At 61.8% G+C, this 57,671-nt stretch carries 51 protein-coding genes (1 of these 51 running past the window's edge); 25 read left to right on the top strand and 26 right to left on the bottom strand.

Features of this window, described 5'->3' with window-relative positions; translation table 11 throughout:
- The 3 genes in view from QM716_RS25440 to QM716_RS25430 are tightly spaced (at most 54 nt apart) and all read right to left on the bottom strand, a layout consistent with a single transcriptional unit that may run on beyond the window.
- Positions 1-828, bottom strand: partial view of a serine hydrolase domain-containing protein gene (locus QM716_RS25440; RefSeq protein ID WP_283306952.1) — the 5' portion only. It extends 573 nt beyond the left edge of the window; only the first 828 of its 1,401 coding nucleotides appear in the window; its start codon is at positions 826-828; its stop codon lies off the left edge, out of view.
- Positions 829-830: 2 nt separating this feature from the next.
- Positions 831-4,199: a serine hydrolase gene (locus tag QM716_RS25435; RefSeq protein WP_283306951.1), complete on the bottom strand. Its 3,369-nt coding sequence runs from the start codon at positions 4,197-4,199 to the stop codon at positions 831-833.
- Positions 4,200-4,253: 54 nt separating this feature from the next.
- A complete protein-coding gene (locus QM716_RS25430; protein WP_283306950.1) occupies positions 4,254-5,864 on the bottom strand; it encodes an ABC transporter substrate-binding protein in 1,611 nt (536 codons plus the stop codon).
- 162 nt (positions 5,865-6,026) lie between these two features.
- On the opposite strand from QM716_RS25430, the gene QM716_RS25425 reads away from it, so the two are divergent.
- The 4 genes from QM716_RS25425 (at position 6,027) to QM716_RS25410 (ending at position 9,804) form a co-directional block, all read left to right on the top strand.
- Positions 6,027-7,187: a pyridoxal phosphate-dependent aminotransferase gene (locus QM716_RS25425; protein WP_283306948.1), complete on the top strand. Its 1,161-nt coding sequence runs from the start codon at positions 6,027-6,029 to the stop codon at positions 7,185-7,187.
- Between the two features lie 64 nt (positions 7,188-7,251).
- Entirely contained in the window at positions 7,252-7,857 is a 606-nt protein-coding gene (locus QM716_RS25420) for a TetR/AcrR family transcriptional regulator (protein WP_283306947.1), read from the top strand.
- Between the two features lie 45 nt (positions 7,858-7,902).
- Positions 7,903-9,324 carry an adenylosuccinate lyase gene (gene purB / locus QM716_RS25415; RefSeq protein WP_283306946.1) on the top strand — a complete coding sequence of 474 codons (1,422 nt, stop codon included), beginning with the start codon at positions 7,903-7,905 and terminating at the stop codon, positions 9,322-9,324.
- Positions 9,325-9,390: 66 nt separating this feature from the next.
- Positions 9,391-9,804: an HIT family protein gene (locus QM716_RS25410; RefSeq protein WP_283306944.1), complete on the top strand. Its 414-nt coding sequence runs from the start codon at positions 9,391-9,393 to the stop codon at positions 9,802-9,804.
- A gap of 15 nt (positions 9,805-9,819) precedes the next feature.
- Here QM716_RS25410 and fes read toward each other — a convergent pair whose 3' ends face one another.
- A complete protein-coding gene (gene fes / locus QM716_RS25405) occupies positions 9,820-11,055 on the bottom strand; it encodes an enterochelin esterase (protein WP_283306943.1) in 1,236 nt (411 codons plus the stop codon).
- Between the two features lie 66 nt (positions 11,056-11,121).
- Between fes and fepB the strand changes: the two genes are divergently transcribed.
- The 3 genes from fepB to QM716_RS25390 all read left to right on the top strand — a co-directional run bounded on the left by fepB (position 11,122) and on the right by QM716_RS25390 (position 14,207).
- Entirely contained in the window at positions 11,122-12,123 is a 1,002-nt protein-coding gene (gene fepB, locus QM716_RS25400; protein ID WP_283306942.1) for a Fe2+-enterobactin ABC transporter substrate-binding protein, read from the top strand.
- A gap of 147 nt (positions 12,124-12,270) precedes the next feature.
- Positions 12,271-13,548 (top strand): sensor histidine kinase, encoded by a 1,278-nt coding sequence (locus QM716_RS25395; RefSeq protein WP_283306940.1) that lies wholly within the window; start codon positions 12,271-12,273, stop codon positions 13,546-13,548.
- The gene (locus QM716_RS25390; RefSeq protein WP_283306939.1) at positions 13,545-14,207 is read left to right on the top strand and encodes a response regulator transcription factor; all 663 of its coding nucleotides are present in this window, start codon (positions 13,545-13,547) and stop codon (positions 14,205-14,207) included. Before QM716_RS25395 ends, QM716_RS25390 begins: the two co-directional genes overlap by 4 nt.
- Positions 14,208-14,303: 96 nt before the next feature.
- Here the strand turns inward: QM716_RS25390 and QM716_RS25385 are convergent, their stop codons facing one another.
- Entirely contained in the window at positions 14,304-15,236 is a 933-nt protein-coding gene (locus QM716_RS25385; RefSeq protein WP_283306938.1) for a tyrosine-protein phosphatase, read from the bottom strand.
- Between the two features lie 285 nt (positions 15,237-15,521).
- Between QM716_RS25385 and QM716_RS25380 the strand changes: the two genes are divergently transcribed.
- The 3 genes from QM716_RS25380 (at position 15,522) to QM716_RS25370 (ending at position 19,716) form a co-directional block, all read left to right on the top strand.
- Entirely contained in the window at positions 15,522-16,556 is a 1,035-nt protein-coding gene (locus QM716_RS25380; RefSeq protein ID WP_283306937.1) for an ABC transporter substrate-binding protein, read from the top strand.
- 155 nt (positions 16,557-16,711) lie between these two features.
- Positions 16,712-17,605 (top strand): phosphoribosylaminoimidazolesuccinocarboxamide synthase, encoded by an 894-nt coding sequence (locus QM716_RS25375; RefSeq protein ID WP_283306936.1) that lies wholly within the window; start codon positions 16,712-16,714, stop codon positions 17,603-17,605.
- Positions 17,602-19,716 carry a S9 family peptidase gene (locus QM716_RS25370; RefSeq protein ID WP_283306935.1) on the top strand — a complete coding sequence of 705 codons (2,115 nt, stop codon included), beginning with the start codon at positions 17,602-17,604 and terminating at the stop codon, positions 19,714-19,716. The genes QM716_RS25375 and QM716_RS25370 overlap by 4 nt, the downstream gene beginning before the upstream one ends.
- Positions 19,717-19,761: 45 nt before the next feature.
- Here QM716_RS25370 and QM716_RS25365 read toward each other — a convergent pair whose 3' ends face one another.
- Both QM716_RS25365 and QM716_RS25360 read right to left on the bottom strand, forming a co-directional pair.
- Complete coding sequence (locus tag QM716_RS25365; RefSeq protein ID WP_003945570.1) at positions 19,762-20,451, bottom strand: response regulator; 690 nt, start codon at positions 20,449-20,451, stop codon at positions 19,762-19,764.
- On the bottom strand, positions 20,448-22,034 hold the full coding sequence (locus tag QM716_RS25360; RefSeq protein WP_283306934.1) for a sensor histidine kinase: 1,587 nt from the start codon (positions 22,032-22,034) through the stop codon (positions 20,448-20,450). Before QM716_RS25360 ends, QM716_RS25365 begins: the two co-directional genes overlap by 4 nt.
- Positions 22,035-22,153: 119 nt before the next feature.
- On the opposite strand from QM716_RS25360, the gene QM716_RS25355 reads away from it, so the two are divergent.
- A complete protein-coding gene (locus tag QM716_RS25355) occupies positions 22,154-23,566 on the top strand; it encodes a cation:dicarboxylate symporter family transporter (protein ID WP_283306932.1) in 1,413 nt (470 codons plus the stop codon).
- A 217-nt stretch (positions 23,567-23,783) separates the two neighbouring features.
- On the top strand, positions 23,784-24,707 hold the full coding sequence (locus QM716_RS25350; protein WP_283306931.1) for a hypothetical protein: 924 nt from the start codon (positions 23,784-23,786) through the stop codon (positions 24,705-24,707).
- Positions 24,708-24,756: 49 nt separating this feature from the next.
- Here the strand turns inward: QM716_RS25350 and QM716_RS25345 are convergent, their stop codons facing one another.
- The 3 genes from QM716_RS25345 to QM716_RS25335 form a co-directional block, all read right to left on the bottom strand.
- Positions 24,757-25,980, bottom strand: coding sequence for an acyl-CoA dehydrogenase family protein (locus QM716_RS25345; RefSeq protein WP_283306930.1), 1,224 nt, complete (start codon positions 25,978-25,980; stop codon positions 24,757-24,759).
- Positions 25,977-27,254: an acyl-CoA dehydrogenase family protein gene (locus tag QM716_RS25340; RefSeq protein ID WP_283306929.1), complete on the bottom strand. Its 1,278-nt coding sequence runs from the start codon at positions 27,252-27,254 to the stop codon at positions 25,977-25,979. Before QM716_RS25340 ends, QM716_RS25345 begins: the two co-directional genes overlap by 4 nt.
- Positions 27,255-27,380: 126 nt before the next feature.
- Entirely contained in the window at positions 27,381-28,361 is a 981-nt protein-coding gene (locus QM716_RS25335; protein WP_283306927.1) for a sucrase ferredoxin, read from the bottom strand.
- Between the two features lie 111 nt (positions 28,362-28,472).
- Between QM716_RS25335 and QM716_RS25330 the strand changes: the two genes are divergently transcribed.
- From QM716_RS25330 to QM716_RS25320, 3 genes are all read left to right on the top strand, one after another.
- Complete coding sequence (locus QM716_RS25330) at positions 28,473-29,411, top strand: ABC transporter substrate-binding protein (protein WP_283306925.1); 939 nt, start codon at positions 28,473-28,475, stop codon at positions 29,409-29,411.
- Between the two features lie 47 nt (positions 29,412-29,458).
- Positions 29,459-29,956 carry a glutathione peroxidase gene (locus QM716_RS25325; protein WP_283306924.1) on the top strand — a complete coding sequence of 166 codons (498 nt, stop codon included), beginning with the start codon at positions 29,459-29,461 and terminating at the stop codon, positions 29,954-29,956.
- 120 nt (positions 29,957-30,076) lie between these two features.
- Positions 30,077-30,781 (top strand): DUF2334 domain-containing protein, encoded by a 705-nt coding sequence (locus QM716_RS25320; RefSeq protein WP_230814952.1) that lies wholly within the window; start codon positions 30,077-30,079, stop codon positions 30,779-30,781.
- Positions 30,782-31,329: 548 nt separating this feature from the next.
- Here the strand turns inward: QM716_RS25320 and QM716_RS25315 are convergent.
- On the bottom strand, positions 31,330-31,977 hold the full coding sequence (locus QM716_RS25315; protein WP_283306923.1) for an MBL fold metallo-hydrolase: 648 nt from the start codon (positions 31,975-31,977) through the stop codon (positions 31,330-31,332).
- Positions 31,978-32,142: 165 nt separating this feature from the next.
- Between QM716_RS25315 and purS the strand changes: the two genes are divergently transcribed.
- Together purS and purQ are read left to right on the top strand one after the other, a co-directional pair.
- Positions 32,143-32,382 (top strand): phosphoribosylformylglycinamidine synthase subunit PurS, encoded by a 240-nt coding sequence (purS, locus tag QM716_RS25310; RefSeq protein ID WP_003945817.1) that lies wholly within the window; start codon positions 32,143-32,145, stop codon positions 32,380-32,382.
- Entirely contained in the window at positions 32,379-33,056 is a 678-nt protein-coding gene (gene purQ / locus QM716_RS25305) for a phosphoribosylformylglycinamidine synthase subunit PurQ (RefSeq protein WP_283306921.1), read from the top strand. The genes purS and purQ overlap by 4 nt, the downstream gene beginning before the upstream one ends.
- 82 nt (positions 33,057-33,138) lie before the next feature.
- Here the strand turns inward: purQ and QM716_RS25300 are convergent, their stop codons facing one another.
- Positions 33,139-34,359, bottom strand: coding sequence for a pyridoxal phosphate-dependent aminotransferase (locus QM716_RS25300; protein ID WP_283306920.1), 1,221 nt, complete (start codon positions 34,357-34,359; stop codon positions 33,139-33,141).
- A 137-nt stretch (positions 34,360-34,496) separates the two neighbouring features.
- Here QM716_RS25300 and QM716_RS25295 point away from each other — a divergent pair, with 137 nt between their 5' ends.
- Positions 34,497-35,903, top strand: a complete 1,407-nt coding sequence (locus QM716_RS25295; protein WP_283306919.1) for an aminotransferase-like domain-containing protein — start codon at positions 34,497-34,499, stop codon at positions 35,901-35,903.
- Between the two features lie 55 nt (positions 35,904-35,958).
- A complete protein-coding gene (locus QM716_RS25290) occupies positions 35,959-36,405 on the top strand; it encodes a MarR family winged helix-turn-helix transcriptional regulator (protein ID WP_283306918.1) in 447 nt (148 codons plus the stop codon).
- Between the two features lie 6 nt (positions 36,406-36,411).
- Here the strand turns inward: QM716_RS25290 and QM716_RS25285 are convergent, their stop codons facing one another.
- A complete protein-coding gene (locus tag QM716_RS25285; RefSeq protein WP_283306917.1) occupies positions 36,412-37,620 on the bottom strand; it encodes a macrolide family glycosyltransferase in 1,209 nt (402 codons plus the stop codon).
- Positions 37,621-37,784: 164 nt separating this feature from the next.
- Here QM716_RS25285 and QM716_RS25280 point away from each other — a divergent pair, with 164 nt between their 5' ends.
- Positions 37,785-38,075: a YiaA/YiaB family inner membrane protein gene (locus QM716_RS25280; RefSeq protein WP_003945505.1), complete on the top strand. Its 291-nt coding sequence runs from the start codon at positions 37,785-37,787 to the stop codon at positions 38,073-38,075.
- 157 nt (positions 38,076-38,232) lie between these two features.
- Here the strand turns inward: QM716_RS25280 and nagB are convergent, their stop codons facing one another.
- The 8 genes from nagB to QM716_RS25240 form a co-directional block, all read right to left on the bottom strand.
- Positions 38,233-39,012 (bottom strand): glucosamine-6-phosphate deaminase, encoded by a 780-nt coding sequence (nagB, locus tag QM716_RS25275; RefSeq protein ID WP_283306916.1) that lies wholly within the window; start codon positions 39,010-39,012, stop codon positions 38,233-38,235.
- A 140-nt stretch (positions 39,013-39,152) separates the two neighbouring features.
- Positions 39,153-40,835, bottom strand: coding sequence for a phosphoenolpyruvate--protein phosphotransferase (ptsP, locus tag QM716_RS25270; RefSeq protein WP_283306909.1), 1,683 nt, complete (start codon positions 40,833-40,835; stop codon positions 39,153-39,155).
- A complete protein-coding gene (locus QM716_RS25265; RefSeq protein WP_283306908.1) occupies positions 40,832-41,104 on the bottom strand; it encodes an HPr family phosphocarrier protein in 273 nt (90 codons plus the stop codon). The genes ptsP and QM716_RS25265 overlap by 4 nt, the downstream gene beginning before the upstream one ends.
- A 157-nt stretch (positions 41,105-41,261) precedes the next feature.
- Positions 41,262-42,014: an SIS domain-containing protein gene (locus tag QM716_RS25260; protein WP_283306906.1), complete on the bottom strand. Its 753-nt coding sequence runs from the start codon at positions 42,012-42,014 to the stop codon at positions 41,262-41,264.
- Entirely contained in the window at positions 42,007-42,447 is a 441-nt protein-coding gene (locus tag QM716_RS25255; RefSeq protein WP_283306904.1) for a PTS sugar transporter subunit IIA, read from the bottom strand. The genes QM716_RS25260 and QM716_RS25255 overlap by 8 nt, the downstream gene beginning before the upstream one ends.
- A complete protein-coding gene (locus QM716_RS25250; RefSeq protein WP_283306903.1) occupies positions 42,447-42,746 on the bottom strand; it encodes a PTS sugar transporter subunit IIB in 300 nt (99 codons plus the stop codon). Before QM716_RS25250 ends, QM716_RS25255 begins: the two co-directional genes overlap by 1 nt.
- Before the next feature lie 24 nt (positions 42,747-42,770).
- Positions 42,771-44,192 carry a PTS ascorbate transporter subunit IIC gene (gene ulaA / locus QM716_RS25245; RefSeq protein WP_283306902.1) on the bottom strand — a complete coding sequence of 474 codons (1,422 nt, stop codon included), beginning with the start codon at positions 44,190-44,192 and terminating at the stop codon, positions 42,771-42,773.
- Between the two features lies 1 nt (position 44,193).
- Entirely contained in the window at positions 44,194-45,597 is a 1,404-nt protein-coding gene (locus tag QM716_RS25240; protein ID WP_283306901.1) for a hypothetical protein, read from the bottom strand.
- Between the two features lie 710 nt (positions 45,598-46,307).
- On the opposite strand from QM716_RS25240, the gene QM716_RS25235 reads away from it, so the two are divergent.
- On the top strand, positions 46,308-47,048 hold the full coding sequence (locus QM716_RS25235; protein WP_349307367.1) for a GntR family transcriptional regulator: 741 nt from the start codon (positions 46,308-46,310) through the stop codon (positions 47,046-47,048).
- Between the two features lie 263 nt (positions 47,049-47,311).
- Positions 47,312-47,590 carry a zinc-ribbon domain-containing protein gene (locus QM716_RS25230; RefSeq protein ID WP_283306898.1) on the top strand — a complete coding sequence of 93 codons (279 nt, stop codon included), beginning with the start codon at positions 47,312-47,314 and terminating at the stop codon, positions 47,588-47,590.
- Positions 47,591-47,982: 392 nt separating this feature from the next.
- Here the strand turns inward: QM716_RS25230 and QM716_RS25225 are convergent, their stop codons facing one another.
- The 3 genes from QM716_RS25225 to abmR all read right to left on the bottom strand — a co-directional run bounded on the left by QM716_RS25225 (position 47,983) and on the right by abmR (position 51,196).
- Positions 47,983-48,753, bottom strand: a complete 771-nt coding sequence (locus QM716_RS25225) for an alpha/beta fold hydrolase (RefSeq protein WP_283307091.1) — start codon at positions 48,751-48,753, stop codon at positions 47,983-47,985.
- An 84-nt stretch (positions 48,754-48,837) separates the two neighbouring features.
- On the bottom strand, positions 48,838-50,439 hold the full coding sequence (locus QM716_RS25220; protein WP_283306896.1) for an ABC-F family ATP-binding cassette domain-containing protein: 1,602 nt from the start codon (positions 50,437-50,439) through the stop codon (positions 48,838-48,840).
- A gap of 202 nt (positions 50,440-50,641) precedes the next feature.
- Positions 50,642-51,196, bottom strand: a complete 555-nt coding sequence (abmR, locus tag QM716_RS25215; RefSeq protein ID WP_283306895.1) for an ATP-binding transcription factor AbmR — start codon at positions 51,194-51,196, stop codon at positions 50,642-50,644.
- Between the two features lie 96 nt (positions 51,197-51,292).
- Between abmR and QM716_RS25210 the strand changes: the two genes are divergently transcribed.
- The 3 genes from QM716_RS25210 to QM716_RS25200 all read left to right on the top strand — a co-directional run bounded on the left by QM716_RS25210 (position 51,293) and on the right by QM716_RS25200 (position 55,665).
- The gene (locus QM716_RS25210) at positions 51,293-53,110 is read left to right on the top strand and encodes a penicillin-binding transpeptidase domain-containing protein (protein WP_283306894.1); all 1,818 of its coding nucleotides are present in this window, start codon (positions 51,293-51,295) and stop codon (positions 53,108-53,110) included.
- A gap of 107 nt (positions 53,111-53,217) precedes the next feature.
- Positions 53,218-54,897, top strand: a complete 1,680-nt coding sequence (locus QM716_RS25205; RefSeq protein ID WP_283306893.1) for an NTF2-like N-terminal transpeptidase domain-containing protein — start codon at positions 53,218-53,220, stop codon at positions 54,895-54,897.
- Positions 54,898-54,927: 30 nt separating this feature from the next.
- Positions 54,928-55,665, top strand: coding sequence for a sulfite exporter TauE/SafE family protein (locus tag QM716_RS25200; RefSeq protein WP_283306892.1), 738 nt, complete (start codon positions 54,928-54,930; stop codon positions 55,663-55,665).
- Between the two features lie 6 nt (positions 55,666-55,671).
- Here the strand turns inward: QM716_RS25200 and QM716_RS25195 are convergent, their stop codons facing one another.
- The gene (locus QM716_RS25195; RefSeq protein ID WP_283306891.1) at positions 55,672-57,144 is read right to left on the bottom strand and encodes a peptide MFS transporter; all 1,473 of its coding nucleotides are present in this window, start codon (positions 57,142-57,144) and stop codon (positions 55,672-55,674) included.
- Between the two features lie 57 nt (positions 57,145-57,201).
- Entirely contained in the window at positions 57,202-57,579 is a 378-nt protein-coding gene (locus tag QM716_RS25190; protein ID WP_283306889.1) for a DUF3054 domain-containing protein, read from the bottom strand.
- Positions 57,580-57,671: the final 92 nt, after the last annotated feature.

Raw genomic sequence — 57,671 nt, 5'->3', positions numbered from 1 at the left:
GGACTCGTCGAGTGGCTGTCCTTCGCCGGGGTGTGCGCCGGACAGTGCGTAACGTGCCCAGACGAGTTGGTCTCGCACCGAGGACCACATTCCGCCGCAGGGCGTCATGCCGCGGTCCAGTCCGGTTTCGTTGGACACGAACGGGACACCGTCGCGAATGTAGTGACCGAGTGCAAACCGGTGGGTCATCACGTCCCAGGGCAGGAACGCCGAGTTCTTCATTTCGAGGGGGTCAAGAACGCGCTGCTTGACCAGCTCTTCGAAGGTCAGTCCGCTGATCTTGGCCACGACATGTCCGGCGAGAACGAATCCGGAATTGCTGTAGGAGAAGACGTCTCCGACGGGGAATTCTTGGCGCAGTTCCTTCAGCCGCGAAACCGAGCGGCCGAGGGCGTCTTCGCCCCAGCCTGCCGAGAGGCTGGCGTCGCCGGTGAATCCGCCGGTGTGGGTCAGGAGATGACGCATCGTGACTGTGCGGGTGGCTTCTTCGTCGGCGAGGGTCAGTTCGGGTATGTACTCGACCAACGGGGTGTCGAGGTCGAGCAAGCCGTCCTCGACGAGTGCCATCGCGGCTGTTGCGGCGAACACCTTTGTGGTGGAGCCGATCATGAACATCGTTTTGTCGGTGACCGGGAGCTGGGTTTCGACGCTTTCGATGCCGCTGGTGACGACGATGTCCTTGTCACCGTGCACGATGCCGACCGAGACGCCGGGGATGTTCGCCTCGGCTCTCCACTGATCGACGAGTTCTTGAAGCTGTTCTTGCATCTTTGATTCCTCGAGTTCGCTGGCGTTCTGTGTTTCCGTAATCGTATGTGTATCGGTCATCGTCACGCGTTAACCCGTGGTAGGAAGCGGAATCCGACGTACACGCCGTCGCGGTGTGGCCGTACCGTCGTCCAACCGGCAGCTCCGGGTTGACGGGTGGTCCAGGTCCCGGGTATCTGCGACGGTACGAGAGTGGCTACCGCTGCAGGCTTCTTCGGAGCTGTTTCGTCTTCCTCGGGATTCGGGATGACGTCGCCGATGACGGTGATCACGGCTTCGTCAGCGGACTCTCCGCGACGGAACTCGATAGCTATTCCACCCGAGCTGTACTTGCCCAGAACCGAATCCGGAATCGACTCCGCACTCGCGGGGTTCGGGGCGAGGGCTTGCGGAGGTTCGAGTCCGACCAACGCGGCCGCGGCTTCGGTGAAGAGATCGCGGTAGAGGCCGTCTGCTTTGCCGCCGCTGGTCAGCAGCGCGATCGCGACATTGTGGCGGGGGAAGATGCGCAAATATGCGTGTTGGCCGATCGTGCTGCCGTCGTGCCCGAAAATCTCTTCGCCCGACCAGTTTTCGTGGAACCAGCCCAAGCCCCAACCGGATTTGTCCGGGAACAGATCGCTGATATCGATTTCGGGTGTACGCATCGCGGCGGCTGATTCCTCCGACACGATCCGCACGCCGTCGACGCTCTGCCCTTCGAGGAGTCCGAGTTCCGCGAACGTGAGTAGATCTCCGATGCTGGCGGTGATGCAGCCGGCCGGTCCCATCGAGCGAGTGATCGGCCAGACGGGCATCACGACGGAGTTCCCCGTATGACCTGCTGCCACAGAGTATCTCGGAACATCTCCGGTCAACGTGAGTGTGTGCTCGAGGCCGAGCGGATCGATGATCCGCTCCTTGAGGATGTCGTCCCAGATGCCGCCGCGGAGAACCTCGACGATACGAGCTGCGAGGACGTACGCGGAGTTCGAGTACGCGAAGCCGTCCTCGAGAGGATGAACCTGACGGAAGTCGCGCAGGCCCTCGACGTAGCGTTCGACGACGTCGTCTCCGCGACCCTTGTCGATGAAGAGGTCACCGTCGATTCCGTTGCGATGGTTCAGAAGTGCGCGCACCGTGATGCGTGCGGCTGTTTCCTCGTCTTGCAGTGCGAAGTCGGGCAGGATCGACCGGACGGTTGCGTCCAGGTCGAGCAAGCCCTCGTCGACCAGTTGCATGACCAGCATCGCGGTCCACACCTTGGTGATGGATCCGATCTGGAACAGGGAATCGGTGGAGACCTCGACCCCGGTGTTTGCATTGATCACGCCGGAAGCCACCGTCGTACGGGTGATTTCCTTACCACTGGAATCGAGTGTGAGAATACCGAATTGAGCACCGGTGACGCCGTAACGCTCACACAGTACGTCCAGTGAACGCTTCCATGCATCGGCTCCGGCAGACGCGTTGGCCAGGCCGGTCTTGGGCAGCTTCGCGGAGGTGTATCGCTTCACCCACTCGATGAGCCTTGTGCTGTAGTCGATTCGGTGTGAGATCGAGCCGTTGACGAGGAAACCGTGGCTTGCTCCGGGATACGCCACCAGTCGGGTGGGGACATGCTGCTGGCGCAGTGCGGCGAACCAGGCCTCGGCCTGACCCAGCGGGCACCGCTCATCCGACTTTCCGTGCAGGATCAGCGTCGGAGTCACCACATTCTTCACGGCGGCGAGGGGCGAGGCGGCCAGGAGCTTGGCGGAGTTCTCGGGGACAGTCGTTCCGGTGGCGAGTGAGGCGAGGTGCGGACCGAAATCGCAGACTCCGGCCATGGCGTTGAAATCGCAGATCAGCCCGCCGGCCACCGCCGCGGCAAAGCGATCGGTCTGTGAGGTGAGGTGACAGGTGCTGTATCCGCCGTAGCTGTACCCGGTGATCGCCAGTCGGTCCGCGTCGACAAGTCCTTCGGCGACAAGAGCGTCGATCGGCTCGAGGAAGTCGGCTTGGTCCGAGGTGCCCCAGGCGCCGTTGACGGCGTACATGAAGTCCTCGCCGTACCCGTCCGATCCACGTGGATTGAGGGTCAGGATGCGCCAACCCTGTGCTGCGAGAACCTGGTGGGCGGGGTGATAGGTATCGGCAACGCCAGTCCACGCGTTGTGCGGCCCGCCGTGAATGTCGAGCAGAAGTGGTGCAGCGCCGTCGGTTTCGGGAGCTGACAGCAACCAGCCGTGCACGGTACGGCCATCGGAGATGGTGAACTCGCGTTCCTCGGCGGCAAACAGGATTACCTCGGGAAGTGCTTCTGCGGTGAAGCTTGTCAGCGTGGTGACGGCGCCGCTGTCCAGGTCGACGAGTGCGACCTCACCGAAGGACTGCTGTGTGGTGACGATGACGGAGGCGACGCGCGCATCACGGGCAACGGAGAGCGCCGCGACGACCTCGTTGGGATTGGCGACGAGGGAGCGGGAGGTGCCGGTTTCGACGTCGGCGGCGTACAGATGCGTCCATCCTCGATCGCGCAGGCAGAACACGATCTCGTCGCCGGTGTTCGACAGTGCCGGTGTGCCACCGGGGTAACCGGGCGCGCCGGGCATCACGTTGCGATCGAGATGAGCGGTGAGGGTGACGTCGACCGGTGTCTCGGTTGGGCCGGGGACGGACAGACGGATCAGGTCTGCAGTTCCGACACGGACCTCGGGAGTGCCGATGGCGACAACCGAATCTCCGTTCGGGTGCCAGAGCGTCGAGCCCTGCACCCCGGTGGCGTGACCGAGTTGCTGCGGCGGAACCGACAGATCGTCGACGAGGATGCGGTAGGCGCTGAACGTGAGGTTCAGATCGCTGTCGGGTTCCAGATTCGCTGTGAAGGCGAGAGCCTTGCCGTCCGGTGACCAGGACGGAACGTCTGCATTCCAATCACCGTCGGTGAGCCGTCGAACTGCCTTCGTCTCCAGCTCGACGGTGTGCAGGTGGCGTCGGAAGGTTCCGAGCCAACCGGCACCGTCCACCTTGTATCCGAGTCGGTCGGTGACGATGGGCGCGTTCGGATCGGTGGAGTCCGAACGTGAGATCACAGCGGCGAATGCTATGGCTTTTCCGTCCGGGCTCCAGGCCGCGGCGCCGGCACCGAGGGGGAGTGATGCTGCTGTGGTGAGGGTTTCGGCCTCGCCGCCGGCGAGCGGGATCAGGTGCAACTGCGCGGAGTCGCCGACCTTACGGAGGAAGGCGATCGAAGTTCCATCCGGAGAGAATCGAGGGGCCGAATCAGCAGGTCCAGCAGTGAGGCGATGAGCCTGGGAATCGCGGGACACTGCCCAGAGCGATGTATTTGCCTTTCCGGCAATTATTTCCGAGCGAACGAAGACGACGACGGTGCCGTCGGGAGAGATTGCGGTTTCAGTGGGTGTGACCACACGGTGGAGGTCGTCGAGAACAAATGGACGGTCAGTCATGTAGATCCTTCGAATCGGAGAAATAGATGCAGGCGTAAAGCTTTGTCTTCCGGCTTATTCCAGTACCCGAACGCCCGGCCCGACAAGGATTCCGCCGGAAGGTACGTACAGCGACTCTGCGCCGTTGAAGAACATGTAGTTCGGTGACGCCGATACCGGAATGATGTCCGAGTCGACGAACAATGCTTGCTCGGCTTCTTTCCATACCGCGCAGGATTCCTGCCCGGGTAGGCCGGAAGCCTTCGTTGCGAGTTCGGTGTACTTCGCATTGTTCATCGATGCAAAGTTGACGCCCTCCGGCGGAATCGGTCCGGAGAAGTACGGAACGAAGATGCTGGGAGTGTCACTCTGGACGGTCAGTCCGATCGAGACCGACCAGGAGGTGAGATCCTTCGCCGCAAACGAATTCGAGATGATGAAATTGTTGTCCCCGCCACGCAGTTCCACCTTCGCGCCGAGTTCCTTCCACTGGGTCAGCGCGTACTCGGCTGCCGCGGAAGTGGTGTCGCGGGTGTTGTTGAAGATCACGTTCAAATTGAGGGGCTGACCGTCCTTGGACAGGATGCCGTCGGGCCCGGGGCGCCAACCGGCGTCGCTGAGGGTCTTCTTGGCCGCGGCCATGTCGAACTTCGGTAGAACACCGGCGACACTGTCGTAGTCGCAGGCTCTGGGGTCGACAACGGCCAATGCCGTAGCGCGGAAGCCTTTTTCGCCGGTGTTGATCTCCGTGTAGTCGTCGAGATCGATTGATTGGACGAGCGCGGCTCGTACCGCCTTGTCGTTGGTGGGAAGAGTGGCGTTGTGATTGAAGATGAACTGTCCGGACAACGTCGTATACGCCATGGAATCGAGGCCTGTCGATTCCACGCGTTCCAGATCCGGGCCGCCAACTGCTGCCGCGTTCACCGATCCGGTCAGTACCAGATTGGCCGAGGTAGCTGGATCGGTGACGACCTTGATCGTGACCGTCTTGGGCACGCCGAGTGTGTCGGATGTGGTCTCCCCGTTGGGCCCCCAGTTGTACCCGTCGCGGCGTTCGAGTGTCACGTGATCGTTTGCCACCACTTCGGTGATCCGGAACAGACCGGTTCCGTTGCTGCTGTTACGAACGCTGGTGGGGTCGTCGAGCGCTGCCTTGCAAGCAAGTTTGAGGGCGCCGATACGTTCGAGGAGGAAGGGCGCGGGTTCGGCTGTCGTAACGGTGAGTACGTCGCCATCGGCCATGGCGACAGTGGATTCCGGAACCGAGGCACCCAACCAGGGCGAGCCGTTCTTCGAGTCCACCACCCAGTTGATGTTGTCGGCAGCAGTCTGTGCCGTGAAAGTCGAGCCGTCCTCACAGGTGATTCCCTTTTTGAGGGTGAAGGTCAGCGCGGTTCCTTCGTCTGTCCACTTCTCGGCCAAGTAAGGGCCGATTGCTCGAGTCTTTGGATCGACTGTGATCAGCGAATCGTTCGTGTAGGTGTTGACCGTCTGTGTCGCGATCAGGTTAGTGATCAGGGGATGCAGATTGCCGGGATCGGCGTTCACGATCGCCGTGAAACTGCCGTCCTGCGCGTAGTCCCCGGAGGTACCGCCGCCAGGATCAGAGGTGCTTCCGCACGAGGCAACCGTGAGAACGCCGATCGTGACCAGAGCCGCGGTGGGCACTGAGCGAGCTTTCATCTGATGCACCTTTTGATCGAAGGATGTCGTTGATCAATGTTGCGCGAGGGACGTGGCCCAGGTCTCGTTGAATCGACTCATGCTGAGCGCCTGAATCTGTCGGATCGTCACAACGGGTGGTCGTCGTTTCTAGCGGAGGTGTAGTTCGGCTACCGTCGGAGTGTGCGCTCAGAATCTCGTCGATCAGATATCCAGACCTTCCATGTCATGGATGTATGGAAGGCCGCGACCGAACGTCAGCGGACACACGGTGACGTGTTGACCTTGGCGGCCGGTCAACCATCGACTCCCGCTCCCGCACCGGTGTTGCGCGCGACGCGAGAGATCCTGGGCACCGAACTACTCGGATATACCGAGACTTTCGGGATCCTGCCGCTGCGCGAAGCTATTGCGCGCTACCACAGTGAGCGCTCGGGAATCGCCGTCGACGCCGAAGACGTGGTGGTGACGACCGGTTCGTCCGGGGCGTTCACCTTGCTCTTCCTGGCCGCGTTCGACGAGGGGGACACCGTGGTGGTTGCCCGCCCCGGATATCCCGCGTACCGCAATACCCTTGCCGCGCTGGGCTGCAACGTCGTCGAACTCGACTGCGGGCCGGCAACTCGGTACCAGCCGACGGTGGAAATGCTCGAGGCTTTGCCGTCGCCGCCTGCCGGTCTGATCGTCGCCAGCCCCGCAAATCCGACGGGCACGGTGATCTCGCCCGAGGAGCTCGCTGCATTGGCGACGTGGTGCGAGCAGCACGGCACCCTCCTGATCTCGGACGAGATCTACCACGGCATCGGATACGGAGATCAGCACACGTCGAGCGCCTGGGAGACCTCGCGCGAATCCGTTGTGATCGGATCGGTGTCCAAGTACTTCTCGATGACCGGTTGGCGGCTCGGCTGGATGTTGGTGCCGACCTACCTGCGGCGTCCGCTGCAGAGACTCGCGTCGAACATGACGGTGTGTCCGCCGGCGATCTCGCAGTACGCCGCGATCGAGGCGTTCTCGGCGGAGGCGAAGGTCGAGTTGGACGGGCACGTTCAGCGGTACGCCGTCAATCGTGAACTGCTGTTGACCGGACTGCCGAAACTGGGCATCACGGAGTTGGCCCCTGCCGACGGCGCGTTCTACGTCTACGCGGATATCGGACATCTGTGCGGTGACGAGGGCGCCACCGCTTGGTGTGCGCGGTTGCTGACAGATACCGGGGTCGCGTTGGCACCCGGAATCGATTTCGACACCGTCCACGGAAACCGGATGGTCAGACTTTCGTTCGCGGGCGCGACAGCCGACATCCAGGAGGCGCTGATTCGCCTCGAGAAGTGGCTCGGGTAACAAACAGCAGGGTCTTCGAGCTGTTTCGCCATGCGGAGGTGCCTTCTGCTGGCACGATGTCGTGGTGTCTTCTGCAGCTACGCCCAAGGGCGAACGACGTCGCCAAGCTCTGGTGGCGTCCGCTGCTGAACTATTGCTGGAGGGCGGGTTCGACGCCGTTCGTCACCGAGCGGTGGCCACCAGAGCCGACCTTCCACTGGCTTCGACGACGTACTACTTCGACTCGCTCGACGATCTGATCGCGTGTGCCGTCGAGCTCAACGGCAATGCCGACATGGAAGCGATGCGCGTCAGAGTGGCTGCGGTGACCCAACGTCGGCGGGGCGCCGAATCAACCGTCGAACTGTTGGTCGAACTGCTGCTCGGCGACGAAGAGAAGCGTCCGGAGAGCCGCGAGCGTTTGATCTCGCGCTACGAACGATTCGTCGCGTGTGCCCGTCATCCGGCACTTCGTGACGTGCAGTTGCGCCTACGCGCCCAGCTCGACGACCTGTTGACCGATGCGCTTCGACGCTCGGGCCGAACCGCTCCCGAGGGGCAATTGCGCCGTCTTGTCGCGATGGTCGACGGCGCGATGATCACGGCTCTGGGGGAGTACGACCCGGATCCACGCGGGTTGGCCCGAGGAATGCTCTTGGAATCGATCGACGTCATGGCGCCGCCGGTCTAGATCGGGGGTAACAGCACTGCTTGGCCACCGTTAGACTGAGGCCTCGTGAGCCGCATCCCGAATGTCCTTGCCAACCGATACGCCAGCCCTGAGCTTGTTGCTCTGTGGTCTCCCGAGTACAAGATCGTGCTCGAGCGTCAACTGTGGGTGGCGGTGTTGCGCGCGCAGGCAGAGCTGGGCATCGACATTCCGGCAGACGCCATCGACGACTACGAGCGCGTCATCGACAACGTCGACCTGGCGTCCATCGCGGACCGCGAGCGGGTGACCCGCCACGACGTGAAGGCACGCATCGAGGAATTCAATGCACTCGCCGGTCACGAGCAGGTCCACAAGGGCATGACCAGCCGCGACCTCACCGAGAACGTCGAGCAGCTGCAGATCGTGCGTTCACTCGAACACGTCTACGACCACGGCATCGCCGTCGCCGCCCGTCTGGGTGAGCGCGCTGCCGAGTACTCGTCCATCGTGATGGCCGGCCGCTCACATAACGTCGCAGCTCAGGCCACCACCTTGGGTAAGCGTTTCGCTTCCGCCGCCGATGAACTGTTGGTCGCGCTGACGCGTCTGCGCCAGCTGATCGACCGCTACCCGCTGCGCGGGATCAAGGGCCCGATGGGCACAGCACAGGACATGCTCGATCTGCTCGACGGCGATGCGGCCAAGCTCGAGCAGCTCGAAACCAAGGTTGCCGAGCACCTCGGGTTCGCGCACGTACTCACCAGCGTCGGCCAGGTGTACCCGCGATCCCTCGACCACGACGTCATCTCCGCGCTCGTCCAGGTCGGTGCGGGCCCGTCGTCGTTCGCGCACACGATCCGCCTGATGGCCGGCCACGAACTGGTCACCGAAGGCTTCCAGCCCGGCCAGGTCGGCAGCTCGGCGATGCCGCACAAGATGAACACCCGCTCGTGCGAGCGCGTCAACGGACTTCAGGTGATCCTGCGCGGATACGGCTCCATGGCAGCCGAGCTCGCGGGTGCACAGTGGAACGAGGGCGACGTCTTCTGCTCCGTCGTGCGCCGCGTCGCGCTGCCGGACGCGTTCTTCGCGATCGACGGCATGTTCGAGACCTTCCTGACCGTGCTGATCGAGATGGGTGCCTACCCGGCCGTCATCGAGAAGGAACTGACGCGGTACCTGCCGTTCCTCGCCACGACGCGTGTGCTCATGGCAGCCGTGCGCGCGGGCGTCGGACGCGAGACCGCGCACGAGGCGATCAAGGAGAACGCCGTCGCCGTTGCGCTGGCGATGCGTGAAGAGGGCAAGGAGCCAGATCTGCTCGATCGCCTCGCCGCCGACGACCGTTTGCCGCTCGACCGCGCCGCACTCGACGAGGCTCTGGCCGACAAGGCAGCCTTTGTCGGCGCCGCGTCTGCTCAGGTGGATGCCGTTGTCGCCGAGGTCCGCAAACTTGTCGACGCCAACCCTGAAGCTGCGGCGTACGCGCCGTCGCCGATTCTGTAAGGGCTACGCCCCCGTGCGTCTTTCTGGTAGTCACCACTACCAGAAAGGCGCACAGGGTCGGAGACCATGAACTGCATCTTCTGCTCCATCATCGCCGGTGAGTCCGAGGCCAGTGTCGTGTACGACGACGCGAATGTCCTTGCCTTCATGGATATTCGGCCGTTCACGTCCGGTCATCTCCTGGTCGTGCCCAAGCGTCACGCCAGCGGATTGTCCACGCTCGATGCCGACGACGGTGCCAGGATCTTTGCCGTCGCGCAGAAGATCGCCGCGGCGATGCGTACCGGACCTCTCCCCATCGACGGAGTGAATCTGCACCTCTCCGACGGAGCTGTTGCGGGACAGGAAGTCTTCCATGTTCATCTGCACGTCATCCCTCGAAATCGCGGCGACGGCTTCGGCCTGCGTGCACTACCTCGCACGCCCAACCGGGCAATTCTCGACAGCACGGCTGCTGTCATTCGCGGCGCACTGAACTAGCGGCACCGGCCTGGTTCACGGACTGCCGATCAGTTCGACAACGGAGTCCAGAAGGGCACTGCGCCAGCACAACCAGTCGTGGCCGCCGTCGAAGATCCGATACGACACTTGCGCTCCGGCGGCCTCCAACGCCTGCGCGACGGCTGCGCTGTGCCCGACCATGTCGGACTCGTGCTCACCTACTTCGAGGACAACGCGTAAACCGTCCGGTGCGCCGTCGCGCTCGATGCGTGCGGCTATGTCTCCACCCGGCGGACCGTCCTCGCCGCGCTTCAAACCGGTTGGCCACCAGAATGAACCGGACCCGCTGGCGACCAGCGCGAAGTGTTCGGGAAACTCGAGTGCTGCGAACATCGAGGCCAGTCCGCCGAAGCTCTGCCCCGAGACCACGGTTCGCGTTCGATCGGACGAGAAGGGTGCGACGGCGCGTACTTGCGGAAGCAGTTCGTGGACGACTGCACTCCAGTATTCGCGGTTGCACGGCAATTCCTGCGAACGGCGTTGGTTGTCAACGGAATCGATGGCCAGTAGAACGCAGGATTTCAGTTTGCCGGTCTGGACCGCACGATCGAAGGCGGCACCCGCGGGCATGACCTCGGCCCAGTGGCGCCCGTCGAGAAGTATCACGAGTGGACGTTCTTCGAGAGGTGTCAATCCGTCGTCGACGGTCTCGTAGATCCATACCGGCCGTTCGACGCCCAAAGTCGAGCTGTTCCAGGTGAGCTGTACGGATTTCCTGAAAACCGGAGCATCCCAGCCGAACTGTACCGGCGCCGAGGGCATCTCGGCGACGGAGCGTCTGGTGTCCACGCCCGCGGAGTGCGGATTGAGTGGGTCTGCAATTCGGTGCTCGAGCAACCCCAACCATCGGGTGCGACGGGTCGTGTCTTCCTTGCCTGCTCCCGGGTAGTCGAATTCGTCGACTACCGACTTCGGTACCGGGATGATGCTGTAACTACTACGCCAGGTGTTCGAGACTTCGGCGGTGTAAAACCACACCCGACTGTCGCCGATTCGCTGCATGACGCTGAGTTGTTCCGCGTGATGGTCGGTCAGCGAATTTGCATCCAGATAGACGCGCTCGACTTCCGTCTCCTCGGGCTGACGCCAGAGGAAGGTAACTCGAACAGTCTGTGTATCAACACTTTCGACGATCGGCGCGCCTTGTTGCACTATCCGATTCCAGGACGTCTCGATGTCGGGCGAGGCCGCGAGGGTAGCGGACAGTTCAGTCACCGCCTGAGTTAGCATGAGCACAGCCTAACCTAATTTGATGGGCTTTTGAATTCGAGGAGTGATCCGCCAGTGGGCGTCACAATGAAAAAATCGCGCACCCTGAAGGTGCTCTCCGCAGTCTTGGTAGCAGGGTTCACTCTTGCTGGGTGTAGTTCTGCGGATGCCGATTCCGATTCCGATGCTGATTCGGCTGCATCGCAGGGTAATTGGCCTCGCACGGTGGAAACGCCGAAGGGGCCGGTGGAGATAGCGCCGAAGCCGGAGAGGATCGTCTCGACCAGTGTGACGCTGACGGGCACGCTGTTGTCGATCGACGCACCGGTGGTGGCAACCGCATCGACGGGGCCGAACACCGACGTGTCGGATGCGCAGGGGTTGTTCACACAGTGGGGCGACATAGCAAAAGAACGCGGACTTGCCGTGTTGCCGATGGGTGGCGCGAACGCGGAATCCGTTCTGGCTCAGAACCCGGACCTGATCGTCGTCTCGGCGACAGGAGGTGACTCCGTCGTCGATCTGTACGAACAGTTCACGGCTATCGCTCCGACGATCGTGGTGGACTACGGCGGAAGCAGTTGGCAGGAAGTGGCCGCTGTGCTGGGTGAAGCGACAGGTCTCGAAGACAACGCAGCGGCCACGGTCGCGAAGTTCGACAGCGCAGTAGAGGCGGCCAAGGCCAAGATCACACTTCCCCCGCAGCCGACCACTGCGCTGGTCTACTACGAGGACGGCAGCGGTGCCAACATCTGGACGCACGAGTCCGGGCAGGCGAAGTTGCTCACGGCGATGGGTTTCACGATCGCCGACATTCCCGAGTCCGCGAAGAGCAGTGAATCGATGGGTAAGCGTAAGGACATCATCCAGGTCTCGGCCGAGAATCTCTACGACGGAATCGCGGGCAACACCCTGATCTTGGTCAGCGCCGACGACGGCGCGGTGAAAGCGGTCGAGGGACTTCCCCTGTTGGCTCAGCATCCGGCGATTCGTGATCACCATGTCTATGCCGTGGGGCTCGATACCTTCCGTCTCGACTACTACAGCGCAACCAATATGGTGAACCGGTTGGTCGAGCAGTTCAGCTGATCCGTAAGTACTAGTGCTTCCACTCCGAACTAGTCCTTTGGTAGTAACCGAGAATCGAACATTCCCTTCACGTTCGTCGAATGTGTGACCAAGTGGTGCGGGCATGCCACCATGAACGTCAATCATCGGATGCGGAATGGGGAGTGGATGTTCGACTCGGCTGGTCAGAATGCCCCGGGGCAAGCCCTGGCATCGCGAGGCTGGGGACGTTTCAGCCTGAGCAACCCGGCTACTGCGGCCGTGATCGTCGGTCTGTTGAGCGTGCCCTGGGTGTTCGGCCTCGCCAGTCTCAAGTCGGAATCCGAGGCGAGCAATCGAGTACTGAGCGATCCGGCAACCGTTGTCGGCATCATGGGTTTCCTGACGGTGTTGACTGTTGTGGCGTGTGCGCGCCGTCGGTACCCGATCGCGTACTACCTTCTGACGTTGGCAGGATCCGGCGGGTTGATGCTCTTCCTCGGCAGTCGGTCGCTCGGGGCCACGCCGCTTTTCTGGTTCGCGATCATGGCAGTGTGCATCCGGGTGACAGGCATGCGCCTGGTCGGACTGCTGGTCCTCGGAATGGCGATGGACGTGATCATGGCGATGTACACCACCGAACGGGACGGGCTGACGGTCGCCGAGGTTCAGGTGGGGGATTTGCCCCATCTGTTCCTCGAGCCGGCGGCAAACACCGTCACGAGTTTTCTGGTCGTCGGAGCCATGGGAAAGATCGTCGCGCGTCTGCGAAAGCAAGCAGTGGAGAACAGTCAGGCAGTAGCGGATCTGCACCGGGACCGCGAACGCAAGATCGCGAATGCCGTTGTCGCCGAACGGCAGGACATGGCACGTGAGTTGCACGACGTCGCGGCTCACCACATGACCGGCATGATCATCCAGGCTCGTGCCGCCGACAAGTTCTTCTCGAGTAATCCCGAACAGGCACAAGCCCTGCTGGGTGGCGTCATCGAGCAGGGTCAGCGAGCCCTCAACAGCTTGCGGCAGATCGTGGGGATCCTTCGCCTGGGTGAGGAAGACCCCGATTTCCCGACACCCATGGTTTCCGACATCGACGAGTTGGTGGATGACTGCAGGCGCACCATCTCGTCGATCTCGTTGGAGAAAGTCGGCCGCTTCGACGACCTGGACAGCGGAGTTCAGTTGACCTGCTACCGCATCGTGCAGGAAGCGTTGTCGAACGTCCTTCGCCATGCGCCGGGCAGTGAGTCGAAGGTGTGCCTGAGCCGAGAAGCCGGCGCGGTGAGGGTGCGGGTGATCAATACTCTCGGAAATTCTCGCCCGGCCTCCGACGGGCAAAACCTCGGAATTGTGGGAATGCGCGAACGCGCGACGCTCATGGGTGGTCAACTGGACGCCGGACCGAATTCGGAAGGTGAGTGGGCTGTGCAGGCACTGGTGCCGGTGAACGGGAGGATCAACGCATGATCGATGTCCTTATTGCGGACGACCAGCAGGTGGTACGGCAGGGGTTCGAGCTGTTTCTCTCCGGACATCCCGAGATTCGCGTCGTCGGGCATGCCAAGACGGGAGTCGAGGCGTACGAGCAGGTGCGTGCACTGCGTCCGGATGTCGTACTGATGGATATCCGCATGCCGCACGGCGACGGGTTGACTGCGACCAGGGAGGTTCTTGCCGAGTTTCCGGCGACCCGCGTCATCGTGATCACCACGTTCGATCTCGACGAGTACGTTTTCGAGGCGCTCGACAGCGGCGCCGCGGGGTTTTTGCTCAAAGACGCCGATCCCGAAGAGCTCTCGTCGGCAGTGTTGACCGTGGCCGAGGGTGGCTCGGTGCTGTCACCGAGATTGACGTCGCGACTGATCGTGGAGTTCGCGAGGCGCAAGCCGGCACCGATGTCCTCAGCGCGCTCCGGATCGGATCACGGTCTCAGTGCGCGTGAAATGGATGTGGTGGAACTGTTGGCACAAGGCTTGGGAAACAACGACATCGCAGATTCCCTCAGCCTCGAGCAGAGCACGGTGAAGTCGCACATCAGCAACATCTGCAAGAAGCTGCAGGTGCGAACCCGTGTGCAGATCGTCATCTGGGCGTACCGAAACAACGTGATCGCCGTATCTCGCTGACGCACGGGACGCTGCGGCGCATCCGGCACGGCACGGGCAGAGAAGTACACGTGCCCCGGGTTCGGCCCCTCGTCGAACCCGGGGCATCTGTGTCGCTCAGCCCAGCAGTTTGGCTTTGAGCGTCATGACGGTCGCCGGGCTCAAACCCAAGCCCTCGGTCAGATAGCGATCGACCGACCCGTAGGTCTGGTCCAACTGGGCGAGGCCGGCATCGAGATAGCTTGCCTCGACACCCAATAGAGGCTCCATGTTGACGGCCATCTGCTCGCCCAAGCTCGCCGCGATGCCCGCGCGTGTGGCCTTCATTCCTTCGGCGGTGTACTCGTTGGTCAGCAGGTAGTCGTTCAAGATCACCGAGCGGTCGACGCCGGCGATGCTCAGCAGCAGAAAGGACGTCCAGCCGGTGCGGTCCTTACCTGCAGTGCAGTGGAAGACCTGTGCACCTTCGGTTTCCGCGAGGCCCGTCAGCAACTGCGCGAACCCGGCTCGCTCCGTCCCTCCGGTGACGAAGGCGCGGTTCATGTCCTGCATCATCGATCGTGAGTCCTCGGGGGACTTGATCTTCGCGACCATCTCGGCGATGTTCCCGGACAGGATCGGAATGTTCTCGTACGCAACCCCGCCGGGCAGGACGTCCGGCTTGCTGGCGATCTCGGGTGCCGTGCGCAGATCGTAAACCTTTGTCAGTCCGAGCTTTTCGAGAAGGCTCATGTCATCGCCCTTGGGCGTGATCGCGTTCGCGCGGTAGAAGACTCCCTTGTTCACGGGCAGACCGAAGGTTCCCGAGTATCCGGCGCCGGTACCTGCGACATCGCGGAAATTGTCGATCCCGTTCAGCCGCGGGGCATCTGGAGTTTGCTCGGCACTGCCGAAGCTGCTGGATCCGAAATCCAGTGAGCCGAACTGTGGAGCCGAGGGGGCAGGTTCGGCGTGTGCGATCGAGGCGCCGAAGCCGGTGATGAGAAAGCTACTGGTCAAGGCAATGGCCGCGGCAGACCGTAGTGAGCAGGTGCGCGTGGATCGGGACATGTCTGAGCCCTTCGTCGAGCGGTGAGAGTGGCGAGTCGATGAGGTATCGCGAAGGCAAGGTAGCGAGTTCGAGTGTCCGATTCGAGAAGAATCTTGCTTTGCTCCCTCTCAGCGGGAGGCGTATTGCGAAGACCCGCTCGTCCACCGAGTCATACGCCGTGCTTTTCCGCCTGACTGCATCGGAAGCGGGTTCATTCCTCGAGACCTGTGTTTGTGCAAACACTCACCGCCCTGATATTGGTTAGCCTCACCAAATTAATTCCGGAGCAGTTCCGGTGCGTCCAGATGGAGTTCAACATGCGGGTTCAAGGTCTGTCGCGGGTTCGCCGCGCAGTGGTGATCGGTGCAGCGGCCGCGTTGGCGGTAGGCATCGCCGGATGCAGCAACTCCGAAGAGGCGTCGTCCGAATCACCGACGACGGCTGCGAGCTCGCAGACCCGTGTCTTCGAGGCACAGAACGGATCCATCGAGATCCCGAGCGATCCGCAGCGGATCGTGGCCTGCGGATACGCGGTTCTGCCGTTGATCCAGGCGGGAGCAAATCTGGCTGCGGTGTGCGAGTGGACCCGTGAACTCGGCAACATGGACGACAAAACCAAGGCCGCTTACGAAGCTCTGCCGAAGGTCGCACCCGACGGCAACGTCTCCCAGCTCAACTACGAGGGAATCGTCGCTGCCGAACCTGATCTGATCATCATGGGTGTTCCCGCTCGCGTCGAAAGCCAGTTGGACATGGCTCAGCTCAAGGCTGCTGCTCCGGTCGTCTTCCTGGGACCGACGGTTCCCGCTGATTGGCGCGTATTAGGTGAGAAGTTCGCCGACGCCGCCAATGTTTCCGACACCTACGGTGCGTTCAAGGGCGAGTACGACGCTCGCACTGCCGAATTGGCCGCGAAGTACAAGGACAAGCTCGGCTCGCTCACATTCGGCGGCGTGTGCAACGTCTGCAAGCCTGAGGCTGGGACGTTCTCCCGCGAGTACGCGTCTTCGTACACAACCAATCTCTTCGACGGGCTGGGACTACAGTTCCCGGGCACCCCTGCCGATCCGGCTGACATCCACAACGAACAGGTATCCATCGAGAAGATCGGTGAGAACCTCGGAAATGTCGACGTGATCGTCTACGGCCTCAACGCCGACGGCTCGATGTCTCCGCAGCTTCAGGAACTGGTCAATTCCGAGCTGTGGAAGGAACTGCCCGCAGTGAAGGCCGGCAACGTCGTCCAGGTTCGGCATTCACTGGCCGCGACCTATCAGACGGCTCTTCTGACGCTGGATTCGATCGACGAGGGCCTGTCGAAGCTGCCCGCAAACCAGTAGTTCATCGACTGTGACGGTGGCCTCTCGCCCAGTGGTGAGGGGCCACCTGCCTATCTGGATGAGCAGGGCAGACAGCTCTCCGAACGGCGAGGACGCTTACCTGTCCCGGCTACCGGGGTTCTGTACGAACTGCGAACGCCCGATAGGGTAACCGGGTGCGTCCTACACTTGATTCCTACACTCATCTGGCCGGTGGCAAGGTCCGTGACCTCTACACGATCGACGACGAGCATCTGCTGCTTGTCGCGAGTGATCGGATCTCGGCCTACGACCACGTGCTCAGCACGTCGATCCCGGACAAGGGCCGCGTACTCACCGCGATGAGCGTGTTCTTCTTCAACGTCCTCGGTGGCACCAACCATCTGGCCGGCGAGCCCGACGACGATCGCATCCCGGAAGAAGTACTCGGCCGGGCTCTCGTCGTGCGCTCCCTCGACATGGTTCCCGTCGAATGCGTCGTCCGTGGCTTCCTCACCGGCTCCGGCCTGGTCGACTACAACAACACCGGCGCAGTGTGCGGCGTCGCGCTGCCTGAGGGCCTTGTCGAGGCTTCGCGGCTGCCCGACCCGATCTTCACCCCGGCGTCCAAGGCGGCTCTCGGCGATCACGACGAGAACATCAGCTTCGAGCAGGTAGTGGAGAAGGTCGGCGTGAAGCTGGCCGTGCAGCTTCGCGAGGACACTCTCGACGTCTATGCCCGCGCCTCCAACTTCGCGGCCGATCGCGGAATCATTCTCGCGGACACCAAGCTCGAATTCGGTCTCGACTCCGCTGGAAACCTCGTGCTCGCCGACGAGGTACTCACCCCCGACTCGTCCCGCTACTGGCCCCTCGAAGGTTACGAGGCAGGCAAGGTTCAGCCCAGCTTCGACAAGCAGTTCGTCCGCGACTGGCTCACGAGCCCCGAATCCGGTTGGGATCGAAGCTCGGACACGACACCTCCGCCATTGCCGCAGGAGATCGTCGATGCGACTCGCGCACGCTACATCGAGGCATACGAACGCATTTCCGGGTTGTCCTTCGACGATTGGGTCGGTCCCAGCGCATGAGCCTGATCCCGCCGGTCGCAAAGAAGGTCCCCACCGAACGTACCCATCACGGACACACGTTCGTCGATGACTACGAGTGGCTGCGGGACAAGGACAATGCCGAGGTAGTCGCGTACCTCGAAGCCGAGAACGCGTACACCGACGAGCAGACGGCCGCTCTCGAGCCGTTGCGCGAGAAGATCTTCCAGGAGATCAAGTCGCGGACTCAGGAAACCGACATGTCGGTACCCACACGCATGGGCAAGTGGTGGTACTACTCGCGCAGCGTGGAAGGCAAGTCGTACACCGTCCAGTGCCGGTGCCCCATTGCCGGTGAGGACGACTGGACTCCGCCCAACTTGACGCCTGGCGTCGAGCTGGCCGGCGAGCAGATCCTCATGGACGGCAATGTCGAAGCCGAAGGGCACGAGTTCTTTTCACTCGGCGCGTTCTCCATCAGCGAGGACGGTACGTTGCTCGCGTACTCGGTCGATATTGTCGGCGACGAGCGGTACACCCTGCGGTTCAAGAACCTCGAGACCGGCGAGATGCTCACCGACGAGATTCCCGACACCGCACCCGGCGCTACCTGGGCGATCGATCACAGTCACGTCTTCTACATGACCGTCGACGACTCGTGGCGTCCGGACACCGTGTGGCGTCACAAGCTGGGAACGCCGCAGGGCCAAGATGTTTCGGTCTTCCACGAGCCCGACGAGCGTTACTGGGTTTCCGTGGGTTCGACTCGCAGCGAGAAGTATCTGATGATCTGGGTCGGATCCAAGGTGACCAGCGAAGGCTGGATGCTGGAATCGGCGAATCCGGAAGGCGACTTCCGCGTCATCATCCCGCGTCGCGAAGGCGTCGAGTACGGGGCCGAACACGCGGTGATCGGGGGAGAGGACCGCTTCCTCATCCTTCACAACGACGTCGTCGACGGCGTCAAGGCCGAGAACTTCGTGTTGGCGGAAGCTCCGGTATCGGATCCGACGAACATGACGACGCTGATCGAGCACAGCGCCGACGTTCGTCTGGAAGAAGCCGAAGCCTTTGCCGGACACCTCGTCCTGAGCTACCGCCGCGAGGCTCTCACTCGGGTTGCCGTGTGGCCGTTGACCGCCGACGGCTACGGCGAACGTCACGAGATCGACTTCGACGAAGAACTCTTCAGCATCGGTATGGGGTCCAACCCGGAATGGGCGCAGCCCACCATCCGGCTCGGCTTCACGTCATTCATCACTCCCGGGCAGGTGTACGACTACTACGTCGTCAGTGGTGAACTGGCACTGCGTAAATCGCAGCCCGTTCTCGGTGACTTCGATGCGAGTAATTACGAGCAGCGCCGCGACTGGGCAGTGGCCGACGACGGCACCCGCATTCCGCTCTCGATCGTGAGGCGCGTAGGCGCGCCAGAAGGTCCCGCGCCGTTGTTGTTGTACGGCTACGGTTCCTACGAGGCGAGCATCGACCCGTCGTTCTCGGTTGCCCGGCTGTCGTTGCTCGATCGCGGTGTCGTCTTCGTGGTCGCACACGTGCGCGGCGGCGGCGAGATGGGCCGTCACTGGTACGAGAACGGCAAGACACTCACCAAGAAGAACACCTTCACTGATTTCGTCGCTTGCGCAAAGCATTTGATCGACACCGGCGTCACGTCGGCCGACCGGATGGTTGCCGACGGCGGTAGTGCGGGTGGACTGCTGATGGGGGCTGTCGCCAACCTCGCTCCGGAACTGTTCGCCGGCATTCTTGCCAATGTTCCGTTTGTCGACCCGCTGACGTCGATTCTCGATCCGTCGCTGCCGTTGACGGTCATCGAGTGGGACGAATGGGGAGACCCGCTGCACAACAAGGACGTCTACGACTACATGCGCTCGTACAGCCCGTACGAGAACGTGGAAGCCAAGGACTATCCCGCGCTTCTCGCGATCACGAGTATCAACGACACCCGTGTTCTGTACGTGGAGCCGGCCAAGTGGGTCGCAAAACTGCGGGCCACGAAGTCCGGTGACGCTCCGCTACTTCTCAAGACGGAGATGAGCGCCGGACACGGCGGTGTCAGCGGTCGTTACGAGAAGTGGAAAGAGGTCGCGTTCGAGTTCGCCTGGGTGCTGGACACCGTGGGCGCGAACTAGCTTCTGTACCAATCAGGTTCGGTGACTCTCAGGTTCGGTGACAAATCAGGTTCTGCGGTAACGAACCTGAGGGCGCCCAGCGCGCCCGTACTCGGTCTCCCGGGTGAGCATGCCGTCATCCGCCAGTTTTTCGAGGTAGCGCCAGGCTGTCACCCGGGACACTCCGACCGATGCTGCCACCTCTGCTGCAGTCACGGGACCTTCCGAATCCCGCACGGACGCAGCGACGAGTCCGAGTGTCTGAGAGGCAAAGCCTTTCGGCGCCGCTGCTCGATCGTCGGACGTTCGTAATGCGGACATCGCCCGGTCGATGTCGTGCTGGCTGACCGCAGACTCTCCGGCGGGAAGTGCTGCACGATATTCGAGGTAGCGCTCGAGCTTGTCGCGGAACGCTGCGAAGGTGAACGGCTTGAGAAGATAAAGCACGATCCCGCGAGCCACGGCGCTTCGAACCACCTCGAGATCGCGCGCCGAGGTGACCGCGATGATGTCCGGACTCGGGCGCAACCCACCGAGGGCGGAAGCCACGTCGAGGCCGCTGGCGTCGGGCAACCCGATGTCGAGCAGGACCAAGTCGATGGGCTGGTCGGTGGCGTTTGCCGCCGTAACTGCACGCACGGCGGCGTTCCCGGAATGAACCACACCGTGGACCACGAACTCCGGCACGCGCTCGACGTAGGAACGGTGCGCCTGCGCGATCAACGGTTCGTCGTCGACTATCAGTACTCGAATCATCGCGGTGCTTCCGCGTCGCGCAGCGGGATGCGGACCACCAGCATCGAACCCATCGCCGGTTCACTGGACAGCGTGCCGCCGTGCCGTTTCACCACTTGAGAGACCAGTGCGAGTCCGAGTCCGCGAGAACCGGATTTTGTGGAGTAACCACGGCCCTTGGCTTTTTCGAGTGCTTCGGGTGTCATTCCCGGGCCACTGTCGGCGACGGCAACAACCATCATCGAATCCTCTTCCATTACCGTCACTTCCACCCACGGAGACTCGCTCGCGCGTGATGCGTCAATAGCATTGTCCACGAGATTGCCGACCAGCGTGACCAACTCGCGTGCATTGAGTGAAGGCACCGGACCGAGTGCGGTGTCTTCCGTGATGGTCAGGTCGACCCCGCGTTCGGCCGCTTCGCTTATTTTTCCGAGCAACAGTGCGGCCAGCGCCGGCTCGTGAACCGCATTCATCAGACGATCGATCAGCTGCTGAGACACCCGCAATTCGTTGGTGGCGAAGGCCACTGCGTCTTCGTTTCGCCCCAACTCGACCATCGTGATGATGGTGTGCAGACGATTTGCGCTCTCGTGGGCTTGAGAGCGAAGCGACTCGGCAAAACTACGCACCGAATCCAATTCTCCGAGTACGTTCTGAAGTTCGGTGTGATCGCGAATTGTCAGCACGGTGCCAATTCTGTTGCCCTCCCACTCAACCGGGTGTTGGTTGACCACCAGCACACGCTTGTCGGTGAGGTGCACTTGATCCTTGGCGGGCGATGCCTCGTCGACTCGCAAGGTCTCGGGGATGGACGAAAGCGGTACCGGTCCTTCCGGTAGATCAAGGAGGCGACGTGCTTCGTCGTTGACGATGTCCACTCTCGCATCCTTGCCCCGTCCTCGTCCGATCACCACCAAACCTTCACCGATGCTGTGTAGGACGGCGTCGTGGTGCTCGAACATGGTGCGGAGTTCGTCGGGAGCCATTCCCAGGGTCTGTCGCCTGATACGCCGACTCACCAGAAGCGAACTCAGGAGCGCGGCAAGAAGGCCGCCGGCAGCAACGAACAGGATGACCGGAACACTTTGGGCGAACTGCTTGCTGATCTGTTCGCGGGTGACACCGGCAGAAACCAGGCCGACCAGGGTTCCGCTGGAGTCGTAGACGGGAGTGACGGCGCGGATCGACGGCCCTAGCGACCCGGCGTACGTCTCCGTGAAGGTCGCGCCGGCGAGTGCGCGGTCGATGTTCCCGGTGAACAGTTGACCGATCAGTTCCGGGCTCGTGTGGGTGAACCGAGTGCGATCCGGCGCCATCACCACGATGAAATCAACGCCGGTGGCGCGGCGGATCTTCTCGGTCTGTGGTTGCAGAATCGCGGTCGGGTCCGCACTCGTCAGGGCCGTCGCCGTCGAATCCGACAGGGCGAGAGTCTGCGCGATGGAGCTCACCTGACGGCGGATAGCGTCGTCGCTGTCGCGGCGTTCGTCGACAACCGCGAGCGCGGCCCCTACGCCGATGACCAGCGCCAACAACGCCAACTGCAGGAGCAGGATCTGCCTCGCGACGCTCATCCGTCGGCCGGTCTTTCGTTCGACCATCGAGCGCCTCCTGAACGTAATGAACACAAACTTCCGGGCCTACCTATTTGCAACAAGAATTCTCCACGACTCGAAGTGATCCCGATCACTTCACAGATATCCGATCCAAAGGACACCCCATGAGCAGCACGGCAACAGGGACAGTAGACGCTTCCCCACCGCCCGAGGGCACCAAGGCAAAGCGCGACAAGACGCATTGGCTCTACATGAGCGTCATCGTCGCGGTCATCGGCGGCATCCTCGTCGGTTGGCTCGCACCCGAGTTCGGTAAGTCCGTCGGTGTACTCGGCACGTTGTTCGTCAGCCTGATCAAGATGATGATCAGCCCGGTCATCTTCTGCACCATCGTGCTGGGCATCGGCTCGGTTCGAGCAGCGGCCAAGGTCGGTAAGGTCGGCGGCCTCGCACTCGCCTACTTCATCGGCATGTCCACCATCGCACTCGCGATCGGCCTGGGCGTCGGTAACCTGCTCAACCCGGGCAGTGGCCTGAACATCACGCCCAACGCGGCTTCTGTGGCCAAGCTTGCAGATCAGGCGCACAGCGCGGGCGGCACCTGGGACTTCGTCGCGTCCATCATTCCGACGTCGATGCTGTCCTCCCTCACAGCCGGCAGCGTGCTGCAGACCCTGTTCGTCGCCCTTCTGGTCGGCTTCGCGATCCAGTCGCTCGGCAAGTCGGGCGAGCCGATCCTCAAGGCCGTCGGATACATCCAGAAGCTCGTGTTCAAGATCCTGACAATGATTCTCTGGCTCGCCCCGATCGGTGCTTTCGGAGCCATCGCCAGCGTCGTCGGCCAGACCGGTTTGAACGCCGTCGTCCAGCTCGGAACCCTGATGATCGGCTTCTACCTGACCTGCCTGATCTTCGTTTTCGGTGTTCTCGGAACGCTGCTGCGCGCGGTCACCGGCTTCAACATCTTCAAGCTGGTCAAGTACTTGGGGCGCGAGTACCTGCTCATCTTCGCCACCTCGTCCTCCGAATCGGCGCTGCCGCGTCTGATCGCCAAGATGGAGCACGTGGGCGTCGAGCGCACCACGGTTGGCATCGTCGTTCCCACCGGCTACTCGTTCAACCTCGACGGCACCGCGATCTACCTGACGATGGCGTCGATCTTCATCGCCGACGCCATGGGACAGCCGCTCGCCTTCGGTGAACAGCTCTCGCTGCTGGTGTTCATGATCATCGCCTCCAAGGGTGCCGCCGGAGTCAGTGGCGCCGGACTGGCCACGCTGGCCGGCGGACTGCAGAGCCATCGCCCCGAGCTTCTCGACGGCGTCGGACTCATCGTCGGAATTGACCGCTTCATGTCGGAAGCGCGAGCGATCACCAACTTCTCGGGCAACGCGGTCGCGACTCTGCTGGTCGGCGCGTGGACCAAGACGATCGACAAGGAACGCGTCGTCGAGGTACTCGACGGGAAGATCCCGTTCAACGAGGCCACGATGCTCGACGACGAGGACGAAGAAGAGCAGCACAAACTCGAAACGGCGCCGACCGGCACCAAGCAGTCCTTTGTGAGCCATCACTAGAGGTGACTGTGAGCCATCACTAGAGGTGACTGTGAGCCATCACCAGAGGTGACTGTGAGCCATCACTGGAAACTGTTCGCCCTGCTGAACGTTTGACTGCGCCGCAGGCGCGGAACCCGATCTACGATCAGTGATCCTGGTCGTAACGATGAAAGAGACCGCCGCACCAACCGTGCGACGGTCTCTTTCTGTTGACGGTATTTGTAGGCTGCGCACCATGTCGAACGCATTCCTGGAACCGGTGGGCTCGGCGTTGGTGACGCCCGAGCGGACGACGGTCACCTCCCACTCCGCCGGGTGGTGCATATCATCTCCCGGCAAGTTAGAGGTGGTCGACGCTGCATTCGATCGAACACTCTTCACCGCCGAATTCGAAGGGTGCGGGTCTTCGTCGGTCTCGGATTCGCTCGACTACGTCGCAGTGAGCCTTCGAGATCGAGCGCAGTTGCGTTCGCCGAACGGATCGATCGTGTGGGAGTTCCGCCACGACGGGTGGCCGGAGTGGGGCACGGGTTCGGCGTATTGGGATTCGGCCACCGAGACTTTCGCGTTCACCCAGCCGGGCGCGGACAGCGATCGTTGGTGTTTGGTCCGCGAAGGAATCGTGGTCGAAACCGTCGAACTCACTGGACTGACTGCCGGAGGGTCACATGTTTCCCGCTCGCGCAGCGGGTATCTCGGACTGTCGATGGGAGCCGGGCAGGACGGTTGTGCGGTCTACTGGGTAGACCCGAGCCGTCTTGGTGAACAACCGAATCCGCTCGTGTATGAGGAAGAGGTAGTTCTCGATGTCGGGCACGACAATTCGATCGTGACACTGACACACGAGATGAACATCATGCGCGTGCGTTCGGCGGTGGCCTCCGAACCGATCTCGATCTCCTCCGACGAGATAGATTCCAGCTTGGACGAATTCGAACCGTTCCAGTGGGTGATCGGCACCGAGGACGGCCTGCTGGTGTGCGCCGGTGCCGAGGAGATGCGGATCTTTGCGGCCGACACAGCGGATCTCGGTTCCTGGACGAAACTCGAAGCTCCAGACGAGTTGAGGACCGACACCTACCTGGTCGGCGGGGGCAACGGGTCGTGCGTGAGTTACGACTGGCCGTCGGGTGTAGTACGTCTATGGCGTTTGGTGTGAGCAGCGAACTGCCCGGCCGTTGAAGGAAACGGCCGGGCAGAACGAGCTGCTATGTGTACCAGGTCGGCTCGGGAATCTCGCCGGTCAGGTACCGACTACCGACTTCGCGGCGCTTGTACGCGAGTGGATCGTGAAGGGTATGCGTCCGGATGTTGCGCCAGTAGATGTCCAGGCCCACGTCGTTGGAAGTGGCTCTGGCGCCTGTCAGTTCGAAGATCTTGTTGCTGATCTCCAAGGACACGTCGGCGGCGCGAAGTTTGGCGGCCGCGATACGTACCGCGAGGTCGCCGCGAGCCTGCTCGGTGAGGTTTTCGCGAGCATCGTGGAGCACGGCGTCGGCCTCGCGGCTGACCTGGTCCACGAAGGCCTCCGCTGCCCACAGCTTGGATTGCAAGTCGCCGTAGCCCTCACGGACGTACCACTCGTCGGTCGCGATTTCGCGGTTGTCACCGCCGTACGGCCATGGACGCGTACGGGTTCGGGTGTACTCGGCCGCGGTGTCCAGTGCGCCACGGGCGATCCCGAGATAGAAATTGGCGAACACGATCTCGATCGCCGGGAAGTTCAGGGTGTTGTAGACCAGGGGTTGGAATTCCTTGTCGACAAAGCCTGCCGCGCTCGCCCAGTCGACTTCGACGTCGTTGATCTCGACACTGCCAGAATCGGTGAGGCGCTGCCCGAGGTTGTCCCAATCTCCGCGGAAGACTATGCCGTCCTGAGCAGTCGGCACGATCGCGAACACGTGCGTCGCAGTTCCGTCGATGATTCCTTCGAGCACCGTGAGGTCGGTGACGCGGCCGCCGGTGGAGAACGATTTGACGCCGTTGAACACCAGGGTGTCCCCGCGGTCCACGACGGTGAGGTCGGTGTCTCGAGGATTCACCGCGCCGCCGAAGAAGAATCGGTTGCTCGTGTACAGCTCTTCGACAGCGGAGATCTGCGGATCCGTTCCGACCAATCTGGCAGCCCAGGCCCACAGGAAGTGGTACCCGAGCAGCTGTCCGATGGAGCCGTCGGCGCGCGCGATCTCTCGAACCACCTTGTAGGCGGTCTCCCATCGCTGCCCGGCGCCGCCGAACTCGACCGGACCCAGCAGTGTCACCAGGCCACTGTCCTTGAGTAGCTGAACTTCTCGGAACGGCGGTTCACCGGCTCGATCGCGCGCGAGTGCGTCGGCGGCAAGGATGTTGCTCACCTCGCGAGCCCGGTCGATCCAGCTCTCGGATGTGTCGGGAATACCGACGAAGACTTCGGTTTCACTGGTCACGGTCATGCCTTTACATCCTTTTCGGTCGGTGCAGTCCCGATGGCCCACACGTAAATCGGTTCGGTTCCGTTGATTTCGTAGTCGCCGACAACTTTGGATTTGAAGACGACCGGGTTGTGACTGGCCACGGTGCGGGCGTTGCGCCAGAACCGATCGAGATCGAGGTCGCGGCTCACTCCGGAAGCACCGAGCGCATCGAAGATCTTGGCCGTGGCCGGCACGACCAGTCCGATCGAGGCGACTTGCCCTCGCCCTGAATCGATTTCGGCCGCGATGTTGGCTTCCTTCTCTTCCCCCGGCGAGCCGGAGAACGCGGCTTCGTAAGCCCATTGGGACGACTGCGCGGCGTGCAGTGCAACGGCCTCGGCTGCAAAGGCGGCAGAGGACACTTCACCGACCACTTGCTGGATCTGTGAATCTTGCGCATACCTTGGAGCGTTGCCGTGACTGAAGGTGCGAGTGCGAGCGGCAACTCGCCGAGAAATCTCGGTTGTCGCAGCCTTTGCGATGCCGGCGAGAGTGGCGAGATGGAACAGTTGGTAGAAGGCGGTCTGGTACTTGAATCGCGTCGAGAAGTCGAAGATGTTCTCCGGCTGGACAATCGCGTTCTCGTAGATGGACGAGCCGGATCCCGTCGTCTGCTGGCCGAAGCCGTTCCAGTCGTCGTTGTGCGTGACGCCGGGTTGCCTCGCCTCGACCGCGGCAATCACGAATGCACCCGTGTCGGTGCGCTGCGAGTACAGGTCGATCCAGTCGGCGAAGATCGAACCCGTGCTGTAGAACTTGGCCCCGTTCGCCAGGAAATGATCGGCATCCGGTGCCGGCGAGACCTTGGTGTTGGCTTCGCCCAATACAACATCGCCGATTTCGGTCCACGCGTTGCCGATCAACTGTCCCTCTGCAAAGCGTCGGAGCCAGGTGTCGCGTTCCGGGCCGGGGTCGGCGACAAGCCGGTCTTCGACAAACGCGAAATGACCGCGCAGTGCCTGGGTGATGTTGGAATCGGCGCTCGACAACTCGACCAACAACCGAATCAATTGTGGGATGCTCGCACCGGATCCACCGTGTGTTGTCGGCACCCGAACGGCGCCGAAGCCTGCTTTCTTGAGTGCGTCGATCTGTTGGAAGGGAAGCACGTGATCGCGTTCTCGTTCGACGACTGATTGTGCGATGTCCGCGAAGATCGGACGGAATTTCTCTGCCAGTGTTTCGTAGTCGACCTCACTCTTGATCGGATCTGCAGACCGGGGTACGGCATTCGGCGTCAGTGCGGTGGTCATGGGAAGAATGCAAGCTGTAATCACCAGGGACGTCGATCCTTCATCGCGACCTGATTCGAAGTGTTGTCAGTCAGCGCAAATCTCGGTTCGATAGCCTGCCGGACAGTCGTACCGGAAACTGAGTGGTCAGTGCGATCGCTCGTGAAGGTGCTCGACGATCCATCCGCTCCATTCGACGGTTCCGCCGGAACCGCAATCATGTCGGAACGGCTGCCCTGGAGGGCCGGGGCGTACAACCACGCGAAAGTCTCTCGATCCCAACCGAAGATCGACAGTCGTGCGTACTCCGTCGATCCTCTCGTTGACACTCCCGAGTACGTCCGTGGCGACAATTTCGGTGACGCGTCGGACGGCGTGCTCGGCGGCCTGAGCAGCCTGCGACAGTGCTGCCCGGCCGCGCAGGTGCGTCACGGACAGTTCTCCGTTCAGGTACTTCTCGACTGCGTCCGTCGCGGAGTCGCCGTCCAGTCGGCTGAAATAGACTGCGGCGGGCCACGCAATCATGTTGGCCGCGAAACGATCTCCGCCGATGTGACTGCACTCCCATACGTCCGCGATCCGGGCAGCGTCCAGTGCCGACACCACCGGACGGCCGAGTTCCGCGCAGCACGCATCCTTTTTCCCATGTGTGCAGACTGCGAATAGCGGTTCCGCGCGGGAGCGGCCGAAGTCGGGTTCCACTCCGGCGGCCATCGATTCGAACGGCAGTACCGACAGGTCCTCGTATCGCTCAACCGACCCTTCCCGCATCCACTGACGTGTGCCGTCCGTCCAGGCAAGTACGCACGTCGGGGTGAGGACCTGGCGGTTGCGGGGACGCCGGATCAGCACAACGCGGATACGACCCTGCGTTGCGTAGATTTTTTCGGTGAGCGCGACTGGGAGAATGTCGTCCGGGGCGGACGCCGGCCAGGGCCCGGGATGTTCGATCAACACCCACAGACGTGTCATGCCGGCGCGCCCCACCATCGATTCGCCGGTGGTGGACGATTGCCGCGTACAGGCGTGAGGGCGTCGACTCAACTGTGGATTGGCGACGAATTCCGAGAGGCACTGCGTGGATGCCTTCCCCACGACACCGTCACTGTGGCAGGGAAGGGAAGACACGAAAAGGCTCCAGTCTCGTAGGTTAGGCTCACCAGACTATTGGATGGTGAATCCTTTGCTGAGCCGTGGTGAATGCGCGTGGATGTGACGGTCGGAAGCAGGAGTGTGTGAATGAAACGCAGTAACTCGCGGACGAAGTACGTGCTGGGTGGTTTTGTCCTCGCCGCCATCGTGGCAACGACAACGGCGTGCGGCAGTAACGACAAGACGGATACCGACAGTCAGTCTGCCGACACGGTGCACGCGGTCACCCACGCCCGCGGAACCACGGATGTACCGATGGATCCACAGAGAGTCGTCGTGCTCGAGCCGGTTCAGCTCGACACGTCGGTAGCGCTGGGCGTGATTCCCGTTGGCACCGCGGTACTCAGCGAGACGACCGGTGTTCCGGCGTATCTAGGCGAGAAGGCGACGGAGATCGAGATGGTCGGCACCGTCGCGGCACCGAACCTCGAGAAGATCGTCGCGCTGAGCCCGGACCTGATCATCGGAACGGAAACACGGCATGGGGATCTGTACGAGCAGCTCGCTGCCATCGCGCCGACCGTCTACATGGCAACTCAGACCGATCCGTGGCAGGACAACGTCCAGTTCGTCGCAGAAGCGTTGAACAAGACCGATCAGGCAGGCGAACTGCTCGGTGACTACACGGCACGCTGCGAGGAAGTGGCGAGTAAGCACGGCACCGAGGGCAAGACCGCTCAGCTCATCCGCCCACGCGACGACGTTCTGACGCTGTACGGACCCACGTCGTTTGCCGGAAGCACTCTCGAATGCGCAGGGCTCACCATTCCCACCCGCGACTGGGAGAACTCGATCTCCGTCGACCTCTCCCCGGAATTCGTCTCCGGATCCAGCGCCGATCTCATCCTGGTCACTTCCGTGAATCCCGCCGATGCCGGCACGATGCCGAAGGCCGTGGCGGACAACGCCGGATTCTTCCCGAACCCACATCTGGTGGACATGTCGTACTGGATCACCGGCGTCGGACCGCTCGGTGGCCTCACCGTTCTGGACGACCTCGACCGCATTCTCGGAGCGTCGAATTAGCAGTGCGCGAAGTAGCAGTGCGCGAGGCAGTCGCTAAGTTGGAACCTATGACAACTCCAGTACAGAACATCGCGATCAACACCCTCGGTGGCGTGCCCACCTCGTTGGGTGAATACGACGGCCGTGCCGTGCTCGTGGTCAACGTGGCATCCAAGTGTGGACTGACCCCGCAGTACTCGGCGCTCGAGAAGCTGGCCAGCGGGTACGCGGATCGCGGTCTGACCGTGATCGGCATCCCGTGCAACCAGTTCATGGGGCAGGAACCGGGCACCGCCGAAGAGATCGAGACGTTCTGCTCCACTACCTACGGCGTCACGTTCCCGCTTCTGGAGAAGATCGAGGTGAACGGCGAAAACCAGCATCCGCTGTACGCCGAACTCACCAAGGCCGCCGACGCCGAAGGCACTGCCGGCGACATTCAGTGGAACTTCGAGAAGTTTCTGATCGGACCGGACGGCACCGTCGTCAACCGATTCCGTCCGCGGACCGAGCCTGACGCACCCGAGGTTGTCGCCGCGATCGAAGCTGTGCTTCCCAAGAACTAGTAGCTGTGCTTCCCAAGAACTAGAGGCTTCCCGAGAACTAGACGCTCGTTGCTGGAAACTGCCGCCGGATGATCATCCGGCGGCAGTGTGCTGTTCACCCACAGCTGCCACTATCGGAGTATGTCCGCAGAACTGATCGTGTCGGTATCCGGAATCAGAGACGAGACATGTTATCTCGCTGCCGGATTCGCTGACGAGATGGACGCTCGTGGTGTCCGTTTGTCGCTCCTGGTGGCGCCGCGACTCAAGGACAAATATCGACTGGCCGACGACGCGGTGACGACGGCATGGCTGCGTGAGCGTCGTGAGCACGGCGACGCCATCGTTCTGCACGGCTACGACCAGGCCGCGACCAAGCGTCGTCGAGCCGAGTTCGCCACTCTGTCGAAGCACGAAGCAAAACTGCGATTACTCGCTGCGGATCGAGTCCTCGAACAGGCAGGTCTTAGGACCCGGGTGTTCGCACCGCCGCGCTGGGTGGCGTCGCCCGGTGCCATGTCGGTGTTGCCGGAGACAGGCTTCCGGACGATGGCGGGCCTCGGGGCAGTGCACGACTTGACTCGTGGAACTCTGCAGCGGGGACGGGTTTTCGGTATCGGCGAAGGATTCAAGGCCGAGCCGTGGTGGTGTCGGGCGTTGGTTCTCGGAGCCGGACGCGCCGCCAAGCGTGGGGGACTGGTCAGGTTGTCGATCACCGCCAAGCAGCTGGGAAACGAGGGGCCGCGGCAGGCAGTTCTCGACGCCGTCGACCTTGCTCTCTTTCACGAAGCCACCTCGCAGGTGTATCGGTGGAACTCCCCATCTCAGGAACTTGGCGCTGCCTGAAATCTGCCGATGGCAACTTTCCGATAGCTGCGAGTCAGCGCTGTTTGTCCGGGTTGTCCCTGCGGGCAGACTCTTCGCTTTTCTCTGTTCTTTGCTGGTAGCGGTGCTGAATAGGTCGGATTCGCATAAAAAGAGGACGTTGAATTTGAGTGTGGGGTCAGCCAACTTCTTCCCTACTGGAGTGCGTGCAGCTAATCTGCCGCTAGTAGACGAGGTGGGGATATCACCATGCGCGCAAGAGTGTTCTCCAAGTCGACCGAGGAATTTGTCGCTGTGGCTGTGGGCGCAGTCGTCTGTGCTGCGTTCGTCCCGGCACTAGCGTCTGCCGCTCCGACCGGCGTGGTTCACGCCCTGCCGACTGGCCAAATCAAGGGTGGATTGAGCGGGCAAGTGATTTTCGATCGTGGTGCTTCGATCGAGTTCGTCGGATCCGACGCAGCACGGCGCCGATCGATGCGAAGCCTCAGTGGCCGACCGCCTCTATCGCGCAGGCTTCGGCAGCAAGCACCAGCTGGATCATCGTCGATGTGAGTGCATGAAGGATTGAATCAGGCGACCTCGACGCTCGACTCCTCGTCGAGGACGCGGAACTCGGTGCCGTCGGCAGCCATTTCCGAGTAGCGGCCGTAGAAAATTCCGGTGGCTTCGTCGCGGATGATCGCTTGATGGATCGGAACCGCGACACGCGGCGCCACCGCGCGGAGGTAGTCGATGGCCTCGGAAATCTTGAGCCAGGGCGCGGCGGCAGGAAGAGCAAGAACGTCGACCGTCTGTTCGGGGACGAAGAGGGAATCGCCAGGATGCATGAACTGCGCCGGGTTGGTGGCGTCGCCGAGGAGGAACGCGGTGTTGTCGATCATCGGTAGGTCCGGATGGATGATTGCGTGCTCTCCGCCGGTTCCAGTCACCTTGACGTTGCCGATGCTGAACCGGTCGCCGGGCCGGACTCCGGTCCAGCGCCCACCGAGCTTTTCAGCGGTCTGCGGATCGCTGTAGAGCAGGGCATCGGGATTCGCTTCGGCCAGTTCGGGCAAGCGCGCCGGGTCGGCATGATCGGGGTGTTGATGTGTCACGAGGATGGCGTCGAGGCCGGTGATGCCTTCGAAGCCGTGCGAGAAGTTGCCGGGATCGAAGAGGATCTTCGAGCCGTTCAACTCCACGAGCACACAGGAATGGCCAAAATGTGTCAGTCGCATGATTCCGAGTATGCGCCGACGCGGGAGGGCTCGCTGGCGAGTCCCACAGGTGTTGGCCGTCACGCCCCGATCACTCGATGCGAACCATCTCGGGTACGCCCGGTAAACTGGCCATCACCCGAGCGTTTCACTCCGGGTTCGCGCACTAGTACCGAGGAGCAGCACGTGGCCCGTGTCGTCGTCGAAGTCATGCCCAAGGCCGAGATTCTCGACCCCCAGGGACAGGCAATTGTCGGGGCACTGTCTCGCCTGGGCTTTGCAGGAGTATCCGATGTCCGTCAGGGCAAGCGGTTCGAGTTGGAGATCGACGGCAGTGTCGAAGACGCCGAACTCGAGAAGATCGCCGAAGGCCTGCTGGCCAACACGGTGATCGAGGATTGGACCGTCAGGCGAGTCGAGGCATGAGCGCACGTATCGGGGTTATCACGTTCCCGGGCACGCTCGACGACATCGACGCTGCTCGGGCCGTCAACCTAGCCGGCGGTGAAGCTGTCGAACTCTGGCACGGCGATGCAGATCTCAAGGGTGTCGACGCAGTGGTCGTCCCCGGTGGATTCTCCTACGGCGACTACCTTCGCTGCGGCGCAATCGCGCGGTTTGCCCCCGCGATGGGCAAGGTCGTCGAAGCAGCCAAGGGCGGCATGCCGGTCCTGGGTATCTGCAACGGTTTCCAGATCCTCTGTGAAGCTGGTCTGCTCCCCGGTGCGCTGACCCGCAACCAGGGTCTGCACTTCATCTGCCGCGACGAGTGGTTGACGGTCGAAGCCAACAACACGGCCTGGTCCTCACGCTACGAGGTCGGCGCCCAGATCCTCATCCCGCTCAAGTCGGGTGAAGGCCGCTTCCAGGCGTCCGAGAAGGTCCTCGACGAACTCGAGGGCGAAGGTCGCGTCGTCTTCCGTTACTCGGAGGAGAACCCCAACGGCTCGCAGCGTCGTATCGCCGGCATCTCCTCGGCCAATGGCCGCGTCGTTGGTCTGATGCCGCACCCCGAGCACGCCACCGAGGCTCTCACCGGCCCCAGTGACGACGGACTCGGTTTGTTCTACTCGGCACTCGACGCGATCGTCACTGCCTGATCGCCTGCTGATTTTCACCACTGAACGCCGACCGGAAATCCGGTCGGCGTTCAGTCGTATGTGGGGCTCCAGGTGCTCGGGGTTACTGGCTGTACGAACTGAGGAAGTTTCCGAGGCGCTCGAGGGCGGTCGCGAGGTCATCGGTGTTCGGCAGTGTCACCAGTCGGAAGTGATCGGGTTCGATCCAATTGAACGCGCGGCCGTGACTGACAAGAATCTTCTCCGATTCCAGTAGATCGAGAACGAACCTCTCGTCGTCGACGATGCCGAACTTGTCGACGTCGAGTTTCGGGAACAGGTACAGCGCGCCGTCGGCCTGCTGGCAACTGATCCCGTCGATGCTGTTGAGCGTGCTGTGCGCGAGATCGCGCTGGGCCGTCAGCCGACCTTGTGGAAGCAGGAGGTCCTCGATGGACTGGCGTCCGCCGAGTGCGGTCTGGATCGCGTGCTGCGCCGGCACGTTTGCACACATACGCATGTTGGCCAGCAGTTTGATGCCTTCGATGAAGCTCGACGCCCGTTCGAGTGGTCCGGTGATGGCCAGCCATCCCGCTCGGAATCCGCAGACGCGGTAGGCCTTGGAGAGTCCCGAATATGTCAGACACAGGACGTCTCTCCCGGTCATCGTCGCAAGGTTTGTCATGGATCGGCCGTCGTAGACGATCTTTTCGTAGATTTCGTCCGCGAAGAGCATCAGATCGTGTTTGCGCGCTAGGTCCACGAAGCGTTGCAGCACCTCCGTCGAGTAGACGGCGCCCGTCGGATTGTTGGGATTGATGACGACAATCCCTCGGGTGCGCGGAGAGATCCGGGCTTCCAGATCGTCGAAGTCCGGTGCCCAGCCCTGGCTTTCATCGGTGAGGTAGTGGACCGGCGTGCCGCCGGCAAGTGAAACCGAAGCCGTCCACAAGGGATAATCGGGAGCGGGAATCAGGATCTCGTCCTCTGGATTGCAGAGGGCCTGCATCGTCAACGTGATCAGTTCGGAGACACCGTTTCCGAGGTAGATCTCGTCGACGGTGACGTCGGTGATACCCCGCGTCTGGTAGTACTGCACTACCGCTGTGCGCGCCGAATACAGTCCGCGAGAATCGCAATATCCCTGTGCGGTAGGGAGATTACGGATCATGGCCATCATGATTTCGTCCGGTGCTTCGAACCCGAAGGGGGCCGGATTGCCGACGTTGAGTCGCAGGATCGTGTGTCCCTGATCCTCGAGTTCTTCGGTCTTGTCGAGAATTCGCCCTCTGATGTCGTACCTGACATTCTCGAGCTTGCGGGCCTGATCGATGGGTGTGTTCACGCGGTTTCGTACCTCTCCGGTTCGGTGGACGAGTTGTGTGTCGGACGAGAAGGGCGCCTTAGGGTTCGGCCTGGAAACGGAGACAAATTCGCGATAGCGCTAGCGTTGGTAAGAGAGTAGCGCTACTATGATTCGACATGTCAAATGATAGCAGTTCGAGGATTGTCGCAGCTTTGCGCGAGTGGATCGCGACGGCTCCTCCAGGCGCGAAGCTTCCGTCTACTCGGTCGCTCGTCAGCCGGCACGGGGCGAGTCCGGTCACTGTGCAGAAGGCGCTGCGAACACTGGTATCTCAGGGGGTTGTGGAGGCTCGTCCCGGTGTGGGGACCTTCGTACGCGCCGCACGCGTCGTGCGACCCAACGATTACGGGTGGCAGACGGCGGCGCTCGGATCGCCGAACTACCGGCTGCAACTGCCTATTGCGCTGCAGTCCACCTCCAACGACGTGATTGCGCTGCATTCCGGCTATCCGGCCCGAGAGCTGTTGCCGGAAGGGCTGGTTCGTGCAGCCTTCACCAGGGCGACGCGAACCGACGCCGTCTTCAATCGGCCACTCGCTGCCGGGCTTCCGGAACTGCAGTCCTGGTTTGCTTCCGAATTGGGTTCCGCCACTCCTGCCGGGATCACTCCGCCGGGGCCGAACGACGTGGTTGTACTTCCCGGCAGTCAGGGTGGGCTTGCGACTTCCTTCCGTGCGCTGGTGGGGGAGGGGCGTCCGTTGCTCATGGAATCGCCGACGTACTGGGGTGCGATCCTCGCTGCCGCCCAGGCCGGTGTCACGGTCATTCCGATCTCCAGTGGTGCCAACGGTCCTGATCCTGAAGAACTCTCGCGTGCATTCGATCAGACCGGTGCCCGCGCGTTCTACGCACAACCGAGTTTCGCGAGTCCGACGGGGGCGCTGTGGTCGCCGACGTTGGCTGACAAGGTGCTCGACACCGTCCGTCGGCACGGCGCCTTCTTGATCGAGGACAGTTCGGCGCTCGACTTCGGCATCACCGCTGATCCCAGCCCTATTGCTGCACGAGACGACAGCGGACACGTTGTCTACCTTCGTGCGCTGACCAAGAGTGTGTCCCCATCGGTGCGAGTTGCCGGATTGATCGCTCGCGGCCCGGCTTACGAGCGAATTCTTGCTGATACACAAGCAGATTCGATGTACGTCAGTGGAATGCTGCAGGCAGTTGCCCTCGACGTCGTTACCCAACCGGCCTGGCGAACGCACCTGCGCAGGCTTCGTCACCAACTCGAGGCCAGACGCGACCTCCTCGTGTCGAGTCTGCGCGAGCATGCGCCGGACGCTCACCTCGACGCCGTACCACAAGGCGGACTCAACCTCTGGCTTCGGCTTCCGGACACCACGAATCTCGAACGCGTCGTGCAGGACTGCCGGTCGGCCGGCGTGATCGTCGGGGCCGGAGACGATTGGTTCCCGGCAGAACCGACCGGAAAGTTCCTGCGGCTCAACTACGCCGGTCCGAACCCGGGCGAATTCCCCGACGCCGCTCGCATCATCGGCGGAGCAATCACACAACATATGTAGAACTCACAGCCTTGGGGTTGACCTGAACTTCCATTGAGGTTTTATCGTCGTGTCCATGACCAAACAGCCAATGCAGCCACCGGCGAATCAGCCGATCGGATTCTGGACCGCGCGTGCAGGCGAAGCGATTCGCGCACGCACGCGCGGAGCACTCGAAGCACTCGGCGTGACCCAGCCGCAATGGTGGTTCCTGCACCAACTTTCGCTGCACCCTGAAGGGATCGAGCGAGCTGTCCTCCTGCGGACGATCGGCCCGAACGAATCAACTGACGTAATCGACGACGCCGTCGACTCTGCCCTCGAACTGGGGTGGGCGTCTGAAGACGGGGCGGTCCTTCTCCCTACTGATGCGGGCTCCGAGCAGTTCGATCGTGCAGCGCGGGTACAACAGATGCTGCAGGAGGAGCGGATGCAGGGAATCAGCGAAGCAGATTTCGTCACCACCATCACGGTCTTGCAGCGAACCATCCAGAACGTGGGCGGCGACGCCTGGCACTGGTAGCGGCCATTATCTCGGCCCGCTGCCAGGTAGGGCGGCTTCGATCACCTCGACTGCACGGGATACGCCGCCCGCCGCCGCGAGTTCTTCTGCCAACTCTGCGCTGCGTCGGCGGAACTCACTCGAACTCACGCGCGTCAGCGCCTTACGAAGCTCTTCTGCCGTGACGGTAGCGCCGTCGACGCGCACTGCAACGCCGGCGTCGACAAGCGAGTCGGCGTTGCCGAACTGATCGACGGCTTGCGGCACCGCGATCATGGGGGTTCCGGTCACGAGTCCCTCGCTGGATCCGCCCATACCCGCGTGGGTAACAAATGCGTCGGCCTGCTGCAGAATTGCGAACTGCGGTACCCACCGGTGTATTTCGACAGTCTCGGGCACTGGTCCGAGATCTGAGATCTGTACCTGCTTTCCGATCTGGAGGACGACGTGCCAGCCGTCCATTTCGCCGAAAGCTTCGACGCAGGTGCGGTAGAAATCCGGAAGATCTGTGAAGGCGGAACCCAGCGAAATCAACAGAAGCTTGCGTGCCGGATCCGAGTTCACCCAGGCCTGATTGCTCGGTTCGAGTGCGGGGCCGACGAATGTGTAGACGTCGCGGTTCACTCGATCGGCGTTGGGCTGCATGGATTCTGCGATCAGAACGATTGCACGCGGTGGGCGTCCGGTGAACTCACGAGGATCGACCTCGACGCCTTCGCTGCGGAAGAACCGGGCCTCCCGATCGAGCAGGTCGACGCCTCTCGGATCGGAACGAATCTCGTCGTACATCGGTGCGGCGTCGGCTTCGTAACCGTCCCAGGCAACGTACGTCGGTGACAACTGGATGATGGGAACATTCCACTGCTGAGCCAGTATTCGTGCCGGAATGCCGGCGATGTCGTAGAGAAAGAGGTCAGGGCGATCGTCGACGTAGATTTGGCGCAGTTGCGGCAGCATCGACTCGTAGTCGTCCTGGAACAGGGTCAACTGATCGATCAGATCCCCGTCCCAACTCTTCTCCGGTTCGGTGCCGTCAGGGGAAGGGACGAGGCTGGGCAGCGTGGAGACGTACGGTGCGAATTCGGCCCCGGCCGCCTCGATGATCTCACGCATCGACTCGTCGTTGGCATAGGTGACGCGGTGACCGGCGGCGGCGAGGCGCGCGATGATCGACAGGCTCGGATTGACGTGGCCCGGTGCCGGAATGCTCACCATGGCGATATGTCTGCGGGTCATCGATCACTCCTGCCGTCTGACTGTTCTCGAACATCTCCGTCTACCGAACCAAGACTATCCACCACGATGGGCGACGGCATCTGATTTTTGCCAGGGGAAGTACCGTGCACTCTCGAGTAGGACTACGCATCCCAGCGTTGCGGCGAAAGGCCAGACTTCGAGGCATGAGCACACCGACAACACCTTCGAAGACCACTGCAGCCTTCTACCTGCAGGCCGGAATCGCCTTTGCCGTCAGTTTCGTCGGCACCCTCCTCGGGATTGCCTATCTTCCGATCGATGCGTGGCAACGCGGATTTCTCGGAATGTCCTTGCTGTTCTTGGTCACCAGCACGTTCACGTTGGCCAAGGTGATTCGTGATCAGCAGGAGGCATCGACGGTCAGAGTTCGGGTGGACGAGGCTCGACTCGAGAAGTTGATCGCCGAACACGATCCGTTCAAAGCGGCAGCTTGAAACCTGCCGGCAAGGTGGGGATCAGCGCGCTCCTGAGAGGCCGATTCGACTGGCTGGACTGAGTGAGCGGCGACACGGCCGGGTTGGTGGAGGTCGAGGAGTCTGCGCGGTCATCTCGTCCCTACCCGCCGCACCGAGCCACCGATAGTGCCGATAACTAGTACCTTTGCGCCGACGGTTTGTGGTCGTGGATATAGCGGTAGAACTCCGCGTTCTCGAGTTGGCTCGCGGCGGCTTCGTCGAGAACAACTGTCGCGTGCGGGTGTAGTTGCAGGATTGATGCCGGGCATGACGCGGACAGTGGACCTTCAACTGCAGCTGCGATCGCTTTCGCCTTCTGTGTTCCCGATGCGATGAGGACCAAATGTGCTGCCTCACTGATAGTTCCCAGTCCCTGCGTGATCACATGTTGTGGGACGTCGTCGATACTGTCGAAGAAACGGGCGTTGTCCCGTCTGGTTTGTTCGGAGAGTGTCTTGAGTCGTGTGCGTGAATGGAGCGCCGAGAGAGGTTCATTGAATCCAATATGTCCGTTTACGCCTATTCCGAGAATTTGAACGTCGATGGGGCCGAGTTTCGCAATCCTCGTGTCGTAACGCCGCGCTGCTTCGAAGAGGTCCGTGTCTTTGACGTAGGGACTGTGTACCCGGCACGGTTCGAGGTCGACGTGTTCGGCGAATTGGGTTTTGATCACCTGTGCGTAGGACTCAGGGTGGCCCGTGGGCAGTCCTACGTACTCGTCGAGAAGGAATGCGTGCACGTGGGCAAAGCTGAGTCTCTTTTTGCGGTAACGAGATATGAGCTCGGTGTACACCCCCGAAGGTGAAGATCCGGTGGCAAGTCCCAGCGTTGCGGCTCCGCTGACGATTGCATCGGTGATGATGTCTGCGACAATGATTGAGCACCGCTCGGCGTCAGGTGCGATGACGATTTCCATGTTCGTGTACTGCTTTCTTCAGATGCGGACGAAATGATGTGACAGTGAATTCGTCGACGTGCGCGTGCGCGTGCTCGTGCTCGGTTCGGTGGGTGAAACCACGGAACCGGTATGCGGGGGATGACTACACAGGCTGTTGCTCAATACTTTTCATGCGTACCGGCTGATGCTGTTTCGGCGATATCGAGCACCGCTGTCAGTGCTTCGGCCGCGTTGATCGACTGGCGCGCAACGCTGGCCATTCGGCGGCACTGATCCAGATCGAGGTGGCCGAGTTGTTCACGTACGCAAGCGATGGACGGGGGCGCCATCGACAGACTCGACACTCCCAGTCCGGTCAACACGGCCGCCATCAGCGGATCGCTGGCCGCCTCCCCGCAGACTCCGACGGGCTTTCCCGCTGATCTGCCCTCTTCGCAGATCAGCGCGATCAGATCGAGCATCGCTGGTTGCCAAGGATCGAGCAAGTGGCCCAATCCATGTGACATTCGGTCGGCCGCGAATGTGTATTGCGCAAGATCGTTGGTTCCGATACTGACAAAATCCACCGCACTGAACAGATCTGCCGCACGAAGCGCCGCCGCAGGCACCTCGATCATGACCCCCACAGAAGTCAATCCGTAACTGCGAGCGAGGGATACGAAGCGTCGAGCCTCGTCGGCGGTGGAGACCATAGGCGCCATCACCTTGATCGCGGCACCCGATTCGCATTGGGCTGCAGCGAGGGCTTCCAACTGCAGATGAAGCGACTGAGGGTGCCGTTCGGCAACTCTCAACCCGCGAATGCCGAGCGCCGGATTCTCCTCGCGCGCAAGCCCCAAGAATGGAAGTGGCTTGTCAGATCCCGCATCGAGGGTTCGGACAGTGACCGGCTTGCCGGCGAACGATTCGAAGACTTCGCCGTAGACCTTCTTCTGCTCGTCGATGTCAGGACTTTCCGTGCGTCCGAGAAAGACGAACTCGGTGCGAAACAGCCCGATCCCTTCGCTCTCGAACGTCGATGCACGCCGAGAATCGACGAGAGTGCCTACATTGGAGAGTAACTCGACGCGGTGACCGTCCCGGGTGCGTCCAGGCCCGCTCGCTGTGGACTGGCGGCGTTGCAGGGAGCTCGCCAATTCTTGGCGCCGCTCTTCGTCGGGAGCGACTTCCACGGTTCCGCGCTCGCCGTCGACGATCACCACGGTCCCGTCCACGATCGAGCCCGCTGATGCACAGCCGACAACAGCAGGGATACCCAAGGACTTGGCCAAGATGGATGTATGGCTGGTCGGGCCGCCTTCCTCGGTGATCAGTGCGATGACGTCGCTGTCGGTCAGTGTGGCTGTATCTGCCGGCGAAAGATCATGGGCGGCAAGAACAAAGGGATGGCCCGGAGCAGGTATCCCGGGTAGGGTAGTGTCCAGTAGGCGCGCGACCGTCCGGTTGCCTACATCGCGCAGATCGGCGACTCGTTCTGCCATATAGCCGCCGAGTCGGGTCAATCGATCGCAGAACTCGTCGACGGCCTGGATCAGTGCAAGGGTGGCCGGGCTGCCCGCGAACACGCGTGCCACCGCTGCAGCGGCCAAGTCCGGATCACGCGCCAGATGAGCTGACATCTCCAAAATCTCGACAGCCACACCGGTGGACGCAGACGCGCGTTGCTCCAGTTCCTCGGCGACCGATGCCATCGCATCGGTGAGCCGAGTGGATTCCTCTGCGGGGGTTCCCTTTACCGCTTCCCGGTCGGCGGTCTCGATGGCAGATCTGAACTGCAAGACGGGACCACATACCACTCCACGACTCACGCCCCAGCCCGTCAATATCTCCTCGGTTTTCACGAGACTTCGTCCAGATCGGTGGCAAGTAACGCCGCGAGATCGGCGAGGACGCTGTCGGCGTTCTCGCCTTCGGCTTCCAGAGTGACCTCCTGTCCGAACTTGGCTCCCAAGGCCATCACCGAGAGGATGCTGGCAGCAGAGACCGGCCCGAAATCTGCGGTAGAGATGCTGACGGGAAGTGCAGTAGCTGTGACAGCCTGGGTGAACTTCGCGGCGGGCCGGGCATGGAGCCCGACCGTGGAGCCGATTATCACTGTTCGTTGAGCCATGAGTGGCGTATCCAATCTGAATAGTGTTGCAACGGTGCATCATTGCGAAAACTGATCGGAATGATGCACCGCTCCGTGCCAGGTCGAATGAAGATCGGGGCTGAGGTGCGTTGAGGTATTCGCCCGTTTCCCGGCTCGATCGGTGCCGGGGTGTCCGTCAGGCGAGTTCGGGGATTCGGCCGAGGTATCGATCGATCAGAGCAGAATTCTGCTGATCGCCGCCCTCGACGTTGGCACTGGTCCATCGAGGCAGTTCGACGCCACGCATCGTGGCGAGGTCGTCGAGCTTACTGATCAGAAGATTCCACGCGTAAGCCGCCAGTATTGTCGACACCGATCCGGTGCGCGGATCTACCGACGGGTAGATGACGTCTCCGGGCGGAGTGCATGTATCGACAACGATCGTCGCGTGCTCGGCGAGATTCGTCGCGGACCTGACCGAGGCTCCCTGCGAGGCGGTGGACGAGGTGACCGCGATAACCGGCACACCCAGAGCCTGGCATTCCATGGCAATTTCCACGGGATACGGGTTTCGTCCGCTGGTGGAGAAGACGACAGCAACATCTGGCGGGGTGGGATTCACAGTCCTGACGGTCGAACGCCCTAATCCGTCTCGGCGTTCGGCTTGGGTACTTTGAATTGCACCTCCGAGCGGAAAAATTTCCGGGTGCCAGATGGGTCGGACGGCAGCAAGTCCGCCGGCACGGTAGAACGATTCGCACACCATCGCCAGCGAGTGGCCCGCCCCCGCAACGTGGATGATTCCGTTGTCGAGAATGGATTCGAACATCAACGATGCCGCACTGGCGATCGACGACGATGAGCGCTCGTCGATCTCGTCGAGATACTGCCGCACCTGCCCGCCGTAGCGATTCGTCTGGTCGACCGAAGGCGTGGAATTCCTATCCATTACTGAACACCGCCTCGAGCTCGAGTGTCATCGCGTCGCTGTCCTGTGCGTCGCGAAGTCGTTGTGCCAGACCGGAGGACAAGGCCTTGGCCAGCGCTCTCACAGCATCGACGTGTGCGTCAGGATCGGTGGTGCAGAAGGCCAGCAACACGTCGACGGGGTCGTTCTGCGGGTGTCCGAAGGCTACGGGCGGCGTCGTGCGTGCTGCAGCGATACCGACGCTGTTGCCTCCGTCTTCGGGCCGGGCATGTACCAGTGCGATACCCGGCGCCAACACGATATACGGACCGTTCTCTTCGACCACTCGAACACATGCAGCCGGGTAGGTGCTCTCGGCAGCACCGGCGTCGACGAGGAGGGTCGCAGCTTGTTGCACTGCGTCCTTCCAGTCGGTCGCCCGCAGATCGCTGCTGGCGCGCATCAGCGGTTGCATCACAGCCAACCTTTCTGCCCCAGCTCGTCGACGAGTTGCGCGCGTAGTCCGTCTACATCCAGAAAGTCGCTGACCGAGATGACGATGGGAGCGAGGTCCGAAATATCCGCAGTGTGCATGCCTTGTCCGACAATCACATCGGGGTTCAGACCACGGGCGGAGCAGATGTCGGTGTTCTCGACGCGACTGTCGAGGTTGATGGTCTTGAGGGCATCTTCGGCGGTCATCTTCAAGATGAGGCTCGAACCCATTCCGACGCCGCAGACGGTCAAGACTTGAAGTGTTCGGTTGATAGTCATGCTGTCATTCCTTAAGGCAAGAGGTTATGCGTTGTTGGTCGTGGAGACGGGGGTGACCTCGGGAGCGGGCGAGCGATCCTTTCGGCCCAGGATCAGCAGGCAGACGGCAGTCGCAACAAGTGCGACGACGGGAACGATCCACACGCCGCTGCCGCCGACGACGGGCTCAGCCGCCCGAAGCAGCCAGGCGATCACGTACCAGTCGGGGTCGGCCAGGGCAGCGAGCTCCGGCGCGACGTTTTCGAACAAGCCCCAGGTGATTGCTTGGCCGAAAGCCAGTGTCAGGCCGCCGATCACGCCGCCGATCGCAGCGCCTCGCCACCCGGCGACAGCGTTGCCGAACAGACCTGCTGCGCCGCCGGCGAAGAAGAGCATGATCATCGGCGGAACCAGCGTGAACCATCCGGTTGCGGCGAAGATGCCCAGGCAGCCGAGGAAGACGGTGGTCGACGCGACAAATCCGATCATGACTGCAGTCGGGGCGAAGGGAAACACGGTCGGTGCGTCGAGCGCCGGGCGGGTGCCGGGGATGACGCGGTCGCTGATTCCCTTGAATGCCGGAACGATCTCCGCGAGAAACATTCTCACGCCGTAGAGCATGATGGCGATACCGCCGGCGAATCGCAGTGCGACCAACATTGCCCATACCCAGGGCGAGATTCCGTCGGAGAACTTGTTTGCCTCCAACGCCACGATGGCCTTGTCGGCGAACGCAACCGCGATGAGCATGATGATGGAAAGTACAAGTGCGGTACTGACATTGACGTCCTTGAAGAAGGACAGCTGGCGGGGAAGATTGACCTTCTCGGCGTCGTGCTTTTCCTTGTCACCGAACGGACGGGCCACGAAACCGGTTACGACGCAAGCGATCGAACTGGTATGTGCGTAGCCGAATCGTTCGTCCTGCCCGATCATGCGCATCAGTGGGCGCATCCATAGGGGCTGCAGGGTGAAGTAGGCAGCAACAAATCCTGCGCCGCACAGAACCAGCGTGAGCTGATCGGCGTCCGGGGCGATCACCAACAGTGAAGCAACCGTGACGGTGCTGACCCAGAACATCAGATGCCCGGTGAGGTAGAGATACCTGGCGGCCGGGAAGATACGGACGATCACCAGGTGTACGAGGAACGCCAGGGTGAGCACCAAGGCGATGGTTCCGCCTTGATTCGAGAGAAAGTCGTCCAGACTGGCCTTCGCGACGGGCGGTGTGGTTCCCATCGCGTTGGCGAGCACCCGCTGAAAGCTCAGCAAGCCGCTGGTGAAGACGTCGATGCCGATCAGCAGGACTACGACACCGATGGTTGCTCGCAGGGCGCCGGCGACGATGTCCTCGACGCGCTTCTTCTGGAGGATGAGACCGATGAGCGTGATTCCTCCGATGAGAATCGGTACCTGGCTGAATATGTTGTCCGCCAAGAAGGTCAGGGTATCTGTGATTGCGTTCATGTCACGATCCTGTTTTGGTTGATGGAACGAAGAGTTTGATGTCGTCGACGACGGCGGAACCCTCGTAGTAGTTCAGGTGCGGGTCGCCGATGACGAACGAGTCCGGGTAGGCCGAGCCGGCCGGCCATGTGTGTTCGGTCGTGTTAGTTCCCGCGGGGCCCGTGTGGTTGAGCTGCTGATCGAACTCGCCGTTGTATTCTTCGGGCTTCTGGTTGTAATGCCAGATGGGGCGACCGTTTTCGACGAAGTCGCTGTGGTAGCGCAGTGTGGTTTGGCCGATGTGTGAGAAGGGACCACTCATCTCGATCGTGTAACCGGTCTTGTCCCGTTCGACAGCGAAGGTGTAGCTGGCATCGGGCATGAGCTCCGGCTGGATCTCGGCGGTGGTCAAGATGTCCTTGTACTGGCCCTTGTCACCGAAGGTTCCGGCGCCGTCGTAGTCACCACAGGACGTCTTGTAGTAGTACTCGGTGCTGATGTTGTTGTTCTGTGGTCGGAACTTGTCGCCACGCGGAAAGATCGCGTTGACTCCGTTGTAGTTACCTTCGGTGGAGCTGTAGATCTCGCCGGTGGCAGGGTTGCACGTGCCGTACTTGGTCGTCCAAGGGGACGTCGCGTAGTACCCGTCCATGATGACCTTGCGGCGATAGTGGATTCCGGGGTTTCCGTGCGGGGCAGGGTTGTCGTGGTCCAGAATCGTCATGTAGTAGAAGCCGTTGTCCGGCTTGACATCGCCGTACTGGCATCGGCTCTTGTCGGGGGCCGCACCCTTGAAGGTCCAGGGGAACCCTGTCTTACAATCACCGGCGGCGTAGCCGTTGGTTTTTCCGTCGTAGTCGAAGGTTCCGTTCCGCTTACCACCGAAGTCGATGCCGCGCAGTGTCATCTCGACGCGGTATTCCTCGGGTAGAGCCGTCGTCGGGCGAATGATGACTCCGCCGTCCCAGCTCGGTTCGTTGATTTTAGCTGCCTTCTCACCGCCGGGGAGCTTTACCGTGGACAACCCCGGTTGGGAATCGGGCGTGCCGTCCTTGTCCTTGTCGACCGCGGCGATTTCAGCTGTCAGCCAGTCGTTCTTTCCGAATGCAACACGCTTACGGAAGACGTTGAGGCTGTCCATGTTTGTAGTGGCGGCAGGGCCGCTGATCTGCGACCAGACAGGACTGTCGTCGTCGAAATCATCTATGTGCCAAGGGCTTTGCTCACCTTGAGGGTCGAGTTGCCACGGAGCTGAATCCACCTTCAATGGGGTGTTGAACGATTCCTGGGAGACCAATTGCCACCCGGACTTCTGATTGGCGGCCTCACCGCCGAGGCTTCCCCAATCCGCAGGCAGTGAGTGCGCTGAGCCGTACAGTAGGACGCTCGTCAATCCGACGATCGCGGGCTTCGCGTATTTGAACACGGGACCTTCTCCTTTCGGCCACAACGGTCGTGGCATGCTGAATACGGCTCCTGGTACGAGCAAGAACCACTAAGGGGGTAGGCCTCGTCGGCCGGTGCATCCTGGGCGCCTTACGAATCGCCTGAGCGCTGATCGACGAGTAGAGGTCGCGGAGCCCTCGGGACTCCATGTCCGGATTAACCTAGGCGGGTTTTTCAAATTGGTCAATACCAATTTTCGAGTGATTTTTCGACCGGCCCTCCAGGCGCAGAACAGACAACGTCGACCAAGGGCTTCTTGTCCGAAATTTGGTGCAGACCAGTCGGAACGGTTGTTACACAAGGCTTCACAATGAAAGTGTTTTCCCGGCAGGGGTGTGTGTCATTGGGTGCCCAACCGGATGGGTGGATTTTCCGCACACTCCTCGCCGAGTGTCATCGCTCGTCAGCTTTCGCCGAGAGAGCCGGCGCAACTGTTCAACGGTCGCGAGGTTTGCCGAGTGCTGTTCGATGCTTCGGTTTTCTGGGTTAACCAGTGTGAACGTCGGAGATCGGCGCATCCTGGAATCGGGAAACGGTATTTCGAATCGGAAACCGGTGTGTGGGGGATGCGCTTGAATGGGTCGGTGGACGGAAGGCGATCGTGTTCTCCGTGCCTGCGCATTGGCCTCAAGTGGTCTTTACCATTTGTGGTAGCTTGGTATCGTCGTCAGGCGCAGTCGGAGGAGTGCGATGGAAGCAAGCATGAGCCGCTCAGGTTTGCGGCCGGTACAGACCAAACGTGAGCGCCTCCGTGAGGCGCTCGAAACCCTGCTGGGGCAATCGAAACCTGGCGACATGATCCCGGCCGAACGGGAGATGTGCAGTTTGTACGACGTGTCGAGAGGTACGGTGCGTTTGGTTCTCGACGATCTTGTCTCCGAAGGGCGAATTGAGCGCAGGCATGGTAGCGGGACGTACGTTACTCAACCCAAAATGGCGGTGATGCTGTCGATGACTTCCTTCACGGAAGACATGAAACGCCGCGGGCTGCGGCCGGCATCGAGAGTTCTTGAATTCACTACGCGTGCAGCAGATTCCAAGCTGGCTCGACATCTGGTCATCTCGCCGGGAGTGGATGTGTATACCGTCAAGCGACTCCGGCTCGCTGACGATCGGCCGATGGCAATCGAGATCCTGCATGTCCCGGCAGTGCGAATGCCGAGATTGAAGCGTTGTGATGTCGAGACCAAGTCGTTCTACCAACTGGTCGACGAACACAATATCGTCCTGACGTCCGGGTCTGAAACCATCGATGCCACAGTCGTAGACGACGAGGAGGCGCTGCTTCTCGAAGTGCCTGTCCACTCGCCGGCGTTCCTGTTTCAGCGCACTGCCTACGATGACGAAGGATCGCCCATCGAGTACGTTCGATCAATCTATCGCGGGGACAGATACCGGATCGAGCTGGATCTGAAGCCGTCGCCGGCGTAGCTGTCGGGGCTTCCCGACGGGCCGATGACGTTGTATCGCGAAGGCCTCGTGTACTTCTCGCTGCATTGCCGCACCGAGGAAGCGAGACATCGTCGACACCACCGGCGTCCTGCTCACGATTCGTGAAAGTTCTGCGATGCAGCATGCTCGATTGATCACGGTGTCGGCGGTCAACGCCATCGGGGTTCGTTATTCTTCTACGCAGGTCACATCGGTCGTGTCGGACCAGCTACAATGCTGCGGCGCCCGCGAGGAGGAAACGTATGCTCATCTTCGGAACACGAACGAAAACAGCCTTCATTGCGGCTCTGTTCTTCACCTGCAGTTTCTGTCGGACGACGGCGGCGCAGCGCCTGAATCGCCGACGCACCTGGTTCACACTGTTCTTCCTTCCGATCTTCCCGTTTGGGCGAGGTCAAGACTTCATGGCATGCGCGAACTGCGGACAGGCCACCCCCCTCGCTCGTCCCGACGCAGATCGGTTTGCTGCCGACGCCGCACAGTACGAAGCGCAACGCCTCAACACCGAAACGCTCGGTTGAACGTCGCGTCTCCCTCGATCGGTCAAGACCCACCACACCGTTCAGGTCGACTCCAGCACTACTGTCAGACGGCCACGACCAGTGGGCGCGTCGAGAAGTTCCGGGCGGATACTTCTCGATGGGAAGGAACCTCTCCGTGGGTGAAACGGGAATGCCCACGGTTTCTGCCGTCGTCCGTCATGGCGCTTTACATATCTATGACTCCGAGCAGCGACGTCCGCGACGATCAGGTCAGCCATGGATAAACCCTCACTGTGGTGTCTAGGGGACTGGCCCGGGCGACAGTAGCAATGCCGCAGGTACCGGTGACACGGTCAAACCTACGGCTACTACTGGTGACAGCGGCCGAACCGAGAGTGCTCACGCAGCAAAAGTAATGGGTCGGCACCGCACTAGTGGCGGCTCAAGAATGGAATCAAGGCACATAGTACGGTTTCGGAATCTGCGACGGCACTCGCGTGATCGGTGCCCTCGATCACGGTCAGGGTGTTGTCGGGGATCACGGATGCGAGATGCTCGGTGTCCTGTCTGCGCTCGTGGTCGCGCGATCCGACGAACAACAGGGTCGGCGTGGTAATCCGTTGAAGCACCGCGTCGTCCATGCCCTCCTCCTTCTCCGCTCGCCGCATGTATGCCGCGAGTGCGAGTGCGTCGTTGATTCGGAACGCAGTCGCGGTCTGAGGATCCACCGGTTTGCCGCGCCGAGCGCCCCAACCGGACAGGAACCCTTCGATCCCGCCGCTTTCGAGTGCGTCGATGCATCCGGGAAAGAACAATGCGTCGAACGCTCCCGTCATCGGTCGGCTACTCCCGCCCCCGACGGTCAACGACCGCACCCGTTCGGAGTGTTCGACTGCCAACGACATCACCGAGCGCCCACCGAACGAGTATCCGAGGACGTGCGCCGGTTCGAACGGAGACTCCGTGTCGAGGATTTCCAGGAGATCGCCGACCACCAGATCCATTGCATACGAGTCGGAGTCGTGTGGTTTGTCGCTGCGCCCGTGACCCCGCATGTCGACGAGGATCAGACGGTACTGGTCCTGGAGTGCCTTGACATACCCGAAACCACGCCAGATGGAGCGCGACAACGCTGTGCCGTGCACCATCAACAGGGGTGGACCATCGCCCACGATCTGATAGGCGATTCGCGCACCGTCCACCGGGTTTCTCACGTCTTGCAACACCCGTCCAGTATGGGTGTCAGTGATTGCGCATGTGAACTCGAGTTGTCGGATGGTGTCCATTCACTCGGGATCGATGTCCTGAATACCATCTTCATCCATGCTGATCCACCGCGTTATTCTGATGTCGCGCAGGAACGGCAGATCGTGACTCACCACCACCATGGCGCCGTGGAAATCCGACAGTGCCTGCGTGAGGTGAGCGAGACTCGGTAGGTCCAGGTTGTTTGTCGGCTCGTCGAGCAGAAGCAACTGGGGGGCGGGTTCGGCCAGAAGGATCGTGGCCAACGCCGCGCGTAGCCGTTCTCCGCCCGAGAGAGCGGACGCCACTACGTCGGAATCCGTTCCCCGGAAAAGGAACCGTGCCAACTGCCCGCGAATTTCCTCGGTTGTTGCGTGTGGTGCGGCCAGAGCGACGTTGTCTGCCACCGAAAGATCCTCGTCGAACACGTCGAGACGTTGGGGGAGCGCACGAGAGGCCACGAACGGGGTCGACGCAGCGATTGCGTCGAGCAACGTCGTCTTGCCGATTCCGTTGCGTCCCACTATCGCGATCCGCTCCGGCCCGGTGATCTGAAGCGATACTACTTGGCCACTTCGCAACGTCACCTCGTCGAGCCGCGCAACCTGCTGCCCCGGATGAACCTCTGTAGCAGGAAGATCCAGGCGAATCTCGCGATCGTCTCGAAGGAGTTCCTCTGCCTCCGACAGGGCGGACTTGGCCTCGTCCACCTTCCCGATGTGGCCCGTGGCCAGCTTTCCGGCCGAAACTTGGGCCTGGCGTTTTCGTGTCTGCGCGATAATCGGCGGCATCCGCTTGTTCTCGAACATCTTCTGCCCATAGCGTTTACGTCGGTCCAGTTTTGTTCGAGCGTCGATCAGCTCGCGGCTCTGCTTCGCCAGATCGGCCTTGGCGTCGCGAACCGTGGCGAGTGCGTTTTCCTGCTCTGCGGTCACGACGTCCTGGTAGTGCGAGTAATTGCCGCCGAACACGCGTAGATCGCCGCGACGTAGTTCGACCGTGTACTCGGCGGTATCGAGCAGTTCCCGGTCGTGGCTGACGATCAGTACAGTTCCCGGAAACTGTTGGACTGCAGCATGAACCCGTGATCGAGCGTCGCGGTCCAGGTTGTTGGTCGGCTCGTCGAGGAGCAGTACCTGCGGATTCCTCAGTAGCGTTGCGGTCAGGCCGAGCAGTACGGTCTCCCCGCCGGAGAGGGTGCCGACAGTTCGGCCCAGTGCTGCCGTATCCGGAACTACCTTCTCGAGGCCGAGTCGATGCAGCGTGGAGAGTGCGCGCTCCTCGATGTCCCAGTTGTTGTCCACGAGCACGAAATCGGACACCGCACCGTTGCCGGTTTCGATGCGGTGCAGTGCATTTCGGAGTTCGTGGATACCAAGGATGTCATCCACCCGAACGCTCGGATCGAGTGTGATGTCCTGACGGAGGTAGCCGACCTCGCCGGAAGCGGTCACGGATCCGGATTCAGGAGAGAGCTCTCCCGCGATCAATCGCAGTAGAGTCGACTTTCCCGATCCGTTCAGCCCCACGAGACCGACACGGCCACTGGGGAATACAAAATTCGTGCGGGCAAAGACTGATTCGCCGTCCGGCCAGATAAAGGTGAGATCCGAGAGCGACAGAGAAGAATGGGATTGGGTCATGTTTACTCCAGAGGGTGCTTGGACTGTGCGCCCGGCTCAGCAACTGCTGATGGGTGCGAGTGCCTTCGCGTAATGAACCTCTAGAGGAGCAACGGCCCGTTTCCTGTTCTGTCGGGAATGATTCGTGTTCCAGGTTAGAACATTCGAACGATCCCGCGCAATCGAATTATCGTGTGCTGTCGGTCTCGCCAGTGTTCGGTCCTCAGATCTTCGGGCCTTCGGATCTGAGATCGTCGACCTTCGACATCGCTTCGCGGAGTTCAGTGAGCCACTGTTCGCTGTGCTTGCCCGCCAACCGGACTGTCCACATGAGTGCATCCGCTCGCGAACGAGCAACACCCGCGTCCACCAGAGTGTCGAGGACCTTGCGTTCGGGTTGGCGAAGTCGTGTCATCACCGGAACCGCGAGATGTGTGAACAGGACAGTCTTTTCATCCAGGCGTACGCCCCAGGCGACCTTGCGTCCGTAACGTGCCTCGGCCTCGTCGGCGATGCGCATCCGGTCGGCGCGCGTGGTTTCGCGAAAGCGCGAGATCCTTCCGTCCGTGGCTGCCTCGCCACCGTCGACTGCCGGGAGTTCACCGATCACCACGATTTCTTCGCGGTCGACCTGTACGTCGGCGGTGCCGGTGAACCAATCGTCGGGAAGTCGACCGGCAAACCAGTCGGACGCATCACTCGCGTCGGGAACCGATGCTTGTTGCCAACCTCCGGGACGGCCGAACCTGCGGTCGCCGGAGCCTTGTGAGTTCTTCATGACGTTCTCCTCGGAATGCTGGTGGAGTCTGACGTGCGTGTATTGCACTGATTACATGATTACACCCATAGTCGAACGAGCGCCACAAATTCGGGCATGATCGAAGTCGTGCGCCTTTCACACGCTCGCCAGAGCTTCCGAACTTTCCGTCGTCCCGTGGCTGCCGTGGCTCTGGGGGTATTGGCGGCAGGATCCGTAGTTGCGTGCAGTTCTGGCCCTGACCAGCCGAAATCAGTAGCAGAGGAGTTTGCGTCCGCGCTCACAGCGGATGACGTGCAAGCGGCGGCAGCCCTCACCACCGACCCGGCGGCGGCGTCGACTGCGATTTCGGCTCTGATCGACGGACTCGGCAAGGACGAGGGAACCTTCACCGTCTCCGACGCCGCCGAGTCCGGAGATTCCGCAGGAACATTCACACTCGACGCGGCGTGGAAGTTCGGCGAAGGTCAGGACTGGAACTACTCGACGCAGGGAAACGCGTCGAAAAGCGGTGACAACTGGCTGATCCAGTGGGACCCGGCGCTGCTCGCTCCGGACCTGACCGCCTCGACCACGCTGCGTTACACACCCACCACCGGCGCGCCGCCGTCGGTGCTGGACGCGGCGGGTCAGCCGATCATGGAGCAGCAGGTAGTGACGCTGGTCAATCTCGATTCCGCTGCGGTTCCCCCGGTAGACACAGCCGCGGTGGCGGCACTGCTCTCGCCCGTCGCTCCGACGATCACGGCGGCATCTCTGAGCGGTGATCTTGCGTCGGCAAGCGGGAAGCCGGTCACCGCAATCACTTTGCGTGCCGAGGATCTTGCACCCATCGAAGAGCGGTTGGCGGCGATTCCCGGAGTGAGCTTGGCGCCGCAAGCGCGGTTGCTCTCGGTGGACAAAGCGTTGGCGTCGCCGGCGTTCAGCGGGCTGTCAGATCTCTGGCAGGAGGGGCAGGACAAATCCGCAGGCTGGGCGGTACAGCAGGTGAAGCAGAATGGAACCGTGACCACCGTCGCCGGCCAAGACGGGCCTGTTGCTCCGAATATCGCGACGACCATCGACCGACCGCTGCAACTCGCGGCCGAGAACGCACTGGCCGGGGTGACGCAACAGGCGGCGATCGTTGCGCTGCAGCCGTCAACCGGAGCGGTGTTGGCGGTGGCCCAGAACGCCCCCGCCGACGCGCAGGGCCCGATCGCGTTGACCGGCCTGTACCCACCAGGATCGACGTTCAAGACCGTGACGACGTCCGCGGCCCTGCAAGCCGGCGTCGCTACACCGGACACAGTTCTGCCGTGCCCGGGCACCGAGAACATCGAAGGGCGTCAGATCCCCAACGACGACGAGTTCGACCTCGGATCTGTCCCGCTGCACACCGCATTCGCGAAGTCGTGCAACACCACCATGGCGAGGATGGCCGTCGGTCTGCCCGCGGACGCCCTGCACAACGCGGGATTGCAGTTCGGGCTCGGCGTCGACTACGTCACCCCCGGGCTCACGACCGTGACGGGCAACGTCCCCGACGCGAACACTCCCGCTGAACGCGTCGAGTCCGCGATCGGACAGGGCACCGTGACCGCCACGCCTTTCGGGATGGCTCTGGTGGCGGCCTCGATCGCCAACGGAACGACGCCGGCGCCGATGTTGGTCAAGGGACAGGCAGGCGTGGCGGATCAGACGGTCGCACCTGCTCCCGCGGAAGTGACCGAACAGTTGCGGGTGATGATGCGCGAAACCGTCACGGGCGGTACGGCGACGTCGTTGCAGGACATTTCGGGGCTTCTCGGCAAGACCGGTACAGCCGAAACCGAGGGCGGCCCAGCACATGGGTGGTTTGTCGGAATCAAGGGCGATCTCGCATTTGCAGTATTCATCGCCGGCGCGGACAGCTCTTCGCCTGCAGTGCAGGTAGCGGGTACTTTCCTGCGCTGAAACCTGTTTTCCGTTGCAGTTGGATCACGCCGTCGTAGCTCAACCGTGACACGTTCGTAGGCATCCCGTGCTTGTTACTCATGTGACAGAAGTAAAGAGTTACATGCATGGGGCCCGGAGGACAGCACAACCGTCGTGGAAAATATGTCGTTGCGTCGATAACTGCTGTCGTTCTGACAGTGGCGCTCGCGTCGTGTGTCATCGGTGGAGAGAAGAAATCCGATGCCGCCTCGGTGGTGGAGGACTTCGTCACCGCCCTCAACAACCACGACGCCGAAGCCGCCGCGGCGCTCACGTCGTACCCCAACGCGGCGCGGCCGTCGATCCAGCAGATGTTCGACGGGCTGGCCGCGAAGTCCTCCGACTTCGACGTCGCCCAAGTTATGGATCTGGGTAGCGACTCCGGACTCTTCACCCTCGACGCCTCCTGGAACTTCGGTGAAGGCAAGGACTGGAGCTACCAGTCGCAGGGTGAGATTCGCGATCTGTCCGTCGGCTGGCGTGTGTCCTGGGACCCGTCGGTCCTCGTTCCCGACCTCGGCAACGGTCGCACCGTCTCGTACACCCGCACTGACGCAGCGCCGCCGAAGGTCGTCGACAGCACGGGCACCCTGCTCATGAACGAGCAGACCATCAACGCGATCACTCTCGACCCCGCCACCATGCCGGACCCCGTCGACACCACTCGTCGCCTCGCCACGGTCCTCGAACCTGTCGCACCGTTGGTGACCTCGGAGTCGATGCTGGCCGACCTCGCCGCCAACCCCGGCAAGCCCGTCACCGCCGTACTGCTCCGCGATCCCGACTACGCCTACCTGGAAAGCGATTTTGCGATCCCCGGCGTTGTCGTGGTCAAGACACCCAAGCTGATCGCCTCCGACCGTCGCATCAACTCACCGTTGCTTGATCCGCTGCGGACCGTGTGGCAGGCCAATCGCGACGCCACCGCCGGCTGGGCGGTCAACCTGGTCGAGTCCAACGGGTTCCCGATCAAGCAAGCCGGCTTCCAGGGACCTCCCGGCCCCGACGTCGCCGCGACTCTCGACTCGCACGCTCAACTTGCCGCGATCGAAGCCGTCGTCAGTGCGGGTACTCCTGCGGCCATCGTGGCGATCCGCCCGTCGGACGGCGCCATTCTGGCTGCAGCACAGAACAATCAGGCCATCGAACAGGGGCCAATCGCCTTTACCGGGTTGCGCCCGGCCGGCGGCGCCCTCGATCTGGTCCGTCTCGCATCGTCGATGCAGAACGGCGTCGACCCCGGAGCGGTGTCAGCCGAGCAGTTGGCCGACACCGGGCAGCAACTCGGACTCGGCAACGGCTTCCACATTCAGGGACTCGATCAGCAGACGGCAGTGCTGGCCGCGAACCGCCCCGGCGTCGACCAGGCGATGAACAACGTCATGGCCAACAAGACGTCCAACAACTCGGGTGCGCCGACAGTGACGCCGTTCGGGATGGCGATGCTGGCGGCGTCGATTGCTCGCGGTAGTGCCCCGCTTCCGATGATGGTCTTCGGGCAACCAGCTACCGCCGACGTCGCCCCGACGGCATTGCCCGGCGATGTGAACAATCGTCTGCGCGACGCCATGCGAGGGGCCGGCGGATTGGCCGGGTACCCGGACATGATGGCGGCTGGTGCGGCGAGCGGTGACGATCGCTGGTTCTACGGATCACGCGGAGACTTCGCGTTCGCGGTGTTTGTCGCAGACGCCGACGGCGGCGATCGAGCAATGCAGATGACGGACAAGCTCTTCCAGGAACTCGGCAAGCCTGCCGACAAGTAGTACCAGGTACCGCGAGTAGATTCCTGGTTCGTGAACCTGCTCGATTTCCTATTCCTCGTCGTAGCGGGATTCTTCAGCGGTCTTGTCGGTTTTGTCACCGGTCTTGCATCGATCGTCTCGTATCCGGCGCTGCTGAGCGTCGGGCTCTCACCGGTCAGCGCGAACATGACCAATACCGTTGCGTTGGTGGCCGTCGGCGTCGGAGCATTGGCGAACTCGTCACGCGAAGTTGCCGACACCGGTCCGAAACTTGTTCGCTGGGCTCTCTATTCGGCAGCTGGCGGCATTGTCGGTGCCCTGATTCTGTGGTTGGCACCGGAAGGTTCGTTCGAATCCGTTGTGCCCGCGATGGTTGTGTTCGCCTCGCTCGCGCTGCTTCTGCAACCGAAGATTCGTGAGCTGGCCGGCGGCGGTGACCGTCCCGGAATCTACTCGGCAGCACTGTTTGCCGTCGCGGTCTACGGTGGCTATTTCGGTGCCGGTGCGGGCGTCATCTTCCTGGCCGCGACGCTCATCCTGACCTCCGAAACGGTCTGGCGTGCAACGATCCTGAAGAGCTTCTTTCTCGGCATCGCCAATCTTGTGGCTGCGCTCATCTTCGCCTTCTCCGGACAGGTGCACTGGGTGGCCGCGTTGGCGATGGCGCTCGGCGCGTTGGCCGGAGGCTGGTGCGGGCCGCCCGTCGTCAAGAAAATCCCGCCATCGGTACTGCGTGTAGCAGTAGCGATAGCGGGATTCGTGCTGGCTCTGTGGTTGTGGGTGAAGTGAGACTGTCTAATTCACGCCCTGCATCAGCTTCTTGATCCACGGGGAGGCAAGAGCAAGAATCACTCCGATTCCGATCGACGAGAAACCGATGATCAGGAAGAACGGGCGACTGTCGTCGATGTCGAAGTAACCGGCCAAGGTTCCTGCCATCGAAGAACCCAAAGCAACGGACAGGAAGAACAACGCCACCATCTGGGTGTGGAAATGCTCGGGCGCGAGTTTGGTTGCAAGGGAAAGGCCGACAGGGGAGAGGAAGAGTTCCGCGAAGGTGAAGAGCAGAAGCACTCCGGCAAGACCGAGGAGCGGTGCGCTGTTCGGTCCACCACCGGTGATCGGGATGAACGCCAAAAACGCCAGACCCATCGTGCCGGTACCGAGCGCGAACTTGATCGGCGACGACGGCTGACGGTCACCGAGTTTGGTCCACATTGCTGCAAACACACCGGCAAAGATGATGATGAACACCGGGTTGATCGACTGCACCCACGTCGGCGGGAAGTCCCAACCGAAGAGATTGCGGTCGAGGAGTTTGTCGGAAATCACCGGCACGGTGGTGAACTGCTGCTGAAACAGCGACCAGAAGGCCGCGCTCGCGATGAACATCGGGATGAACGCAAAGACCCGACTGCGTTCGACCTTGGTCACCTTCTTGCTGGTGAGCATGAGGAGGAAGTAGCCGACGGACGCGATGATCGTGAGTCCGACGACCACGTCGGACATGTTGTCAGCCGTGATCAAACCGGTGGTGGAGGCGATCGCGACGACGACGATCGCAGCAATGCCTATACCGATGTAGAGAGCGCGCTTGTCCGCAGGCAACGGGTTGCCGGGTTCGGCTCCGATCCCGTGAAGATGCTTGCGGCCCAGCGTGTACTGGATCAGACCGAGTGCCATGCCGACGGCAGCGAGTGCAAAACCGGCGTGGAATCCCCAGGCGTCCTGGACGGCACCCGTGAGCAGCGGACCGACAAGACCGCCGATATTGATGCCCATGTAGAAGATGGAGAATCCGGCGTCGCGGCGGACATCCTTTTCGGAATAGAGATCTCCGACCAGTGAGGTCGCATTGGCCTTGAGACCACCACTGCCGAAGGCGACCATGACCAGGCCGACACCCACACCCCACATGCCGGGAAGAACCGACAGTGCGATGTGGCCCGCCATCACCAGCGAAGCGCTGTAGAAGAGGGTGCGCTCGGAGCCGAGAAGTCGGTCGGCCACCCACGCGCCGAGAATCGTCGACAGGTAGACGGTGCCGCCGTACGCGCCGACGATGCTGGTCGCTGCCGCCTGGCTGATACCGAGGCCGCCGTCACTGACGCTGTAATACAGGTAGTAGATGAGGATGCCTTGCATCCCGTAGAAGGAGAATCTCTCCCACATCTCGACGCCGAAAAGGTTCGCCAGCGCAAACGGCTGGCCGAAGAACCCCCGGTCTTCCTTTTCGCTACGTTCGACGGGCTCCGTAGTGTTGCTCATCCGAAAAGTGTCCTACGTCCTCGGGCATTTCGGGCGGTTCCGAGCCGTGGAATTTGGTTACGACTTGGTGCGAATCCTCGCTACCAGCGGCGCGAGTGCACGCCAGCCGAGCAGGAACGCGCCGAGGACGAGAGTCGCGACGATGATGAAGCTTAACTGTGTGCCTTGACCGCTCACCACTCGCAGGACCATGCCGATGACGACGGTGGAGAGCCATACGGCAATGCCGGTGGGAAGCAGGAGAACGGCGTTGAACTTGTCGCGGTACAGCGCGAACGTGGCGGCCCATCCGATCGCCAGGCCGGTCAGGAACGGCCAGGATGTCTTCGCCAGACCGGCGAGCGCATTGGCTTCTTCGTGTGTACGGCGCCCTATCGCGCAGAAGATTATGACAAGAATGGCGTCGATCAGCAGGAATGGTGCGTACTTCTTCACGCACACACCATACGACTGTGCGCCTTTATCAACCGCGGGCGGTTGTGTGAAGTGTCAGGACATCGTGGACACTTTCATGTGTCATGACCTTC

The sequence above is a fragment of the Rhodococcus sp. IEGM 1409 genome (assembly GCF_030056735.1).
Lineage (GTDB): Bacteria > Actinomycetota > Actinomycetes > Mycobacteriales > Mycobacteriaceae > Rhodococcus_F.
This window is presented reverse-complemented; position numbering and strand designations above follow the sequence as displayed.

Excerpts from the sequence above, each read along its gene's own strand:
- QM716_RS25395 (WP_283306940.1), top strand. The coding sequence starts at position 12,271 with ATGTTCGACTCGGCTGGTCAGAATGCCCCGGGGCAAGCCCTGGCATCG.
- QM716_RS25290 (WP_283306918.1), top strand. The coding sequence starts at position 35,959 with ATGACCAAACAGCCAATGCAGCCACCGGCGAATCAGCCGATCGGATTC.
- QM716_RS25350 (WP_283306931.1), top strand. The coding sequence starts at position 23,784 with ATGTCGAACGCATTCCTGGAACCGGTGGGCTCGGCGTTGGTGACGCCC.
- QM716_RS25195 (WP_283306891.1), bottom strand. The coding sequence starts at position 57,144 with ATGAGCAACACTACGGAGCCCGTCGAACGTAGCGAAAAGGAAGACCGG.
- ulaA (WP_283306902.1), bottom strand. The coding sequence starts at position 44,192 with ATGAACGCAATCACAGATACCCTGACCTTCTTGGCGGACAACATATTC.
- QM716_RS25385 (WP_283306938.1), bottom strand. The coding sequence starts at position 15,236 with ATGTCCCGATCCACGCGCACCTGCTCACTACGGTCTGCCGCGGCCATT.
- QM716_RS25260 (WP_283306906.1), bottom strand. The coding sequence starts at position 42,014 with ATGGATAGGAATTCCACGCCTTCGGTCGACCAGACGAATCGCTACGGC.
- QM716_RS25265 (WP_283306908.1), bottom strand. The coding sequence starts at position 41,104 with ATGGCTCAACGAACAGTGATAATCGGCTCCACGGTCGGGCTCCATGCC.
- QM716_RS25210 (WP_283306894.1), top strand. The coding sequence starts at position 51,293 with ATGATCGAAGTCGTGCGCCTTTCACACGCTCGCCAGAGCTTCCGAACT.
- fes (WP_283306943.1), bottom strand. The coding sequence starts at position 11,055 with ATGCTAACTCAGGCGGTGACTGAACTGTCCGCTACCCTCGCGGCCTCG.
- QM716_RS25230 (WP_283306898.1), top strand. The coding sequence starts at position 47,312 with ATGCTCATCTTCGGAACACGAACGAAAACAGCCTTCATTGCGGCTCTG.
- QM716_RS25255 (WP_283306904.1), bottom strand. The coding sequence starts at position 42,447 with ATGCAACCGCTGATGCGCGCCAGCAGCGATCTGCGGGCGACCGACTGG.
- QM716_RS25370 (WP_283306935.1), top strand. The coding sequence starts at position 17,602 with ATGAGCCTGATCCCGCCGGTCGCAAAGAAGGTCCCCACCGAACGTACC.
- QM716_RS25435 (WP_283306951.1), bottom strand. The coding sequence starts at position 4,199 with ATGACTGACCGTCCATTTGTTCTCGACGACCTCCACCGTGTGGTCACA.
- QM716_RS25280 (WP_003945505.1), top strand. The coding sequence starts at position 37,785 with ATGAGCACACCGACAACACCTTCGAAGACCACTGCAGCCTTCTACCTG.
- purQ (WP_283306921.1), top strand. The coding sequence starts at position 32,379 with ATGAGCGCACGTATCGGGGTTATCACGTTCCCGGGCACGCTCGACGAC.
- QM716_RS25325 (WP_283306924.1), top strand. The coding sequence starts at position 29,459 with ATGACAACTCCAGTACAGAACATCGCGATCAACACCCTCGGTGGCGTG.
- QM716_RS25250 (WP_283306903.1), bottom strand. The coding sequence starts at position 42,746 with ATGACTATCAACCGAACACTTCAAGTCTTGACCGTCTGCGGCGTCGGA.
- QM716_RS25320 (WP_230814952.1), top strand. The coding sequence starts at position 30,077 with ATGTCCGCAGAACTGATCGTGTCGGTATCCGGAATCAGAGACGAGACA.
- QM716_RS25285 (WP_283306917.1), bottom strand. The coding sequence starts at position 37,620 with ATGACCCGCAGACATATCGCCATGGTGAGCATTCCGGCACCGGGCCAC.
- QM716_RS25295 (WP_283306919.1), top strand. The coding sequence starts at position 34,497 with ATGTCAAATGATAGCAGTTCGAGGATTGTCGCAGCTTTGCGCGAGTGG.
- QM716_RS25380 (WP_283306937.1), top strand. The coding sequence starts at position 15,522 with ATGGAGTTCAACATGCGGGTTCAAGGTCTGTCGCGGGTTCGCCGCGCA.
- fepB (WP_283306942.1), top strand. The coding sequence starts at position 11,122 with ATGAAAAAATCGCGCACCCTGAAGGTGCTCTCCGCAGTCTTGGTAGCA.
- QM716_RS25390 (WP_283306939.1), top strand. The coding sequence starts at position 13,545 with ATGATCGATGTCCTTATTGCGGACGACCAGCAGGTGGTACGGCAGGGG.
- QM716_RS25430 (WP_283306950.1), bottom strand. The coding sequence starts at position 5,864 with ATGAAAGCTCGCTCAGTGCCCACCGCGGCTCTGGTCACGATCGGCGTT.
- QM716_RS25365 (WP_003945570.1), bottom strand. The coding sequence starts at position 20,451 with ATGATTCGAGTACTGATAGTCGACGACGAACCGTTGATCGCGCAGGCG.
- nagB (WP_283306916.1), bottom strand. The coding sequence starts at position 39,012 with ATGGAAATCGTCATCGCACCTGACGCCGAGCGGTGCTCAATCATTGTC.
- QM716_RS25345 (WP_283306930.1), bottom strand. The coding sequence starts at position 25,980 with ATGACCGTGACCAGTGAAACCGAAGTCTTCGTCGGTATTCCCGACACA.
- QM716_RS25220 (WP_283306896.1), bottom strand. The coding sequence starts at position 50,439 with ATGACCCAATCCCATTCTTCTCTGTCGCTCTCGGATCTCACCTTTATC.
- QM716_RS25355 (WP_283306932.1), top strand. The coding sequence starts at position 22,154 with ATGAGCAGCACGGCAACAGGGACAGTAGACGCTTCCCCACCGCCCGAG.
- QM716_RS25360 (WP_283306934.1), bottom strand. The coding sequence starts at position 22,034 with ATGGTCGAACGAAAGACCGGCCGACGGATGAGCGTCGCGAGGCAGATC.
- QM716_RS25235 (WP_349307367.1), top strand. The coding sequence starts at position 46,308 with ATGGAAGCAAGCATGAGCCGCTCAGGTTTGCGGCCGGTACAGACCAAA.
- QM716_RS25340 (WP_283306929.1), bottom strand. The coding sequence starts at position 27,254 with ATGACCACCGCACTGACGCCGAATGCCGTACCCCGGTCTGCAGATCCG.
- QM716_RS25315 (WP_283306923.1), bottom strand. The coding sequence starts at position 31,977 with ATGCGACTGACACATTTTGGCCATTCCTGTGTGCTCGTGGAGTTGAAC.
- abmR (WP_283306895.1), bottom strand. The coding sequence starts at position 51,196 with ATGAAGAACTCACAAGGCTCCGGCGACCGCAGGTTCGGCCGTCCCGGA.
- QM716_RS25205 (WP_283306893.1), top strand. The coding sequence starts at position 53,218 with ATGGGGCCCGGAGGACAGCACAACCGTCGTGGAAAATATGTCGTTGCG.
- QM716_RS25330 (WP_283306925.1), top strand. The coding sequence starts at position 28,473 with ATGAAACGCAGTAACTCGCGGACGAAGTACGTGCTGGGTGGTTTTGTC.
- QM716_RS25410 (WP_283306944.1), top strand. The coding sequence starts at position 9,391 with ATGAACTGCATCTTCTGCTCCATCATCGCCGGTGAGTCCGAGGCCAGT.